General features: G+C 53.0%; 46 protein-coding genes and 1 tRNA gene (2 of these 47 only partly in view). 28 read left to right on the top strand and 19 right to left on the bottom strand.

The genetic code is table 11. From position 1 onward, the window contains the following. The 4 genes from B5F38_RS07455 to B5F38_RS07440 all read left to right on the top strand — a co-directional run. A protein-coding gene (locus B5F38_RS07455; protein WP_087408652.1) for a DUF4435 domain-containing protein crosses the window boundary here: on the top strand, positions 1-96 show its end. Its footprint begins 1,494 nt before the window's first position; 96 of the gene's 1,590 nt are visible here — the last part of the coding sequence; its start codon lies off the left edge, out of view; it ends in the stop codon at positions 94-96. Next, positions 89-976 (top strand): 1,4-dihydroxy-2-naphthoate polyprenyltransferase, encoded by an 888-nt coding sequence (locus B5F38_RS07450; protein ID WP_087408651.1) that lies wholly within the window; start codon positions 89-91, stop codon positions 974-976. Before B5F38_RS07455 ends, B5F38_RS07450 begins: the two co-directional genes overlap by 8 nt. Continuing rightward, on the top strand, positions 973-1,509 hold the full coding sequence (locus B5F38_RS07445) for a hypothetical protein (RefSeq protein ID WP_087408650.1): 537 nt from the start codon (positions 973-975) through the stop codon (positions 1,507-1,509). The genes B5F38_RS07450 and B5F38_RS07445 overlap by 4 nt, the downstream gene beginning before the upstream one ends. A 135-nt stretch (positions 1,510-1,644) precedes the next feature. After that, complete coding sequence (locus tag B5F38_RS07440; RefSeq protein WP_087408649.1) at positions 1,645-2,070, top strand: Hsp20/alpha crystallin family protein; 426 nt, start codon at positions 1,645-1,647, stop codon at positions 2,068-2,070. A gap of 123 nt (positions 2,071-2,193) precedes the next feature. Here the strand turns inward: B5F38_RS07440 and B5F38_RS07435 are convergent, their stop codons facing one another. Continuing rightward, on the bottom strand, positions 2,194-3,312 hold the full coding sequence (locus B5F38_RS07435) for a glycosyltransferase (RefSeq protein WP_241147827.1): 1,119 nt from the start codon (positions 3,310-3,312) through the stop codon (positions 2,194-2,196). Positions 3,313-3,650: 338 nt separating this feature from the next. Between B5F38_RS07435 and B5F38_RS07430 the strand changes: the two genes are divergently transcribed. From B5F38_RS07430 to B5F38_RS07370, 13 genes are all read left to right on the top strand, one after another. After that, entirely contained in the window at positions 3,651-4,448 is a 798-nt protein-coding gene (locus B5F38_RS07430) for a polysaccharide biosynthesis/export family protein (protein ID WP_087408648.1), read from the top strand. Between the two features lie 18 nt (positions 4,449-4,466). Continuing rightward, a complete protein-coding gene (locus B5F38_RS07425; protein ID WP_087408647.1) occupies positions 4,467-6,812 on the top strand; it encodes a tyrosine-protein kinase in 2,346 nt (781 codons plus the stop codon). Between the two features lie 3 nt (positions 6,813-6,815). After that, a complete protein-coding gene (locus tag B5F38_RS07420) occupies positions 6,816-8,054 on the top strand; it encodes a hypothetical protein (RefSeq protein ID WP_087408646.1) in 1,239 nt (412 codons plus the stop codon). Further along, the gene (locus tag B5F38_RS07415; protein WP_087408645.1) at positions 8,051-9,478 is read left to right on the top strand and encodes a lipopolysaccharide biosynthesis protein; all 1,428 of its coding nucleotides are present in this window, start codon (positions 8,051-8,053) and stop codon (positions 9,476-9,478) included. The genes B5F38_RS07420 and B5F38_RS07415 overlap by 4 nt, the downstream gene beginning before the upstream one ends. A 65-nt stretch (positions 9,479-9,543) precedes the next feature. Further along, positions 9,544-10,656 carry a glycosyltransferase family 4 protein gene (locus B5F38_RS07410; protein ID WP_143240933.1) on the top strand — a complete coding sequence of 371 codons (1,113 nt, stop codon included), beginning with the start codon at positions 9,544-9,546 and terminating at the stop codon, positions 10,654-10,656. A 1-nt stretch (position 10,657) separates the two neighbouring features. Continuing rightward, entirely contained in the window at positions 10,658-11,632 is a 975-nt protein-coding gene (locus tag B5F38_RS07405; protein ID WP_158096856.1) for an acyltransferase family protein, read from the top strand. 14 nt (positions 11,633-11,646) lie between these two features. Continuing rightward, positions 11,647-12,861, top strand: coding sequence for a glycosyltransferase (locus B5F38_RS07400; protein WP_087408642.1), 1,215 nt, complete (start codon positions 11,647-11,649; stop codon positions 12,859-12,861). A gap of 55 nt (positions 12,862-12,916) precedes the next feature. After that, positions 12,917-13,984 carry a radical SAM protein gene (locus B5F38_RS07395; protein ID WP_087408669.1) on the top strand — a complete coding sequence of 356 codons (1,068 nt, stop codon included), beginning with the start codon at positions 12,917-12,919 and terminating at the stop codon, positions 13,982-13,984. A gap of 22 nt (positions 13,985-14,006) precedes the next feature. Next, the gene (locus B5F38_RS07390) at positions 14,007-15,092 is read left to right on the top strand and encodes a glycosyltransferase family 4 protein (RefSeq protein WP_087408641.1); all 1,086 of its coding nucleotides are present in this window, start codon (positions 14,007-14,009) and stop codon (positions 15,090-15,092) included. A gap of 120 nt (positions 15,093-15,212) precedes the next feature. Further along, positions 15,213-15,848 (top strand): DUF4136 domain-containing protein, encoded by a 636-nt coding sequence (locus B5F38_RS07385; protein WP_087408640.1) that lies wholly within the window; start codon positions 15,213-15,215, stop codon positions 15,846-15,848. Positions 15,849-15,893: 45 nt separating this feature from the next. Next, complete coding sequence (locus B5F38_RS07380) at positions 15,894-16,523, top strand: outer membrane beta-barrel protein (RefSeq protein WP_087408639.1); 630 nt, start codon at positions 15,894-15,896, stop codon at positions 16,521-16,523. A 193-nt stretch (positions 16,524-16,716) separates the two neighbouring features. Further along, positions 16,717-18,276 (top strand): capsule assembly Wzi family protein, encoded by a 1,560-nt coding sequence (locus tag B5F38_RS07375; protein WP_087408638.1) that lies wholly within the window; start codon positions 16,717-16,719, stop codon positions 18,274-18,276. After that, positions 18,273-18,719 (top strand): lipocalin-like domain-containing protein, encoded by a 447-nt coding sequence (locus B5F38_RS07370; protein WP_087408637.1) that lies wholly within the window; start codon positions 18,273-18,275, stop codon positions 18,717-18,719. The genes B5F38_RS07375 and B5F38_RS07370 overlap by 4 nt, the downstream gene beginning before the upstream one ends. 14 nt (positions 18,720-18,733) lie before the next feature. On the opposite strand, the gene B5F38_RS07365 is transcribed toward B5F38_RS07370, so the two are convergent. Beyond that, positions 18,734-19,303: a hypothetical protein gene (locus B5F38_RS07365; RefSeq protein WP_087408636.1), complete on the bottom strand. Its 570-nt coding sequence runs from the start codon at positions 19,301-19,303 to the stop codon at positions 18,734-18,736. Next, a complete protein-coding gene (locus tag B5F38_RS07360) occupies positions 19,303-20,757 on the bottom strand; it encodes a DUF3078 domain-containing protein (protein WP_087408635.1) in 1,455 nt (484 codons plus the stop codon). The genes B5F38_RS07365 and B5F38_RS07360 overlap by 1 nt, the downstream gene beginning before the upstream one ends. Before the next feature lie 391 nt (positions 20,758-21,148). Here B5F38_RS07360 and B5F38_RS07355 point away from each other — a divergent pair, with 391 nt between their 5' ends. The 3 genes from B5F38_RS07355 to B5F38_RS07345 all read left to right on the top strand — a co-directional run bounded on the left by B5F38_RS07355 (position 21,149) and on the right by B5F38_RS07345 (position 25,326). After that, positions 21,149-22,753: a CTP synthase gene (locus tag B5F38_RS07355; protein ID WP_087408634.1), complete on the top strand. Its 1,605-nt coding sequence runs from the start codon at positions 21,149-21,151 to the stop codon at positions 22,751-22,753. Between the two features lie 26 nt (positions 22,754-22,779). Further along, positions 22,780-24,678 carry a membrane protein insertase YidC gene (yidC, locus tag B5F38_RS07350; RefSeq protein WP_087408633.1) on the top strand — a complete coding sequence of 633 codons (1,899 nt, stop codon included), beginning with the start codon at positions 22,780-22,782 and terminating at the stop codon, positions 24,676-24,678. A 102-nt stretch (positions 24,679-24,780) separates the two neighbouring features. After that, entirely contained in the window at positions 24,781-25,326 is a 546-nt protein-coding gene (locus tag B5F38_RS07345) for a hypothetical protein (protein ID WP_143240932.1), read from the top strand. Positions 25,327-25,334: 8 nt separating this feature from the next. Here B5F38_RS07345 and B5F38_RS07340 read toward each other — a convergent pair whose 3' ends face one another. The 6 genes from B5F38_RS07340 to ilvD form a co-directional block, all read right to left on the bottom strand. Next, positions 25,335-27,245 carry a glycerophosphodiester phosphodiesterase family protein gene (locus tag B5F38_RS07340; protein WP_087408631.1) on the bottom strand — a complete coding sequence of 637 codons (1,911 nt, stop codon included), beginning with the start codon at positions 27,243-27,245 and terminating at the stop codon, positions 25,335-25,337. Positions 27,246-27,506: 261 nt separating this feature from the next. Next, positions 27,507-28,553 (bottom strand): ketol-acid reductoisomerase, encoded by a 1,047-nt coding sequence (ilvC, locus tag B5F38_RS07335; protein ID WP_087408630.1) that lies wholly within the window; start codon positions 28,551-28,553, stop codon positions 27,507-27,509. A gap of 34 nt (positions 28,554-28,587) precedes the next feature. Continuing rightward, positions 28,588-29,352 carry an acyl-ACP thioesterase domain-containing protein gene (locus tag B5F38_RS07330; RefSeq protein ID WP_087408629.1) on the bottom strand — a complete coding sequence of 255 codons (765 nt, stop codon included), beginning with the start codon at positions 29,350-29,352 and terminating at the stop codon, positions 28,588-28,590. Continuing rightward, complete coding sequence (gene ilvN / locus B5F38_RS07325; RefSeq protein WP_087408668.1) at positions 29,349-29,894, bottom strand: acetolactate synthase small subunit; 546 nt, start codon at positions 29,892-29,894, stop codon at positions 29,349-29,351. The genes B5F38_RS07330 and ilvN overlap by 4 nt, the downstream gene beginning before the upstream one ends. A 4-nt stretch (positions 29,895-29,898) precedes the next feature. Then, positions 29,899-31,611 carry a biosynthetic-type acetolactate synthase large subunit gene (ilvB, locus tag B5F38_RS07320; RefSeq protein WP_087408628.1) on the bottom strand — a complete coding sequence of 571 codons (1,713 nt, stop codon included), beginning with the start codon at positions 31,609-31,611 and terminating at the stop codon, positions 29,899-29,901. A gap of 27 nt (positions 31,612-31,638) precedes the next feature. After that, entirely contained in the window at positions 31,639-33,465 is a 1,827-nt protein-coding gene (gene ilvD, locus B5F38_RS07315) for a dihydroxy-acid dehydratase (protein ID WP_087408627.1), read from the bottom strand. A gap of 478 nt (positions 33,466-33,943) precedes the next feature. On the opposite strand from ilvD, the gene B5F38_RS07310 reads away from it, so the two are divergent. Both B5F38_RS07310 and B5F38_RS07305 read left to right on the top strand, forming a co-directional pair. Continuing rightward, positions 33,944-36,247, top strand: a complete 2,304-nt coding sequence (locus B5F38_RS07310) for a BamA/TamA family outer membrane protein (protein ID WP_087408626.1) — start codon at positions 33,944-33,946, stop codon at positions 36,245-36,247. A 96-nt stretch (positions 36,248-36,343) separates the two neighbouring features. Then, positions 36,344-36,417 (top strand) — tRNA-Arg (locus tag B5F38_RS07305). 256 nt (positions 36,418-36,673) lie between these two features. On the opposite strand, the gene B5F38_RS07300 is transcribed toward B5F38_RS07305, so the two are convergent. Continuing rightward, positions 36,674-37,156, bottom strand: a complete 483-nt coding sequence (locus B5F38_RS07300) for a GtrA family protein (protein WP_241147826.1) — start codon at positions 37,154-37,156, stop codon at positions 36,674-36,676. Between the two features lie 19 nt (positions 37,157-37,175). After that, positions 37,176-37,865 (bottom strand): CDP-alcohol phosphatidyltransferase family protein, encoded by a 690-nt coding sequence (locus B5F38_RS07295; RefSeq protein ID WP_087408625.1) that lies wholly within the window; start codon positions 37,863-37,865, stop codon positions 37,176-37,178. 435 nt (positions 37,866-38,300) lie between these two features. On the opposite strand from B5F38_RS07295, the gene B5F38_RS07290 reads away from it, so the two are divergent. Beyond that, positions 38,301-39,302, top strand: coding sequence for a malate dehydrogenase (locus tag B5F38_RS07290; RefSeq protein ID WP_087408624.1), 1,002 nt, complete (start codon positions 38,301-38,303; stop codon positions 39,300-39,302). Positions 39,303-39,418: 116 nt separating this feature from the next. On the opposite strand, the gene B5F38_RS07285 is transcribed toward B5F38_RS07290, so the two are convergent. From B5F38_RS07285 to B5F38_RS07275, 3 genes are all read right to left on the bottom strand, one after another. After that, the gene (locus B5F38_RS07285; RefSeq protein WP_087408623.1) at positions 39,419-40,822 is read right to left on the bottom strand and encodes an arylsulfatase; all 1,404 of its coding nucleotides are present in this window, start codon (positions 40,820-40,822) and stop codon (positions 39,419-39,421) included. Positions 40,823-40,839: 17 nt separating this feature from the next. Beyond that, the gene (locus tag B5F38_RS07280) at positions 40,840-42,420 is read right to left on the bottom strand and encodes a GEVED domain-containing protein (protein WP_206422483.1); all 1,581 of its coding nucleotides are present in this window, start codon (positions 42,418-42,420) and stop codon (positions 40,840-40,842) included. Between the two features lie 99 nt (positions 42,421-42,519). Continuing rightward, positions 42,520-44,211, bottom strand: coding sequence for a T9SS type A sorting domain-containing protein (locus B5F38_RS07275; RefSeq protein WP_143240931.1), 1,692 nt, complete (start codon positions 44,209-44,211; stop codon positions 42,520-42,522). 349 nt (positions 44,212-44,560) lie between these two features. Between B5F38_RS07275 and B5F38_RS07270 the strand changes: the two genes are divergently transcribed. The 5 genes from B5F38_RS07270 to B5F38_RS07250 are packed head-to-tail and all read left to right on the top strand — an operon-like array spanning position 44,561 to position 48,607. Continuing rightward, on the top strand, positions 44,561-45,763 hold the full coding sequence (locus B5F38_RS07270) for a dTDP-glucose 4,6-dehydratase (protein ID WP_087408621.1): 1,203 nt from the start codon (positions 44,561-44,563) through the stop codon (positions 45,761-45,763). Between the two features lie 23 nt (positions 45,764-45,786). Beyond that, positions 45,787-46,665, top strand: coding sequence for a glucose-1-phosphate thymidylyltransferase RfbA (gene rfbA / locus B5F38_RS07265; RefSeq protein ID WP_087408620.1), 879 nt, complete (start codon positions 45,787-45,789; stop codon positions 46,663-46,665). After that, positions 46,655-47,074 (top strand): FdtA/QdtA family cupin domain-containing protein, encoded by a 420-nt coding sequence (locus B5F38_RS07260; RefSeq protein WP_087408619.1) that lies wholly within the window; start codon positions 46,655-46,657, stop codon positions 47,072-47,074. Before rfbA ends, B5F38_RS07260 begins: the two co-directional genes overlap by 11 nt. Next, positions 47,067-47,489: an FdtA/QdtA family cupin domain-containing protein gene (locus B5F38_RS07255; protein ID WP_087408618.1), complete on the top strand. Its 423-nt coding sequence runs from the start codon at positions 47,067-47,069 to the stop codon at positions 47,487-47,489. The genes B5F38_RS07260 and B5F38_RS07255 overlap by 8 nt, the downstream gene beginning before the upstream one ends. Beyond that, positions 47,486-48,607, top strand: a complete 1,122-nt coding sequence (locus B5F38_RS07250) for a DegT/DnrJ/EryC1/StrS family aminotransferase (protein WP_087408617.1) — start codon at positions 47,486-47,488, stop codon at positions 48,605-48,607. The genes B5F38_RS07255 and B5F38_RS07250 overlap by 4 nt, the downstream gene beginning before the upstream one ends. A gap of 175 nt (positions 48,608-48,782) precedes the next feature. Here B5F38_RS07250 and B5F38_RS07245 read toward each other — a convergent pair whose 3' ends face one another. From B5F38_RS07245 to metH, 5 genes are all read right to left on the bottom strand, one after another. Further along, complete coding sequence (locus tag B5F38_RS07245) at positions 48,783-50,876, bottom strand: choice-of-anchor J domain-containing protein (protein ID WP_087408616.1); 2,094 nt, start codon at positions 50,874-50,876, stop codon at positions 48,783-48,785. Next, positions 50,873-53,158: a choice-of-anchor J domain-containing protein gene (locus B5F38_RS07240; RefSeq protein WP_143240930.1), complete on the bottom strand. Its 2,286-nt coding sequence runs from the start codon at positions 53,156-53,158 to the stop codon at positions 50,873-50,875. The genes B5F38_RS07245 and B5F38_RS07240 overlap by 4 nt, the downstream gene beginning before the upstream one ends. Before the next feature lie 298 nt (positions 53,159-53,456). Continuing rightward, a complete protein-coding gene (gene tpx, locus B5F38_RS07235) occupies positions 53,457-53,966 on the bottom strand; it encodes a thiol peroxidase (RefSeq protein WP_087408614.1) in 510 nt (169 codons plus the stop codon). 23 nt (positions 53,967-53,989) lie between these two features. Further along, the gene (locus B5F38_RS07230) at positions 53,990-55,108 is read right to left on the bottom strand and encodes a hypothetical protein (protein WP_087408613.1); all 1,119 of its coding nucleotides are present in this window, start codon (positions 55,106-55,108) and stop codon (positions 53,990-53,992) included. A gap of 174 nt (positions 55,109-55,282) precedes the next feature. Continuing rightward, positions 55,283-57,671, bottom strand: the 3' portion of a protein-coding gene (metH, locus tag B5F38_RS07225) for a methionine synthase (RefSeq protein ID WP_087408612.1). The gene runs 1,298 nt beyond the window's last position; the window shows 2,389 of its 3,687 coding nt (coding positions 1,299-3,687); its start codon lies off the right edge, out of view — the gene reads right to left on this strand; its stop codon occupies positions 55,283-55,285.

Genomic DNA, 57,671 nt, shown 5'->3' with positions numbered 1-57,671 from the left:
GACAATCACCCCGAAGCAGAGACGATACGCAGCTCGATACGGGCCTGTTTCAAAATAGACGATCAAGAAGAGAAAGAAGAAAAGAATAATGAATAAGAGTTGGATTTCGGCGGCTCGTCCCCGCACCCTGCCGGCCTCGGCGAGTCCGGTGATAGCTGCCTCGGCCTATGCCTTTTACGACGGATCCTTCCGTTGGGCCCCGGCACTCCTTTGCCTGTTGTTTGCCCTGTTGGCGCAGATTGCCTCCAACATGGCCAACGACTATTTCGATTACGTGAAGGGCAGCGATACGGCCCAGCGGGTAGGCCCTCGCCGGGCTGTAGCCTCGGGCGACATTTCGCCGCGAGCCATGCTCGTGGGCACGTTCCTGGTGCTGGGGTTGGCTTGTCTGGTGGGGCTGGGGCTTGTCTTCTTTGCCGGGTGGTGGCTGATACCCGTGGGTATTGTCATCGCACTCTTTGCACTGGCCTATACGGCAGGGCCCTATCCGTTGGCCTATCACGGGCTGGGCGACCTCACGGTCTTCCTCTTCTTTGGGCTGATAGCCGTCAACTTCACCTACTACGTGCAGGCGTTGCATTTCGATATGGCGGTCTTTCTCCTCTCCATTGCCATGGGGTTGCTATCGATCAATATCCTGTTGGTGAACAACTACCGCGACATGGAGGAGGATGCAGCTGCCAACAAGCGCACGACTGTGGTACTCTTCGGACGTCCCTTTGCCCGCGGGTGGTACCTGGTCAACGGCTTTGTGGCCGTGGGGCTGGTGTTGCCGTCGCTGCTCCCCTTGGCTCCCTATTACGAAGGGTTGGTTCCCGTGGTGCTGTACCTGATTTTACATGTGACGACTTGGGTAGAGATGGGGCGTCGCCGTGGTGTTGCCTTGAATCCACTATTGGGTGGAACGGCTCGTAATCTGTTGATATTTACGCTATTGATTTCGCTAGTATGGATTTGTAAAAGCGTGTGGTTATGAAGAAGATGCTCCTTCTCGCCTTCGTGGTGGGACTGTCGGTACTGCCCATGTGGGGGCAGTCGTCGGGCATCATGCCTCGCAAGAGAGCTGTGCCCAAAATCTCGACGAGACAGATGGACAAGCCGGTGGTCGACACCGACCCGAGTCCCATTGTACGGGAGGGGAAGGACGATAACGACTCGACGCTTTATGGCGCGTTGCGCTTTTCGCCGCTGGCGGTCGACATGCTGGCCTTCGACAAGCGCATGAGCGATACGCGCGAGAGCTTTCTGCTGCGCAACAATACGCCGTTCAGGCTCTCGCGGGTCGTGCTCCAACTCTTCTACCGCGACCCCGGTGGTCAGATGATCGACTATCGCACCCAGACGGTCGATTGCGACCTTTTGCCCGGGACCACGCGCAAGTGCGAAATCGACAGTTTCGACCGTTCGCGTAACTATTACCATGTCGACTCTCCTCCGACTCGCGTCTCGGGACGTCCCTTTGTCGTTACCTATAAGGTACTGCGTTACGATATAGTGGTGGAGCCGTAACGCTTTTTGAGCTTTTCTCGTCAACTTTAACGCCCTCTATCCAAGCCAAAGGGCGGGCCTCTTTGTTGTAAGGGAGAACGACGCGACAAACTGTCCGTCGACTTAACGTATAAACTTATTTAGGAGGTAAAGATTATGACACCTGCAAAGCATCAACAAAACTGGCTCCCCGGTATTTTCAACGATTTTTTCGGCAACGAGTGGATTGCCAAGACCAACAGTGCCGCCCCGGCTATCAACATTGTAGAGACCGAGAAGGCCTATGAGGTAGAGATTGCGGCTCCCGGTATTACCAAAGACGATTTTGAAATTACGGTCGATAAAGACAATCATCTGGTAATCACGGTCGAGCGTAAACAAGAGGAAGACGAGAAGAGTAAGAAGGGGCGCTATCTGCGCAGGGAGTTCTCTTATTCTCAATTTCAACAGACCCTCATCTTGCCCGATAATGTCGATACCGATGCCATCGAGGCTTGCCAGAACAACGGCGTGTTGACGGTGAAGATTCCCAAAAAGAGCGCCCCTGCCGTATCGGAGAAGAAGAAAATCGCGGTTAAATAGCCGCCGCTTGGTACGAAGGTACAAAGTTCAGATAATCGAGGAGGTCGTGCCCCGCTTGAGCGGCATGGCCTCTTCGTTTTTTTATACCCTGATTTTTGCCGGGCCCCGATGAGGTATGACTGGTTATCGCCAAGTGAAATTCTTTTTCCGGGAGGCTGAACCTATGATGTTGAAATAGAGGTTTACCCACGGTTGCAAAAACGAGAAGAGGGGCAGGGCGAATGTGTAGCGGGGAGTGTGGAATATTTTGGCCGCACGCCGGTATACCACCGCTTTAATGACAAAAATCGACACAGCCGGCAACAGGGCTATGATGGCCAAGAGCCAGTTGTTCAAAATGCCCCAGGCCAACAGCAGGATAAACAGAATGTTGAAGGCATAGTCGAATACCTTGCCCATGCCGAATACCGCCTTGGCTGCCGTATGCAGGTATTTTGCGGTAAAGTCGTATTGCAGTTTCAGCTCTTTCCAGGCTCCGTGATTGTCGTGGTAGACGGCGGTCATTTGGGAAGAGGGTGAGAGTTCTACCCGGGTGTTTTCTCGGGTAGCTATCTCATTGATAAATAGGTCGTCGTCGCCATAGTGCAGATGCAAGTGCTTTGAGAAACCCTTGTTCTTGAAGAAGAGCTCTTTGCGATAGGCCAAATTGGAACTCTCGCCCATGTAGGGACGCCCGATGAGGGCAAATGAGAGGTAACGCAGTGTAAAGAGCAATTTGTCGTAGATGTAGTAGCCGAAATCGTGGGGGGCTTTCTCTTTCGATTGCATGGAGGTGTAGCCCAGCACAATGTCGGTGCCCGGTACAAAATTGCGGGCGATGGCGGCCAACCATTGGCTGTCGGGCGGGCAGCAGTTGGCATTGGTGAATACGACGATGTCGTATTGGGCTGCTTTCACTCCGAGCGTGAGAGCCAGTTTTTTGTGGCTCAGGTTGCGCGACCCTTCGGGTACATAGGTGTGGTATAAGTTGTCGTATTGAGTCTGCAGAGCGGTGAGGATGTCTTTCGAGTCGTCGGTCGAGTCGTCGTTGACCACGATAACTTCGAATTGCGGATAATCCTGGTTCAGGATACGGGGCATGAACTGGATAAGGTTCTCGGCATCGTTCTGGGCATAGACGATGACCGATAGGGGCGGGCGTTCGGAAGAATATGAGATTTTACCCTTTTCGCTCTTTTTGTAAAAACGGAACGGGCGATCGAACAGGTAGAATTGATACACTATTTCGATAATCCAAATCAAAGCAAATATCCCGACTCCATATATTTCGGGGAGGGAGAGATTCCAAGAAAAGTTCAAGTCCATAACGTATATCAAAAAGTGTTACAAACGTACATAAACTTTTTCAAACAAGGAGCCTTATGGCCCGTTTAAATCATTTGTAGGAAAAGCGATTGAATTTTTGAAAAGACGGTTAAGATTTTGATAGTAAGAATCTTTTCGAAGATTAAAGAAAATAGGGTAAAAAACTGTTATGAAAACTGTCAAAAGATAAGAGGGGCGATATAATAAACGAGGGGGGTACATCGTTATAAATTAGAATTATTTTCTGGAAATTCCGGGAAGAAAAAAATAGTGTAATGAAAATAAACCGGTTAAGTATTTTTGCCCTTTTGTTGGTGCTCACGTCGTGTGCTACCAATAAGACGACTTATTTTGAAAATTTGGATGCAGAGCAGGTAAGCGGCCAGGTCGATGTAGGTAATTACGAGTTGCGTATTGCCCCCGACGATATGCTTTCGATTACCGTTTCGTCGGTTGTGCCCGATGCTGCTGCTCCCTATAACCTGCCCGCAGTCTCTTATTCGGAGCCTGGAAAAGAGGAACTTACGATTGTTCCCAACCTGCAGGTGTATACCGTAAGCCGTGATGGTGATATTTATTTCCCGATTGTAGGGCGTATTCACGCTGCCGGAATGACTCGTAACGAGTTGGCCAAATATATCGAAGACAAGATTCGTCCCGAGTTGGAAGATCCCTTTGTGCTGGTACAGTTTATGAACTTCAAAGTCGTTGTATTGGGCGAAGTGAAGAATCCGGGGCAAATACCGGTACAAACCGAACGGGTGTCTGTTCTCGATGCCATTGGTGCAGCCGGCGACCTGACTATCTATGGAGAGCGCAAGAATGTACTCTTGATACGCGAAGAGAATGGCAAACGCATATTCCATCGCTTCGACTTGACCGACAAGTCGTTGTTCGAGTCGCCCTATTTCTATTTGAAGCAAAACGATGTAGTCTATGTCATGCCCAACCGGGCCCAGCGCAACAACTCGGATTATAACCAGTTGGCTTCGTATCGAATCTCGGTAGCCGGTACGGTAGTGAGTGCAATTTCGGTATTGGCTTCGTTGGCCATAGCGCTGTTCATTAAATAAAAAGAAAATATCCCGTTTATGGAAGAAAATTATACCTCCGAAAGAAGAAACGATAGTGTCGATGTCGTAGCCTTGTGGCGTGCGATTTGCAGGAAATGGTACCTCTTTGTCGGTTCTGTAGTGGTGTGCGTGGCCTTGGTCGCATGCTATCTAAAGATAGCCAAGCCACAATACGAAGTGTTGGCCGATATTCTGGTCAATGAAGATGAGAAAAAAGGGAGTAGTGGTAGTTTGTCGTCTTTGATGTCTGGGGTATCGGGCGGTGGTTTCTCTCTGGATGGTATGATAGGCGGAGGTTCGGTAAACGATGAGATTCTGGTGATTTCGTCTCATACCATCATTCGCGAAATGGTGCAGCGGCTCGAGTTGAACAAGGTTTATACGAGCAAGAAGAATTTTTTCAGCAAGAAAGAGTATTATGGCAATTCGCCTATTACGGTCGATGTGCCCGAGTCGATGTTGGATACTCTGGTCTCCGGATTTGTTGTGAAAGTGCAGACCGACAAGTCGAGTGATAAGATCAAGGTGGTGCTGAAGCGGGGGTTCTTTGAAACTCTGGCTGAAACCGAAGCTACTTCGTTCCCGATAAAAGTTGATTATGGCGAAGGGATAGTTATTGATAAGACCTCCTATTATAAGCCTGGTGAGAAATTGCGTTTTGTGGCTCATATCAATGGATATGATGTGCAGACCGAACTTTTGTCGAAACGTCTTGAAATCGATTTATCAGATAAAAAAGCCAATGGCATCTCTTTGAAAATCGAAGATTCGAATCGACGTAGAGGGCAAGACATACTCGACACTCTTATTGAGTGTTATAACGAGGATGCCGTGCTGAATAAAAACCTGAAAGCAGAAAACATGCTGGCCTTTATCGATGATCGTTTGATAACGGTCGAGAACGAGTTGCATGAGGCCGAGCGGGTTATCGAACAGTATAAACGGGAAAACGACCTCTCGGATATTAACTCTGAGGCCAAAATTATTCTTGAGGCCAACAGCCAGTATCGCAAACTGTTGCTCGAGGCCGAGACGCAATACTCGATTATCTCGATGGTAGACAGTTTCTTGAATAGGCCCGAAAACAAATATTCGTTGGTGCCGGTTACAACCGGTCTTCCCGATAAGGGTGCTGCCGAGGCTATCAACGAGTATAACAAGTTGTTGCTGGAGCGGATGCGTCTGTTGCGTACGGCCAAGGACTCGAACTTGTCGTTGCTTACGCTTACGGCTCAGATTGATGCCATGCGTGAGAATATCTTGAACACGGTATCTAAGGCCAAGGAGAGCTCGGATATAGCTCGTGCCGATTTGAAGAAGCAGGAAGCCGAGTTTAAGAATAGACTTCGTGGATTCCCTGAGCAGGAGAGAGCCTACCTGGATATCAAGCGGAATCAGATGATTAAAAACGAACTGTATACCTTCTTGATGAAACGACGTGAGGAGAATGCCATGACCTTGGCTTCGACCTCGCCCAAATGTCGTATTGTCAATGCGGCGTACAGTAAAAGCAAACCGGTATCACCCCAGTCGTTGCTGTTGCTGGCGATTGCCTTTGGCGTGGGTCTGGTACTACCAGTCATTTATCTTTATGGAAAGAGTATTTTCAACGTCAAGTTTGCTACCCGCAACGACCTGCGCCGTTTGACCAATCTGCCTGTGGCTGGCGAGATAGGGCACAATTTGTCGACCGATTATGTAGTGATGAAAGGTCACAGCAATTCGCCGGTAGCCGAGATGTTCCGTTTGTTGCGCTCCAACTTGCAGTTCATCTTGCCCGGAAATGAAAAGCGGGTACTGTTGGTAACTTCGTCCGAGCCGGGTGAGGGTAAATCGTTTGTCAGCCTCAACCTGGCCTATGCGATTGCCATGACCGGCAAGCGTACGGTCTTGGTCGACCTGGATTTGCGTAGCCCGCAAATAGCCAATTATCTGGGCCTGTCGTCGACATCGGGTTTGACCAGTTATCTGATAGCCAAGAATGGAATGGATGAGAGCTCGTTGATTCAGTCGCCGGTCGAGTCGCTCGACGTCATTACGGCCGGACCTGTTCCGCCCAATCCTTCGGAGTTGCTGCTGTCGTCCAAGTTGGACCGTCTGATGAACGATCTGCGGGAACGCTACGACTATGTCATTATCGATACGGCTCCGGTTGAGCGCGTTTCCGATACCTTCTCGTTGACTCGCTTTGCCGATGCTACACTCTACGTTTGCCGGGCAAACCATACACCCAAGAACAGCGTATTCAATGCGATGGATTTTGCGGCAGAGGGCTCGTTGAAGAATGTCATATTTGTACTGAACGATACGGAAGTAACACACACATACGGATATTCGGAGGAGAAACATACGAGAAGAGTATAAGCCATGGTTTCCTTGAATAAAATATTCTTTGGGCTGTTCTTCTTGATGCTCATTGTAGGAGTTTATACCTATCAGATGTTATGGTTTCAAAGCTCCGATGAGTTGATCACGTTGCTGATGGCGCTGTTGTGCATGTTGGATATGCTGGCCAATAAGAATCACCAGCGGTACAAGGGCCTGTTTGCGGTTGTCGGGGTGATGACATTCTATTTGTTGTACTCCATGTTTGCCCTTCATTACAACACGCCCAAGGCGATTCTGTACGATTTCTTTATCCAGATCAAACCCTTTATCGCCTTTTATGCCGCCTATTCCATGGGTGTGCGGTTCGATGCTTCCCAGAAGCAATTCCTTAAACGATTGTGTGTCTTTCTGAGTGTCTTGATGCTGACGATTATTCTTGCAGGGGCTGGAAAGAAGATCTTTTTCCATGTGGCTTATTATGGTATTATCAGTACGGTTTTATTTTTGATATACTATTACTGTTCCTATCAAAGGCTTACCAAGAGAGACAAGATTGTGATGATGCTTATGCTGGCTGTGGGATTCTTCAGCACCCGTTCCAAATTTTATGGATTCTTTGTGGTGGCCATGTATGTCTTCTTTTGGTACAAACCGGGAATGTTGGTTCGGGTAAAGTTGAAACAATGGATAACAATTGTGCTGGTATTTTGTGCCGTATTGTACGTGGCTTGGGGTAAGATAAACTACTATTTTATCTCATCGGGTTTTTTTTCAGGTGCAGAAAACATGGACGATTCTTTTGCGCGGGCTGTTTTGTATGTGCGAGCACCACAGGTTTTGGCCGATCATTTTTTCTTGGGATCGGGTTTGGCCTCCTATGCGACCTTTTCGTCGGGTGACGTAGGGTATTCTTTGTTGTATAAAGAGTATAATATAGATGAAGTTTGGGGGTTGCTCGAAGGGGATTGTCCTTTTGTCTCTGATACTTTTTTCCCCGAATTGGCCCAATTTGGAATCGTAGGTATTTTTATATTCTTTTATTTTTGGGTATGGGTGTATAAAAAAATAAAAATTTCAGTTGTAGACTCAGATGCCATAGCGCTCTATAAAGGAGGACTGCTGATTATGACGTTCTTATTTATAGAATCGATTGCCGGTAGTGCTTTTTTGCAGGGATCGGGCATTGTCGTAATGATTCTGCTTGGTTTCATGGCGAGAGATGCGGTGGTTATTAAAGAGCACTACGAGTGTTCTGCCAAGCGAATAGGAGAAGTATGAATAGGGCTACGAAGTTTATACATGATATTTTTATTTATGCTATAGGGAATTTAGGCTCTAAGCTTATCACTTTCCTATTGGTCCCGCTGTATACTTATTTTATCTCGCCAGATGATTTTGGATATTACGACATAGTGCTTACGCTCACATTTTTGGCGATGGGGATTATTACCTTCCAATTGCGGGATGGTACATTTAGATTCTTGTTGGACAATGAAGATGAATATACCCGTAGAGGGGTTGTTTCATTTTCGTATAAATTGTTAAGCCAATCATCTTTGGCGGTTTTGTTGGTTGGCATTATCTTTTCTTTTTTTTATGAGATACGCGATTGGGGATGGATTATCGCTTTTGTTATTACACTTTCGCTATATGAAGTTCAGATCCAAATCGTACGAGGCCTTGGACGGAACAAGCAGTTTGTTTTTGCGGGGATTCTTACCGCTTTTCAGATAGGTTTATACAGCCTGATTTTTGTAGCTTGGTTGAAGATGGGTATTGGCGGAATATTCTGTTCCAATATATTGGCACGCTTGGTTTCGATGGTGGTTATCGAATTTCAGACTCGGGTATTTAAACGCTATTTTGTAGTCAGTTTCAAAGATAAGGCTTTGAATCGGGCTCTTTTGAAGTATTCATTACCATTGCTCCCTAATGCCATTTGCTGGTGGCTGTTGGGTAGTTCCAGTCGATTGTTTATAGAGCATTATTTAGGGTTGGAAGCCAATGGTATTTTTGCAGTAGGGATGAAGTTTTCTACGATACTCGAGACGTTTTCGGTAATTGTATATCAAGCTTGGCAGGAGACGGCAATCAAACAATACGAAGCTCCCGATCGAGAGGTTTTTTTCTCTCGAATATTTAATGCGTATAGTGTAATTCTTACGGTGTTGGTTTTGATATTGGTCTTTGTATTGAAGCTTAACTATTCGTGGTTAGTTGATGTCCGTTATCAGGAGAGTCTGCAATATCTTTATCCGATGTTTATTTCGGTTTTCTGTTTTGCTTTGGCTGCATTTTACGATTTGGGCTATCAGTGTTCTAAACGAACGGTCAGAAATCTTCCCGGGGTTGTTGTAACTACCGTTTTGAATTTGATAATGAATTATTTGTTTATACGTATCATGAGTATCTGGGGAATAATTCTCTCTTCGATATTGTCATATCTGTTTATGTTGGGATTCAGAATGGTCGATACGTGGAAGTTTTTCCCGGTAAGAATCTCTTTGGAAATTATTTATCCTGTCTTGTTTTTGGTCGGAGGAGCTGCGTTTTTTTATTGGGTCGATTCGGCTGTATGGCAAATATTTTATGTGATAACAGTAATTATACTCAGTTATTATATCCAGCCTAAAAGTATCAGGCAAGAAGTAAATGAGAAGTTGAAGAGTGTCGTAAAGAAAAAAATGGGAAGTTCGGAATGAATTGACTCAACAAGTTTGTGCCGGGCTTTATATCCATTATCTTTGTATTCAGAAATACGAACTATATGAATATTATCGTCATCAATTCTATACTTTTCACTCCGGAAAAAGAGGTTGTTCCTTTTGTCCAAACAATTAAAGAGACGATGATATATGACCTTTGCATGGCCTATCTTCGTTTGGGGCATTCGGTTACATTGCTTGCTGCTGCTGATTTCAAGCCTGCAAAAGAAGAAGCCTATGATTTTGAAGTGGTCTTTTTGAAGTCGATCTGGAAACGGGTTTTCAAACCCGGATTATTGCCTTTTATGCCAGGGGTGTGGAGCTATTTGCGCAAGCGGCGCCACGAGGTCGATATGGTACTGACGAGCGAGACGTTCTCAATCCCGTCGTTTCTGTCAGCTCTTATCGTACCCTCTAAGACTGTTGTATGGCAAGAGCTTGGGGCTCATAATCGCAAGATGAAAATGTTGCCGTCACGTATTTGGTACAACGTGATAGCCCGTTGCTTTATGCGTAAGGTTTGGGTGATACCTCGGTCGTATGTGTCTCAGCGATTTATAAGTAAGTATATGCCTCGAGTGGGTAGTCCCATAGGCCATGGTATTGTGGTAAAACAGAACTCTATTTCAACGCTTAAGAAAAATCAGTTGCTTACGGTTGGCCGTCTTTTTTGGGAGAAAAATATAATATCTGTAATTCGTAAGGCTGCCGCTTTTTTTTCGAAATATCCACAATACAACGACTATGTGTTGTATGTGGCCGGAGATGGAGGGCTGAGAGACGAGTATCAAGAACAGATAAGGAAGTTAGGCCGTGAACAGCAGATTATTTTGTTGGGGAAATTGCCTCATGAGGAACTTTTCCGTTATTATCGGGAGTCGAAAGCTTCGCTGTTTGACTCATTGCGAGAGCTCAATATGTTGGCTCTTATGGAGTCGGTCGCTATGTCTACACCGGTCGTAACCAATCGAATACCTTTCGATAGTGAGGTGGTCGAGAGAGAGCAGTTGGGAATTGCTCGTGATGGTTGGGATGAGGACGATATAGCCCGAGTGATAGAGGAGAATGATCGATTTGTCGCAAACTGTAAGAGGTATGCACAATCGATTACGGTCGATGCTGTGGCACAGCGTATTATCGATTCTTTTGAACAAGCATCAAAAAAGAATATCTGATATGGAAAAGGCTCGGGATATTGTATTCGATATAGCTAAAGGGTTAGGTATTATTCTGGTGGTTATCGGTCACTATATTCCGGCCGGAGCTCCGAAATGGTATGTCGATTTTATAGATTTTATCTACTATTTCCACATGCCGCTTTTCTTTATCATAGCCGGTTATTTTTACGATCGCTCTACCCGTCGGACAGACTATCTGCCGTTTGTGTGGAGCAAGTTCCAGCGCCTGATGATTCCCTATTTTATTCTCTCGTGGGCTATTGTGGGAACCAAGGTGGGCATAGGCCGTGTGATGCCGGTAGACCATCCGGTGACACTCGATGCGCTGTATCGTGTGTTCTATTTGCCCGAGGCCGGTTATTTCCTGTGGTTCGTGTATGTGCTGTTTCTCACGTTTTGCCTTGCACCTCTCTTCAAGAAAGGCGTAAGGCTCATTATCCTCTCGATAATGGCATTGGGACTGTTCTTTTGGGACACGGCGCCACAATATTTCTGCATCCGGCAGTTGTGCTCTCATCTGGTCTTCTTTGTATGGGGTATGTGGGTGGCTCGGTCGGGAGGCCTGCGGCAGGCCATGAGCCGGTATCCATTGTTGTGGGCTGTGGTTACGATAGGACTCTCGTTTGTACATACCAACATGCAACCGGGGGTATTGTCAACTCTCTTTTTATTGGTGTTGGGCATTACCGGTAGCTTTATGGTACTCTCGGTTTCGGCCTGGCTTTCGCGCTTGGCGGGGCCGGTATCACTGGGTTTGAGTCGGATAGGGGTAATGTCGATGACTATCTATCTTTTCCATACTTGGATTATGGGTGGCGGAAAAGCGATTTTAACACATATATTGTCGGGTGGCAATACAATAGAGTTTGTGCTCTCTGCGTTATTTATAATAGGAGCGGGAATTGTCGGCCCCATTTGTCTCTACAAGTGGGTGTGGACAAAAAACAAGTTTACCGCTCGGATATTTAAATAACCTGCACGCCGCCCATGAATCAAAAGCTACGCATCCTGTTGGTGAATAAGTTTTACTATCCGAGAGGGGGAGATTGCATCAGCATGATCAACCTCGAGGCTTTGTTGCGTCGGATGGGTTATGAAGTCGCCGTCTATGCGATGGCTTATCCGAAAAATTTACCCTGCGAAACGGCCCGCTATTTTGCCTCTGAAGTCTCCTTCTCGGGCGGGTTGATGGAGAAACTGAAAGCCGCCAACCGGCTTTTTGGTACGGGTGATATTATACGTTCGTTCCAGCGAATCCTCGACGATTTCCGTCCCAACATAGTTCACTTCCATAACATCCACTCCTATCTTTCTCCCATTGTGGTCAAGTTGGCTCATGAGATGGGCTGCCGTGTAGTGTGGACCATGCACGACTATAAACTGTTGTGCCCCTCGTACAACTGTTTGTGTCGTGGCAAAATCTGTGAAGCCTGCTTTACCGACCTGACGCAGGTGCTGCGGCGCAAGTGCATGAAGGATAGTGCCGTGGCCAGTGCGCTGGCCTATGGCGAAGCGTTGTGGTGGAATAGGCGGAAGTTGCAGCACTGGGTCGATGCTTTTGTCTGCCCCAGCGCGTTTATGGCCCAGAAGATGAGGGTTTGCGGATATGACTATATCAAACTGGCCGTTATCTGCAACTTTATCGAAAAGGAGAAGCTCGACTTCCTGTCTCAGCCCGAGGAACAGGAGTCTGCCTCCGAGCCATACTACTGCTATGTGGGGCGTCTTTCCGAAGAGAAGGGCATACGCCTGTTGCTTGACGTGGCGCAAAATTTGCCTTATCCGCTTTATGTAGCGGGTGACGGACCGCTGGCCGAGGAGTTGCGTAAGAAGTATGCTTCTGAGAAAATTCGGTTCCTGGGGCATCTCTCTTCGAAAGAGGTGGTCCGGTTGGTCAAGCGGGCTCGTACGATGGTGGTTCCCTCGGTTTGGTACGAGAACAATCCGTTGAGTATTATCGAGTCGCTGTGCATGGGTACCCCTGTTATTGGTTCGGAAGTGGGCGGTATCCCCGAGTTGATACGCGAGGGCGATGGCACCCTGTTTCGCATGGGCGACAAGGAGGAACTTGAGGAGGCAATCGAGGCTCGCATGTCGGTTGCCGATACCGATCGGCAGGCAATTTCGAAGCGGGCCAGGGCTCGATTTTCGGAAGAGCGTTACTGGCAAGAACTGAAAAAAGTGTATGGAATAGAAGGGTAAATATAAATTTGAAAGACTGGGAAAAAGATTTATCTTTGCACGATATTTGAAAAAAATGAAGATTTCTGCACCTACCGATATAAGCATTATTACCACCTATCGCTGCCCCATGCAGTGCAAGATGTGTAATATCTGGAAGAATCCCACCGATCCCCGGCAAGAAATTCGTCCCGAGGAGTTGGAGGTTTTGCCTCGAGTCAAGTTTATTAACATTACGGGTGGCGAGCCTTTTGTTCGGGAAGATTTGGATAAGATTGTAGAGGTAGCGTTTCGCAAAGCTCCCCGGGTAGTGATTTCTACGTCGGGGTGGTTCGAGAACCGCGTAATCGAGTTGGCCAAGAAGTTCCCCAAAATTGGCATTCGTATCAGCATCGAGGGACTGTCGCAAAAAAACGACGAGTTGCGCGGGCGTCCCGGCGGTTTCGATAAGGGACTTCGTACCCTCTTGAAGTTGAGAGAGATGGGCGTGAAGGATATAGGTTTCGGCATTACGGTATCGAACAACAACTCCGAAGACATGCTTTCGCTCTATCACCTCTCCAAAGCGCTCGATATGGAGTTTGCCACAGCAGCTTTCCATAACTCGTATTATTTCCATAAAGACGACAACGTCATCACCAATCGCGATACGGTGTGTGCCAACTTTGCCCAACTCATCGAGATGCAGATGCGGGAGAAACACCCCAAATCGTGGGCCCGAGCCTTCTTCAACATGGGGCTCATCAACTACATCGAGGGCAACCGTCGTTTGCTGCCCTGTGAGGCCGGTCTGATGAATTGCTTTATCGACCCGTATGGCGAGGTCTATCCCTGCAACGGACTGGAGTCGAAATATTGGAAAGAGGGCATGGGCAACATCCGGAAGGCCGGCTCGTTCGACGAAATCTGGAACAGCGAGCAGGCACAGCATGTGCGCGAACTGGTACGGCGGTGCCCCAAGAATTGCTGGATGGTCGGTACCGTTTCGCCGGTGATGAAAAAGCTCTCTTACGTGCGTCACCCCATGGGGTGGATACTCAAGAATAAAATGCGTTCGCTGCTGGGCAAACCGGTCTGCATCGACAAGAAGTGGTACGATGTGGGTCAGGATCCCCGACAGGGAAACCTCAATAGGCCCGAATAGGGCAGAAAGGATAGTCGTGGCGATGAAGATAGTCGTGGCCGGTACGCGTGGAATCCCCGATATTCAGGGCGGGGTGGAGACCCATTGCGAGGAGCTGTATCCCCGCTTGGCTGCCATGGGCCACGACGTGACGGTAGTACGTCGTTCGTGCTACGTAACTCCGCAAAACAAAATCACTACGTATAAAGGCGTTCGCCTGAAAGACACCTATGCACCCCGCAAGAAGAGTATCGAGGCCATTGTCCATACATTCCTGGCTATTCTCTATGCCCGCCGGGTGCATGCCGACGTGCTGCATATCCACGCCATCGGGCCGTCGTTGCTGGTACCCTTTGCCCGCCTGCTGGGGCTGAAGGTGGTGATGACTCACCATGGTCCCGACTATGACCGGCAGAAGTGGAACCGGGTGGCCAAGGCTGTGCTGCGGTTGGGCGAACGTATGGGTGTCAAGTATGCCAACGAGGTGATTGTCATCTCGACCGTCATCGACAATATTCTGCGCGAGAAGTACCATCGCTGCAATGCTCACCTGATTTACAACGGGGTGAATACTCCTGCCATAGCCACGACGACCGACTATATAGCCTCGTTGGGGCTGGAGTCCCATAAATATGTATTGGCCGTAGGGCGGTTTGTCGAGGAGAAGGGGTTCGACCTGCTCATCCGGGCATTCGACCAGATACCTCACGAGGGGTACAAACTGGTGATTGCGGGTGATGCCGACCACGAAGACCACTATTCGACCACGCTGAAACAGCTGGCTCGGGAGCGGGGGGTGGTGCTTACCGGCTTCATTCGGGGGGCCAGGTTGAACGAACTCTTTTCGCACGCCCGCCTCTTTGTGTTACCTTCGTTTCACGAAGGGTTGCCCATCGTGTTGCTCGAGGCTTTGAGCTATCACTTGCCGGTGCTGGTCAGCGATATTCCCGCCAACCGCCTCTCCTGTCTCTCGGCTGACGATTTCTTTGCGACGGGCGACATCCGCTCGCTTGCCGAGGCACTCGCCCGCAAGTTGGCACAGACCGATACCCGTTGCCAATACGACCTCACTCCGTATAACTGGGACTACATAGCTACCCAGGTCGATGCCGTGTATCATCGGCTGTGAATCTTCAACCGAAAAAGACAATGCTATCCTACTAAAAAGTCGGCCCGATTTCGAACCATATCGGGCCTGTTTTGTTTTTGAGGTATAACATATCACAAAACAATCAAAAACAAAACCATTATGAAAAAACTAATCCCGATTCTTTTTGTCGTGGCAGCCGTTACTGCGTGTCAGAAAGAGCCCAGCCTCTCCAAGCTGGATGACGATTATGTGGTGTTTACCGATTATGACAAATCGGCCAGCTTCGGCGACTATCTTACCTACTACATGCCCGATAGTGTGCTGCTGATTACCGATAGCGAAAAAGCCACCTACTGGACCAACGACGAGGCCAACTATATTCTCGAGACCTTTGCCGAGAATATGGCAGCCCGAGGCTTTATGCTGGTCGACTCCAAGGAGGAGGCCGACCTGGGTCTGCAGGTCAGCTACATCGAAGATGTGCACTATTTTGTCAACTATCCCAGTCCCAACTGGTGGTGGGGATACCCCGGCTATTGGGGTCCCGGCTACTGGGGGCCCTACTGGAGCAGTTGGTATTATCCCTATCCGGTAGTATACAGTTATAGCGTGAACTCCTTCCTGGCCGAGCTGGTCGACCTGACCGACCAGACCACGACAAGCAAGCGGTTGCCGGTGCTGTGGGATACCTATATGGCCGGTTTGCAGAGCAGCTCTCCCCGGGTGAACCAGACTTTGGTTATCCGAGCCATCGATCAGGCTTTCAACCAGTCGCCCTATTTGACCAATCAATAACGTGACTACCCATTTTGTATATCCAATAAAAACAGAAATCGAATTATGAAAACTATTAAACACATATCGTTATGGGTGGTAGCTGCTGCTTTTATGGTGGTTGTGCCGACCCGTGGAAACGCGCAAGCCGTTTCGAAAACCTATTTCAATGTCGATTGGCAATTCAATGCTCCGATGGGAAACAGCTATGCCGATAAGGCGAGCGGATGGGGTATGAACTTCGAGGGTGGATATTACGTGATGCCCCACATGGCCATCGGTGCTTATATCGCCTACCATACCAACAACAAGTATATCGACCGGCAGACACTGGCCTTGAGCTCCAGTTCGGCACTGACAACCGACCAACAGCACTCGCTGTTTCAACTGCCTTTCGGTCTTTTGGCCAAATATCGCTTCACGACCAGCGGCATGTTCGAGCCCTACATGACGGTAAAGATGGGTGCCAATTACAGCCGCATGTCGTCCTACATGCAGGCTTGGGAACTCTATCGCGACACTTGGGGATTTGCCGTCTCGCCCGAGATTGGTATCAGTATCTTTCCCAGTCCCAACTATCGGTATGGACTGCACCTGGCCATGTATTACAACTATGCCACCAACAAGAGCAAGGTGCTGACCTACGAAATCGACGGACGCAGCAATCTGGGTTTCCGCGTAGGTATCTCGTTCTAATCGGTTAACATTATATCCTCTGTGAATCGATCGGGGGAGGGAGTGCATCGGCATGCACTTTCTCTCCCGATTTTGTTAAATAAAGCGTAGCCGATTGCCCCATAACGATATATATATTACTTTTGTGCCGGTCGGAGGAGGGGCTGTCTCCTCTCCGTCGTTACCGTAACAACAGTATTTAGAAAATTTATTCATGATGTATCGTCGTTTTTGGGGCGTACTGCTCACTGCGCTTATGTGGATGGTGGGAGGTTCGTTTCACACTTTTGCTCAATATTCGATGGACTACGCGGTGTCGATGGTCGGTAATGCCGGTAGTGGCACCTTTGCTCCCTATTTTTTGTCGGCTAACAAGCATGGTTTGGTAACTCACAGTAAGAGCGGTTATTTGCGAGCCGCCTTGTCGCGCGACATCGATATGAGCAAGCGCTTCTCCTATGAGTTCGGTGTCGATTTGGTAGGGATGCTTTCGTCTACTTCGCCGGTGGCCTATTACGATGTAAATCAGGGTCTCTTGGAACGTTGCCCCCGGGTCTCCTCGTTCCGCATTCAACAACTGTATGCCGGCATCAAATATCGCAAGATTTTCATCTCGGCCGGGAATCGCGAGTTGACCGACCCGGTTGTCAACTTCGAGTTGAGTTCCGGCGGTTTGGTCTGGTCGGGCAATGCCCGTCCTATTCCTCAGGTGCGGGCCGGCTTTATCGACTTTGTCGACATCCCCTATACGAAAGGGTGGGTACAGATCAAAGGTGACATCGCCTATGGTAAATTCATGGACAGCGATTATGCCCGGGAGCATTACAACTATTACAATTTGTATATCACTACCGGAGCCTTGTATCACCACAAGTCGATTTCGTTCCGTACCAATCCCGACAAACCTTTTGTGGTGACTATCGGTGCCGAGTTGGCTGCCCAGTTCGGAGGGACTCGTCGCTATTATGACAAGGGGGTACTGATTGACTCGCTTACGATGAAAAGCCCCACGCGACTGAAAGATTTCCTGCAGGTTCTGGTTCCGACCTCGGGTGACGGCAGTACCAATCAGGGCGATCAGGCCTATTACTATGGCAACCACGTGGGGCAGTGGAACCTGTCGGCACAGTATACCTTTAAGGACAAATCGTCTATCCGGGGGTATTTCGAATGGTATTACGACGATGCTTCGGGCATGGGCAAGCTCAACGGCTGGGACGGCTTGTGGGGTATCGAATACAAGAGCGGTCGCGAGAACTGGCTCTCCGACGTGGTGGTCGAGTATGTCGACTTTACCAATCAGGGCGGCCCCTTGAACTGGTGCCCGACCGATTATGCAAGTCCGGTATTGACGACCGAAGCAACGGGTTATGACGACTATTACAACAATTACTTCTATAATGGTTGGACTCATTACGGGCAGTCCAACGGTACCCCGATGGCCAAATCGACCTTGTATAATACCGATGGTTATCTGAAGTATAAGTTTAATCGTATGCGTGGGGTACACGTAGGGGCCATGGGATATATTACCCCCGAGTGGCGATACAAAGTGTTGGCTTCGTACCGGACTTCGTGGGGGTCGTTGCAGCTCCCGCTGGCCGATACCCAGCACGATTTGTCGGGATTGCTCGAGTGTCATTACACGCCTGCGAAACTCGCGGGGTGGAGTTTCTCGTTGTCGCTGGCCGGCGACAAGGGCAAGCTGTATGGCGACAACTGGGGTGTTGCTATTGGAATCAAGAAGAGTGGAATTTTAACGATTGGGAAATGAAAGGAATAATAGATATAGTACGCCGCGTTTTATTGGGCGTTTTATTGGTTGTAGCCGTCACTTCGTGTACGCAGAACGATGGATATATAGGTCCTATTTTTGGCAAGTGGCAGCTCACCGAGATGTGGGAGGGGCAAACGATGACTCCTCACGACAGCATTTACTATAATTTTCAGACAGATATTATAATGTTACAACTCGTCCATCGAAATGGAATAGAGAATACAACCGAAAATTTTTATGGAAATTATGTACAAGAGAATGGCGAGTTACGCTTTAGTATTGTAGAGCCTTCGTGGTTCCCTGCCGTATTCCCGCCTGTATTCAATTTGAAGCCGATGGGCATCGACAATGTGAATGTGTTTCACATCGAGACGTTGAACTCGTCGAAGATGGTGCTCACGCGAGGCGAAGACGAGCGCTTTGTCTTCCGCAAATTCTGATTGTAATTGTTTTTTTACAGATAGCGGATTTCCCGGTTTTCGGTATCGTCGGGGAGTTGTTGGGGATAGATTTTGACAAAACCCGAACGTGGGTCGAAAAGGTCGCCCAGGTTTTTGGTCTTGTTGCCCCAAAAGACGATACCGTTCAGATCGGTTGTCAGACGGGCCGAATAACGCTTGGGCTTGATGAGAATCGAGCCTGTCAGCCGGTGCTTGTAGAGCCATACGAAGCAGGTGTTAGCTTCCACGCCGCGAGTCAAATATCCCACGACTGTACCCATGGGTGTCTCGGTTCGGACCGACGACTCCAATTTGACAATGCGATGGGTGAAGATTTCGGAAAATCTCACATCCTTGAAACGCTCGATCGATACTCGCTCTCCGGTCTCGGTCATCAGCCATATACCTTCCCAATTATCGATAGGGGCCGTATCGAAGTAGTGTCGGGCACTGGCCTCGCTGTACCCTTCGAGAATGAAGCTGCGATAGGGCGGTTTGTCGTCGTAGCGGCACTCTTCGTCGGCTATCGACGAAGAGCTCAGGATGAATCCCGCACACACCAGAAGCCAGGCCGCCGCTTTCATCAGAACTTGTAGTTAAATCCGAAACTGAGCAACTCTTTCAACTGGAAGTGCCCCAAGTCTTTGTTCAAGGCCAACGCATCGTCGTAGCGCAGGTGCACAAACAGTCGCGTCGAGAAGAAGCGGTTGAGTATGAAGTCGAACGTATTTTCCCAGTCGCCCTGCACATGGTCGTAGCTGGTAAAGTAGAAGAGGCGGCAGGTCCACACCATGTTGTGGTAGAACTCCCACTTGATGCGACCCTCGAACGACGAACCGTATTGGTTCATGCTCTTGCCCGATTTGATGCCGAAGCTACTGGGGTCCATATCGTTGTCGATGATGAACTGCAGGTTGTAGGAGAGGGGCGAGAGCGATATCGACGTCTCGAACTGTTTCTTGTCGTTCTTGTACTGGTACGACATACCTAAACCGATATTCAACTCGGCCGGCGACAGGAAGGCAGCCACCTTGTCGTTGGTGTTGGCCGTATAGCTCGAGAGGAACTGGGTCTTGAAGTTGAGGGTGGCCGTGTAGTACCATTTGTTGTAAGCCTTGAGACCGAATTTCGAGTTAATCTGGAACAGGTCCTCGCTCACACGCACCGAGCGCAGCGTGTCTTCGGGGGCGCTGTTGATATTCAAACGCCATTGCACCAGGTTCTCGAACAGGATGCGCTGCTCTTTGGGGTCGTTGTATTTGATGGAGAACTGTTGGTCGCTCAGCAGGTTCACGTTGCTGGTTCCGCCCTGATACCAGTTCTCCGATACATAGACCTGCGAGAACTGTATGGCCGACTGGAAGTTGACGACCCAGCGTTTCAGCTTTATCTTCTCCTTGCCCACATCGTTTTTGATGATAAGCGGTTTCTCCTTAATCGAGAGTACATGTTTCACCGGGTCGTTTTCGATGATGTATTGCTTGGGAACCTCGGGCAGATTGTCGAGGTTGTAGTGAATCATCTTCGGATAGTTGACAATCACATAGTTCTGTGCCATTTCGCGAGTCTTCTCCCGCTCAATCTCCCGTTGCAGCCACTGGTCGTTTACGGTGAGCGAACGGGGCTTGAAGGGGTTGTTGTCAGCCTCCGGCAGATGTTGCAGCGGGGTCGACATCTGTTCCTTGAATACGATGGGAAGGAACAGCGGGTTCACCGGAATTTCGTTCGAACCCTGTGCCGCCTTTATGCTGTCGGCATATTCGAGCATTCGCAGCATCTTGATGACCGGCAACATCTGTTCGGTCGTGTCGGTCTCCATCAACGAGAGCAGCCTCTTGTCGGCCTCTTGCTGGTATTGTATCGAGTCAAAGGGAGTAACCTGTGCAGGCCGTGCTGCCAGGCTGTCGGCTACAAGGGTGGTATCGGCCGGCAAGGGCTGAGCGGCACTGGCCGTACTGTCGGCGGGAGCTACGGTTGTGGCCGATAAACCGGTTACAGAAAGAATACCGATAAGAAGTGTGGTCATTCGTGAACCCATAGAGTCGTATATATTTTGTCGTTTGTAAATCCATGTCTCGGAGCATGAAACCCCGGCAGGACATTTTCCTCTTGTTAAATTATTTTACAAAGATAGCAAAAGGTGAGCGACAAGCAAAAATGCTAGCATTATTTGCTTGGCCGAACCGCCATCTTTCTTCGTGTAACAAAGATAGCAAAAGGAGAGCGCAGAGACAAAAGAAAACGTAGTTTTCAATTTTGATTTTGCCGAACCGCGCCTGTCTATCCAAAGATAGCGAAAAGCGTGCGGAGTGGCAAAAAGGAAACCGGGTTTTCTCATCTGCAAATAATTCTCCGGTACATTATGCAGGTATGTAGATTATTTTTCTTAATTTTGTGCCCCGTAGTGTAAATACATAAAACCATATTTTATCGTGGAAACTAAATATATATTCGTTACGGGAGGTGTAACCTCGTCGTTGGGAAAAGGTATTATTTCGGCCTCTTTGGCCCGGTTGCTTTTGGCTCGTGGATATAAGGTGACGATTCAGAAATTCGACCCCTATATCAACATCGACCCGGGTACGCTGAACCCTTATGAACATGGAGAATGTTATGTGACGGTTGACGGCCATGAAGCCGACTTGGACTTGGGCCACTACGAGCGGTTCACCAATACGCCCACGACCCGGGCCAACAACATCACGACCGGCCGCATCTATCAGAATGTGATCGACAAGGAACGCCGTGGCGATTATTTAGGAAAAACGGTACAAATCATTCCGCACATCACCGACGAAATCAAACGCAACATCAAGTTGCTGGGCTCGAAAAACCAGTTCGACTTTGTGATTACCGAAATCGGTGGCACCGTGGGCGACATCGAGTCGTTGCCCTATCTCGAGAGCGTGCGTCAGTTGCGTTGGGAGTTGGGCAAGAACTGTGTGTGCATACACCTCACCTATGTGCCCTATATCGCTGCTGCCAAAGAGTTGAAGACCAAACCTACCCAGCACTCGGTAAAACAGTTGCAGGAGGTAGGTATCCAGCCCGATATTCTGGTGCTGCGTACCGAGCACGACCTTTCGCTGAACCTGCGCAAGAAGGTGGCCCTCTTCTGTAATGTAGACCCGGCTGCCGTCATCCAGTCGATCGATGTACCCACGATTTACGAAGTGCCTTTGAAGATGCACCAGCAGCATCTCGACGAGCTCGTGCTCACCAAGACCGGCCTGCCCATCAATGGCGAGCCCCATTTGGAGCCGTGGATGAACTTCCTCCACCGCATGAAAAATGCCACCGAAACGGTTCGTATCGGTCTGGTGGGTAAGTATGTCGAGTTGCCCGATGCCTACAAGTCCATCAACGAGTCGCTCTTCCAGGCCGCTACCTACAACGACCGCAAGCTCGATTTGCAATACATCCACTCCGAGAAGCTGAACAGCGGCAATGTCGACGCCATGCTCTCGTCGCTCGACGGTGTGATTATCGCTCCGGGGTTCGGACAACGCGGTATCGAAGGCAAGTTCGTAGCCCTCAAGTATGCCCGTGAGCACGATATACCTACCTTTGGTATCTGCCTGGGTATGCAGTGCATGGTCATCGAGTATGCCCGCGACGTGATGGGGCTGACCGATGCCAACTCGACCGAGATGGATGTAACCACCAAACACAACGTCATCGACCTGATGGAGGAGCAGAAGAGCATCACCAACATGGGCGGAACCATGCGTCTGGGTGCCTACGACTGCGTGCTGGCCGAGGATTCGATTGCCGCCAAGGCCTATGGTACCACTCACATCCGTGAGCGTCACCGCCACCGTTTCGAGTTCAACAACGAGTATCGCCAGGCCTTCGAGGATGCCGGCATGCGTTGTGTGGGCGAAAACCCCGAAACTCACCTGGTCGAGGTGGTCGAGGTTCCCTCGTTACGCTGGTATGTAGGTGTGCAATATCACCCCGAGTACAACAGCACCGTGCTCAATCCCAATCCCATTTTCGTCGATTTCATCAAAGCCGCAATCTCGAAAAAATAAATTTTTAGTAATCTCAAAACTGAAGAATGGACAAGAACACGATTTTAGGTCTTGTACTGATGGTAGTGGTCGTGCTGCTCTTCTCGTGGTGGATGCAGCCATCGCCCGAGCAGTTGGAAGCTCAACGTCGGTACAACGACTCTATTGCTGCCGTCGAGGCAGAACGTATGGCCGAGGCCGCTGAGGCAGCCGCTCCGGCTCAAACCGATACCCTCTCGCCCGAGATGGCCGACTCGCTCAAGCAGGCCGGTCTGGTGGCTCAGTTTGGCGAATTTGCTCCCTGTGCCGAGGGTACCGAAGAGTTTACAACTCTCTCGAACAACAAGGTGACCCTGAAGTTTTCGAACAAGGGCGGCCGCCTCTACGAGGCCGTGCTCAACGATTATATGGCCTACGACTCGACGCAGGTGACTCTCTTCACCGGCAACGAAAACGACTATGGCTTCATCGTGCGCACCAATGCCCGGGTAATCGATACCCGCGACCTCTACTTCGAGCCGGTAGTCAACGACAGTACCGTAGACATGACGCTGACACTGGCCAACGGCAGCCGGCTGGGTATCCGCTACACCTTGCCCGAAGACAGCTATATGCTCAAGATGGACATCTGGCAGAAGGATATGGACCGGGTCATCCCCTCGAGCGTGGTCTACTGGGATTTCATCTGGGACCAGACGATGCGTCGTCAGGAGCAGGGACGTATGTTCGAGGAGCGTAACAGTGCCCTCTATTACAAGTTTGCCGGCGACGACGTAGAGCACCTGAGCGAATCGGGCAGCGACGACGAGAAGGCGACCACCAGTCTCAAATGGATCGGTTTCAAAAACCAGTTCTTCTCGACCGCCTTCATTGCCGACGGCAAGTTCAACGACGGAGCCTTCACTTCGGAGTCTTTCAAAGAGGGTAAGTACCTGAAGCGTTTCCACGCCGAGAGCACCATCGACTACGACTCGAAAGAGCCGCAGGTGGCCGGTTTCAACATCTTCCTGGGACCCAACTCGTACCCCCTGTTGTCGTCGTATGACGACGGCCGTTCGGGCGACCAGACCCTCGACCTCGACAAACTCGTGCCGCTGGGCTACAAGTTCTTCCGCTGGATCAACACCCTTATCGTCATCCCGGTCTTCACCTTCCTCGGCAAGTTCTTCAGCAACTACGGTGTCATCATTCTGTTGTTGACGATTTTCATCAAACTCGTCCTCTTCCCCTTCACCTACAAGTCGTACAAGTCGCAGGCCCGCATGCGGGTACTGGCTCCGCAAATCAAGGAGATTAACGACAAGTACCCGGGGCAGGAGAATGCCATGGAGCGTCAGCGACTCACGATGGACCTGTACAGCAAGGCGGGTGTCAACCCCATGGGTGGCTGTCTGCCGCTGCTGTTGCAGATGCCTATCCTCATTGCCATGTTCACCTTCTTCCCCTCGTCTATCGAGCTGCGAGGTGAATCGTTCCTGTGGGCCAAAGACCTTTCGACCTACGATGCCATCGTAAGTTGGGATACCTACATACCGCTCATCACGCCTTACTTCGGCAACCACATCAGCCTTTTCTGTCTGTTGATGACCATCACCAACTTGATTTATACCAAAATCAACATGCAGAACACGGCCGGCCAACAACAGATGCCCGGTATGAAATTCATGATGTACCTCATGCCCATCATGTTCCTGGTATTCTTCAACAACTATTCGGCCGGTTTGAGCTACTACTACTTCCTCTCGTTGTTGATTACCATTATTCAAACCTACGCTTTCCGTAAGTGTATCAACGAAGAGAAGGTATTGGCCGAGCTGAAAGAGAACCAGAAGAAACCCCGTAAGAAGAGCGGCTTCATGGCTCGCCTCGAAGAGGCTCAACGCCAGCAGCAGGCTGCCCTGCGCGAGCAACAGAAACAACGTGCCAAACAGCAACGTCGCCGTTAAGCCGTTTTAGATATTTTATATGGGAGAGGCGCTCTCCCGAGTAGGGGGCGCCTCTTTTTTTTCGTTATGACTATTGAAGTATAGTATAGAATAGCCATGCGATTGAAAAAGTTCATTTGTCTCTTTACCGCTGTTTTGAGCCTTTCGCCGCTTGCGGCGCAAGAGGTTGTCTCCAACCATTCGGTTTCGGTCGAACTGGCCGGATTGATGTATGCCTATGAGTGCCCGCTGGGCGACCGGTTTTCGCTCGTGACCCGGGTCGGAACTCAGGCCGGCATCCAATATGCGTCGTATAGCAGCTTTTGGGGCGAGTGGGAACACCGCTGGAGCGTGGGCCTCTATCCGGTCTTCTCGGTGGAACCGCGCTACTATTACAACCTCTCGAAACGCTACGAGGCCGGGAAGAATGCGTTCAAGAACAGCGGCGGATTCCTCTCCTGCAATCTGCAATACTATCTGCCGCCCTATTATCGCCGGCATGTCGATAACTCGGGAGGTTTCGTGATGACTCCCTTTTGGGGATTCCGTCGGGTGTGGTACCGTCACCTGCTGTTTGAACTGGGCGGGGGGCTGAACCTCGCCTCGACCGATTTCAAGAGCGTGTCGGTAGGCCCGGCCTTCAACGTGCGGCTGGGGTATCTTTTTTAGTCAGTCATTTACAGACATACTTTGACAGCCTGGCCCGAGGTGACTACGATATAGGTTTGCCCGGGTTGGGAGTTTGTTATTGTTGTGCAGCCGCTCTCTGCCACCGTGCTTTGGATAAGCCGTCCCTTGAGGTCATATACGGCAATGGATTGGCCCGGAGCGACACCCTCGACCTGAATAAGACTGTCGCTGGCAAAGATGCGGATTCCGTCGTCTGTTGCCGGCTCTACGGTCGAGGCGCCCCGCCGGTAAATCTTGTAGGCCGCCATGCCGTTGTTGGGTGCCAGCAAGTAGACGATGGCATAGTCGTCGACATACTCCACGCACAGCGGGGTGGTGAGGTTGGCATTGGCTCCACGTCCCATGGCCGGGGTGGTGTTGCCGATAACAGTAGCTTGTGCCAGTCCGCCGGTAATGTTGAATACTTTGAGAATGCCTACCTTATTCTCGGCCGAGACGAAAATCTCTTTCCCGCCTAATGTGAAGCATACGGCACTCGAAGCATCGGTGGCCGGTCTCTCTTCGCCGAACTCACCGATTACTTCGCCGTTGAGGTTGTAGAGTTTGCGGGGGCAGTATTGTCCGGTGATGAAGAACGAACTCGCATCGCGGATGACCGCTTGCGAAGCGGGGGCCGTCATGCCGTGACCCGGTATGACGCGAGGCTCGCCAAACGTACCGTTGGCAAAGGGTATGATAGCTGCCATTCCCGAGTTCCCGGCTGTGGCCAGATAGCCCCCTTCGGCCGAATAGAAGGCTCCGGTGGCAGCCAGATAGTCGGCCTCGCCCAATCCCGGTACGGGCAGGGCAAACTGTTGTACGATGTCTCCCTGTTCCCGGTCGCACTGTGCGATATAAAGTGTATCGGAATCGCCACCGGTACCACCCAGCAGCATGGCTCCGTCGTCGGTAATGGCCAGTCCGCTCATCTTGCGGCCCGAAAGTCCGGTGTCGTGTTCTGCGATGAGGGAGCCGTCGGTTCCGTCGACTACCACGAAGCGGCCCGTCTCGCGGTTGGGTATGTAGAGTTTCCCCTCATAAACACCCATTGCGTTTTGTCCTTCGGCCGTGAGGTAGGAGAGTTCGCTTTTCCGTTTCGACCAAAGCGACGAAATACCCACCGAGATGTCGGCCGTGATGTCCGATAGCTTGAAGTAGTCGGTCGTCATCATGTCGCACCCGTAGTCGTAGTAGGTGAGGAAGTTGCTCTCCGAGTTGACGGTCCACACGTTTACCTTCAGTCCCGCATCGTGAAACTGCTTGACGGCCTTCTCGTCGAAATAGCCTATTTGTATGTCTACGTCGAATCCCTGTTCGACACACCAGTCGAAGTGGTTGGCCCAGTATTGGCCGGTGAGGAATTGTATCTGTATCTCGGGGTAGTTGCTGCGAATGTATTCGAGGCATCCTCTCATCGACGAGAGTATCACCGCCTTCTCGGCAAGACCCTTTTCCCGGATGAGGCCGATGAGACCGGGTATCTTTGAAAAGTCGTTGTTGCCCGATTCGTTGGAGTGTATGCCGGTGCACCATTTCAGTTCGATTACGGGGAAGCAGTCGTACTGGTTGCAGATGTCGAGATACTCGGCCAGCGTGCAGAGTCGGCCGGTATAGGTTTCATCGCCGCGGGTCTGGCTCAACTCCAACTCCTGAAGCGAGGCGAGGGTAGAGCCCTCGATCGAGACCGAATGGCCCAGGCGAGACAAATCGTCGTCGTGCGAGATTACATATTCGCCGTCGGCCGTAATCTTGATGTCACACTCCAGGCCGTCGTATCCGGCCCGGGCTCCGTTGACAAAGGCTTCGGCCGTGTTTTCCACGCCCCAATAGCTGCCCCGGTGGCCCACCAGTTGCGGCTGGGCCTGCAACAGGCTCGGGGTCAGAGCCAGGCAGGAGAGGGCGATGAGAATCTTTTTCATGGAATGCAGGTTTTTTGGTTTGTTCAAAAATAATGAAATTTTTATATACAATATCAAAAAGCCGGGTAAATCTTCTTACACACCCCGGGGATGGTCGAGTTACGTTTGTATGTGGCTATGGAGGATGTTACGGAATAAATGGTCGGCCGGGTGCACATCGTTCTAGGAAAGATGCCGAATGGTGGAAAAAACGAGAGAGGCCTCCGTTCCCAGCCGGGAATACGGAGGCCTCTCGCTATATAAACTAAACCTATGGCTCGATCAGTTGTTTTCGGGGCGCAGTTTGCGCACGGTAACACCGGCTTGCCACATTTCGCTGTCGCGCAACTCCTTCAGCTCCTTGTTCAACCCTTCGCGGTATCCCTCCTTGCTGTTGGCGTCGATCGAGCGTTGAGCCTCGTTACCCTTGGCTACCTCGTCATACAGCTCTTCGAATACCGGTTTGGTGGCGTCGCGGAAACGCTTCCACCAGTCGAGGGCACCCCGTTGAGCCGTGGTCGAGCAGTTGGCATACATCCAGTCCATACCGTTCTCGGCGATAAGGGGCATGAGCGACTGGGTGAGCTCCTCGACGGTTTCGTTGAAGGCCTCCGAGGGGCTGTGGCCGTGAGCCCGCAGGGTGTCGTACTGGGCGGCAAAAATACCCTGGATGGCTCCCATGAGGGTACCGCGCTCGCCGGTGAGGTCGGAGTAAACCTCGCGTTTGAAGGTGGTCTCGAACAGATAGCCCGAGCCGACCCCGATACCCAGAGCCAATACTTTCTCCTTGGCGTGCCCGGTCGCATCCTGGAATACGGCGTAGCTCGAGTTGAGGCCGCGGCCTTGCAGGAACATGCGGCGCAGACTCGTACCCGACCCCTTGGGGGCTACCAGTACCACGTCGACATCGGCGGGAGGCACGATGCCTGTACGCTCTTTATAGGTGATGGCAAAGCCGTGCGAGAAGTAGAGCGTCTTGCCCGGCGTGAGGTGCTTCTTCACCTGCGGCCACACCTCGATTTGTGCGGCATCGGAGAGCAGGTATTCGATGATTGTGCCCCGTTTGCAGGCCTCTTCGATTTCGAAGAGCGTTTCGCCGGGTACCCAGCCGTCGGCTACCGCCTTGTCCCAGGTCTTGGAATTTTTACGCTGGCCTACAATCACCTTGAAGCCGTTGTCGCGCAGGTTCATGCTCTGTCCCGGGCCCTGCACGCCATACCCGATAACGGCGATTGTCTCGTTCTTGAGGACTTCTCTTGCTTTCTCCAAAGGAAACTCTTCGCGGGTAACTACGTTCTCGTCAACACCGCCAAAATTCATGATTGCCATGTTCTTTTACGTTTTGAGGTTATGGAATTTGTATTTATCTGTTTTCAAAAATGATTCGTCCTTTGCAATAGATGGTCTGGTCGTCGCGTATCTCGAGGGCGAAGTTGTCGGGCGCCTCCTCGGCTTTGAGCAGTTGCAGCGGGGTGCCGTAACGGGCCTCGTTGGCATAGCTGATTTCGAAGCGGTGCACCTGCTGGCGGTCGTAGCGCTCGAGGTCGAAGAGGTCGAGCAGATGCTCGATATACTTCACGCTGTTGACGTGCCGGTTGAGGTCGATGTCGATGTATCCCACGCGATGCGTGGCGGGATGGTCGTCGTGCACGTCGCGCACTCGCGACTGCTTGTCGATGGGGCAGGGACGGTCGGTGATGTTGCGGGCGATGTAGTCGAGCTGGCTGAGGTCGACCGATGCCCGGGTCTCCAGGTCGATTACCACCCATATCGTGCGGGCATAGCCGCAGGGGGTTCCGTCGGCCCCGTAGATGGCAAAGTTGCGCGACGAGAAGTGCTTGTTGTACCCCTCGATCCAAGTCTCGAGCGTGTAGTTCTCGTGGATGCGTGGGTAGCGGGTCATCTCGATACTCAGTCGCGAGAGTACCCACACTTGCCGCTGTTTGATGAGGTCGCTGTACCCGATGCCCCACGATTCGGCATGCAGCGTGGCTACCTCGAGTATCCGCTTCACCAGCAGGGGCAAGGGCAGCTCCTGTTGGGCATTGGCCTCGGCCGGTTCTACCGTATAGCTGTGGGTGTAGACCGGCTGGACGGGCGATTCCGAAAGTGCTTGATTCTCTTTCATAGTTGGTTCTGGCGATATTGTTGTTCTTGTAAAAACAGGCTTACGTGCTCGACCGTCGATTTGGTGATGGCCACGCGGCCCGACCGCACGAACTGCATCACCTCGTAGCGGCTCAGCTCCTCGAAGAGGGCTTGGGTTTCGTCGGTATGCCCCGATTTCTCGATGACCGTGTAGGTACGGTTCACCTCCAGGATGCGGGCGTTGTGTTTCCGTATCAGCTCCTCGATACGGCTGTCGTCGAGCAGCTTGTCGGTAGGCACCTTGTAGAGGGCCACCTCTTGGAATACGATTTCGTCGTCGGTGTAGAAGAAGGCTCGCAGTACGTCGATGCGTTTCTCGATCTGCTTGACCAGCTTCTCCATTGTTTCGCGGTCGCTGTATGTGGTGATGGTGAACTTGTGTATCCCCTCGGCGGCCGAGGCCGATACCGACAGGCTCTCGATGTTGAGCTGTCGACGGGTGAAGATAATCGAGATTTGGTTGAGCAAGCCCACCTGATTCTCGGAGTAGACGGTTACGGTATATAATGTTTTGTCTGTCATATCGTTATTCATATTTTTCGGTAGCGTTGAGCATGATGTGGGTTACACAGGCTCCGGCGGGAGTCATGGGGAATACCATACCGTCGGGGTCTATTTGTACGTCGAGCAGGTAGGAGCCGCGGTGAGAGAGCATCCGTTCGATGGCATCGTCGAGCTCCTCGCGGGTGGCTACCCGTTCGCCGTCTATGCCGTAGGCTGCGGCTATCATTGTAAAGTCGGGGTTGAGCATGGGGGTCTCGGAGTAGCGGTGGTCGAAGAAGAGGGCCTGCCACTGCCGCACCATGCCCAGAAAGTTGTTGTTGAGGATGATGATTTTCACATCGATGCCGTATTGCATGATGGTGCCCAGTTCCTGGATGGTCATCTGTATGCCCCCGTCGCCGGTAAAGAAGCAGACGGTGCGGTCGGGGTTGCCTATCTTGGCGCCGATGGCTGCCGGCAGACCGAATCCCATCGTGCCCAGACCGCCCGAGGTGACGAGGCTGCGCGGGTGCTTGAACCGGTAGTAGCGGGCCGACAGCATCTGATTCTGGCCCACGTCGGTTACCAGAATGCTCTCGTTGCCGGTTGCCTCCGATACCTTGCGGGCCACCTCGCCCATGTTCATGAGCGGCTTTTGCGGGTGTATCTCGGGCTCGATGACCTTGACGCGCTCCGCCTCCTCGCAGGGGACAAACGACTCGAGCCACTCGGTGTGGCGGGCCGGTTCCACCTTCGGGAGCAGGGCCTGCAGCACGGCCCGGGCGTCGCCCAATACCGACACGTCGCACTTCACGTTTTTGTTGAACTCCGAGGGGTCGATGTCGATGTGGATGATGCGGGCCTGTCGGGCATACTGGTTCACGTCGCCCGTTACCCGGTCGTCGAAGCGCATGCCTATGGCGATGAGCAGGTCGCATTCGTTGGTCTTGATATTGGCCGCCACGCTGCCGTGCATGCCCAGCATGCCCTTGTAGAGCGGGTGGTCGGTAGGGATGGCCGAGAGACCCAGCAGGGTGCAGCCCACGGGGATGTCGGCCTTTTCGGCCAGAGCGGCCAGTTCGGCTTCGGCCTGGGCGATAATCACGCCCTGTCCGGCCAGGATAAGGGGTTTGCGGGCCTGGTTGATGAGGCGGGCGGCCTCATCGATTTCGGCCGGCTTGATGGCCGGGTAGGGGTTGTAGCTGCGGATGAACTGGCAGGGCTGGTAGTCGAAGTCGGTCAATCCCGTCTGGGCATCTTTGGCAAAGTCGAGCACTACCGGGCCGGGACGTCCGTTGCCGGCAATGTAGAAGGCGCGGGCCACGGCCCAGGCAATCTCGTCGCTGCGGCGTATCTGGTAGCTCCATTTGGTGACCGGCTGGGTGATGCCCACCACGTCGGTCTCCTGGAAGGCGTCGGAGCCCAGCAGCGACGAACCTACCTGCCCCGTGATGACGATGAGCGGCGTGCTGTCCATCATGGCATCCGACAGGCCGGTGATGATGTTGGTCGCCGCCGGTCCCGAGGTGACCAGCACGACACCCGTCTTGCCCGATACCCGGGCGTAGCCCTGGGCGGCGTGGGTGGCGCCCTGCTCGTGGCGCACGAGTATGTGGTTTATCTGGTCGCGATAGTCGTAAAGTACGTCGAATACCGGCATGATGGCTCCGCCCGGATACCCGAAGATGTATTCTGTCTGTTCTGCAATCAAGGCTCTGATGAGCGCTTCTGCTCCGCGTATTTTTTCTGTTGCCATAATCGTTTCGTAGATTTTAGAGGGGGATTAGATGAGTCGAACGGCACCTTTGTCGGCCGAGCTGACCAGGGCCGCATAGGCCTGCAGGGCTTTCGATACGGTGCGTTGCCGTTGCCGGGGGGTGAAGGCCGCCTGGCCTCGCGCCAGCTCTTCGGCGCGCCGCCGTTCCAGTTCGGCATCGTCGACCAGCAGCTCGATGCTTCGGTTGGGGATGTCTATCTCGATGAGGTCGCCGTCGCGTACGAGACCAATATTGCCTCCCGCCGCAGCCTCGGGCGAAATGTGGCCGATCGACAGTCCCGAGGTGCCGCCCGAGAAGCGTCCGTCGGTAATGAGGGCGCAGGCCTTACCCAGGTGTTTCGACTTGATGTAGGAGGTGGGGTAGAGCATCTCCTGCATGCCGGGGCCACCCTTGGGGCCTTCGTAGGTAATCACCACTACGTCGCCGCTTTCGACCCGACCGCCGAGTATCCCTTCGCAAGCCTCTTCCTGCGACTCGAATACTTTGGCCCGGCCCTTGAAGTGGAATATCTTTTCGTCGACACCGGCCGTCTTGACGATGCAGCCATCCTGGGCGATGTTGCCGAAGAGCACGGCCAGGCCGCCGTCTTTGACATAGGCGTGTTCGAAGTCGCGAATACAGCCTGTGCTGCGGTCGGTATCGAGGTCGTTGTAGTAGTTCTCTTGCGAGCCCAGTACCAGGTTGAAGCGGTTGCCCGGTGCACTGTGCCACAACTGTTTGGCCTTGGTCGGGCATACGCCGTCGCGTATGGCATAGGCTTCGATGGCCTCGGCCAGTGTGTGGCGGTCGACCCGGTGCACCGAGGTGTCGATGAGTCCCTCGTCGGCCAGAATAGCCAGAATCGAGAGGATACCGCCGGCCCGGTTCACATCCTGTATGTGGTAGTGCGAGTTGGGGGCCACCTTGCAGAGTACCGGCGACTTGCGCGAGAGCCGGTCGATGTCGCTTATCGTGAAGTCGACATCCGCCTCGCGGGCGATGGCCAGCAGGTGCAGCACGGTGTTGGTCGAGCCGCCCATGGCGATGTCGAGCGTCATGGCGTTGAGGAAGGCCGCGCGGGTAGCTATCGAGCGGGGCAGCACGCTCTCGTCGCCGTCGCGGTAGTAGGCCTGGCAGTTTTCGACAATCTGTCGGGCCGCTTCGACGAAGAGCCGTTCGCGGTTGCGGTGCGTGGCCACGATGGTGCCGTTGCCCGGAAGGGCTAGCCCGATGGCTTCGTTGAGGCAGTTCATGGAGTTGGCGGTAAACATGCCCGAGCAGGAGCCGCAGGTGGGGCAAGCCGCATGTTCCACGCGGCGCACCTGCTCGTCGTCGATGCTCTCGTCGGCCGATTCGACCATGGCGTCGATCAGGTCGAGGCCCCGTCCGTCGAGGTGTCCGGCCTCCATGGGACCGCCCGATACGAAGAGGGTGGGGATATTCAGCCGCATGGCTGCCATGAGCATGCCCGGCGTTATCTTGTCGCAGTTGCTGATGCACACCATGGCGTCGGCCTTGTGTGCGTTGACCATGTACTCCACGCTGTCGGCGATGAGGTCGCGCGAGGGGAGCGAATAGAGCATGCCGTCGTGTCCCATGGCTATACCGTCGTCGATGGCGATGGTGTTGAATTCGGCGGCAAAGCACCCCAGTTTCTCAATCTCCTTTTTGACCGTCTGTCCGATTTCGTGCAGGTGTACATGCCCCGGGACAAACTGGGTGAACGAGTTGACTATGGCAATGATGGGGCGTCCCATCTGCTCGGCCTTCATACCGTTGGCCCGCCACAGGGCCCGGGCTCCGGCCATTCGCCTGCCGGCCGTACTGGTTGTGCTTCGTAACTGATGTTTCATCGTATCTACTGTTTACAAAAAAAAGAAAAACCTTTCCGCGCAGGTGGAAAGGTTTTACAATTACTCTTGATTGTTTATAACTATGAATTGAAGTAACTACATACGCCTTTCCACCTTACCGACTCACGACAATAAGTTCGCTAATAATAATCGATAGAGAAATGACATGTAGTATCATAATCATCATGCTGTGTGATTAAATGGTATTGCAAATGTAAAACTCTTTCGTGAAATAAGCAAGAGTTTTGAAAGAAAATTTGTGGTTGAAATTTAATTTTGCTTTTGTTTTGCTTGTTTTTGCAACAAGAAGATATATAATAATGTGTCTTTGCCAAAACTCCTCAACCGGAGTGTAGCCCTCGGGTGTGCATCTCGCCGGCAAATAGAGGGGATTTGAAAAAATAAAGTGTATATTTGCAGTGCCTTATTACGATAACGAGATAGGTATAAAATCCATATAATTCGGGGAACCTTGAGAATGCGACGTTTCATAACAGCCTGTGGAGTAGCCATCGCCTGTGGGGTGTTGGTGGCGTGCAGTCCTACCCGTCATGTCCCCGACGGCAGCTATCTGCTCGACCATGTGAAGATAGAGACCGATGCGAAGGCGGTGAAACCCTCGGATCTGAAGTCGTATCTGCGACAGGAGCCCAACCACCGGATGTTCGGCCTGTTTCGTTTCACGCTGGGGCTCTACAACCTCTCGGGCAACGACTCGACCAAGTGGTTCAACCGCTGGGTGAGAAATGCCGGAACCCCGCCCGTCATCTACGACCCGATGCTGATGGAGAACTCGCGCCTGCAGATGGAGAAGGCGATGTTCAACAAGGGCTATATGTCTGCCCGGGTCGAGGCCGATACCACTTCGCGGGGCAAGCGCATGGATGTGGTCTATCGCGTGTCGGCCAATACGCCGCACTATATAGCCAATGTCGATTATCACATTGCCAACGATACTCTGTCGCGGCTGATCGAGCGGCGGTTCTCGAACCATTCGCTCTTGAAGAAGGGCGACAACTTCGACCGGAACGTGCTCGACGAGGAGCGGCAGCGCATCTCCGACATCTTGCGGAGCGACGGTTTCTATGCCTTCAACAAGGAGCTCATCACCTATACGGCCGATACCGCCGACCACTCCAAGGCGGTGAACCTGACGCTGAACATACGGCCCGATTCGATGGTCAACACGTCGGGTTATCGACCTTACGAGCGCTACTACATGCGCAAAATCTATTTCGTGCTCTCCTACGACCCTACGGCTACCGATGCTATCGACGTCTCCAACGCCGGGGAGTACAAAAACTACTATTTCATCGAGGGCGATCACCCCTATATACGTCGCGAGACACTGGTCGAAAACTGCTTTATCCGGCCGGGGCTCCTCTTCAGCAGCCGCGATGTCGACAACACCTATACCGCTTTCGGCCGGTTGCACATTGTCAAGTATGTCAATATCCGTTTCGAATCGGCCGGTCGAAGTGTCGAGGGGCGTAACGAGCTCGACTGCTATATTCTGCTCAGCGAGGACAAGCCTCAGTCGGTTTCGCTCGAGGTCGAGGGTACCAATTCGGAGGGAGACCTGGGGTTTGCCGTGGGGGCCACCTACGAGCACCGCAACATCTTCAAGGGTTCCGAGACCTTTTCGACCAAGGTGCGCGGGGCCTACGAGAGTCTCTCGGGCGACTTGAGCGGACTCATCAACGACCGCTACACCGAGCTGGGGGGCGAGGTGGGCATCACCTACCCGAAGTTTCTCTTTCCCTTTCTGCGTACCGATTTCCGTCGGCGCATGAAGGCCAGCACCGAGTACAGCGTGAACTTCAACTTCCAGCAGCGGCCCGAGTATACCCGTGTCATCTGGGGCACGGCCTGGAAATACAAGTGGACGACCAATCGCGGATTCTTCCGCCACAACTACGACCTGCTGGATATAAACTACGTCTATCTGCCCCACAAGACCGACGACTTCCTCGAGACCATCGCCCCCGACAACCCGCTGTTGCGGTATAGTTACGAGGATCACTTCATCATGCGCATGGGGTATACCTTCTATTGTTCGAACCTGAACCCCTCCAATCCCGTGCAGCGTCGCACCAACGTCTATACGCTGCGGGCTGCCGGCGAGGTGGCCGGCAACGTGCTCAACGCCTTTTCGCGGCTCACCTCGAAGTCGCAGCCGACCGACGGTTACAAGATATTCGGCATCCGCTATTCGCAGTATGCCAAGTTCGATTTCGATTACAGCTTTACCCACCTGATCGACGACCGCAACTCGGTGGCTTTTCACGTGGGGGGCGGTATCGGTATTCCGTACGGCAACTCCGATATTCTGCCTTTTGAGAAACGCTACTACTCGGGTGGTGCCAACAGTGTGCGGGGGTGGTCGGTGCGTACGTTGGGCCCCGGTAGCTACAATGGCAACAACCTGGTGTCGGAGTTTATCAACCAGTGCGGCGACATCCGGCTCGACATGAATCTCGAGTATCGGGCCAAACTTTTCTGGAAAGTCGAGTTAGGCGCCTTTATCGATGCCGGCAACATCTGGACCATTCGCAACTACGAGGCGCAGCCCGGCGGGCAGTTCCGACTCGACTCGTTCTATAAGGAGATTGCGTTGGCCTATGGTCTGGGCATTCGTCTCGACTTCAGCTACTTCCTCTTGCGGTTCGACTTGGGTATGAAAGCCTATAACCCGGCTGCTGGACAGGAGCATTGGGCCATTGCTTCGCAGAATTTCAAGCGCGACTCGGCCTTTCACTTCACGGTGGGGTATCCCTTCTGATGCACGGGCTTGGGGGTGTAGCTAAAAAAAGTAGATTCTTATATTTGGAATATCGCGAAATATCCCTAACTTTGCAGCACTTTTCTATGAAAGGTCGGTTGAGTAGCTCAGCTGGATAGAGCAACAGCCTTCTAAGCTGTGGGTCTTGGGTTCGAATCCCAACTCAATCACCTCGAGGGAGCAAGCATTTCGTTTGCTCCCTTTTTTTATGGCCCAATCTTCAAAGCCCCCGGGTGGCAGGCTGGTATTGCCTGTACAAGGGGCTTGGCATCGCATTCGGGCGATATGTTCAATCGGGAATAGAAGTAGTGGGGTAATGTGCTTTTTCGTGAGGCGTATGTATAGCGCATGCAGCGGCCATTGATAGGTGTGCCGGTTGCCGTTACGTGTGGGGTGTTGTGTTTGATAAGAGGCGTAGAGTGGCGGTTATGCGCCCAGCGAGTCACACTCGTCGCTGCCACCGCCCACGCTGCCCACTTTTACCTGTTTGCTCGACTTGAATACCAACATGTCGGCCACCAGGTAGTTGAATACACCCGAGATGAGCAGGGCGGCGAGATTACAGTAGACTACATTCCACTCGAATATCTTCTGGAAGATGAGAAGGAATACCATCTTGATCAGGAATCCTGCACCCGACGAAAGATTGAATACCAGGAATCTGAGGCAGAAATCGCGTGTGGAGCGATGTCCCAGACGACTTTTCCAAATCCAGAAGTAGGAGCACATGAAGTTGCTCAGTACGGCAAATTCGAAGCTGATGGTGGGTGAGAGTATGTATTTGCCGAAATAGCTGGTGAATATGAAGTGGTCGCATATCCATAGCACGAAGGTGTCGACCCCTGTACCAAACAGGCGGCTGACCACGAATTGCAGATAGATGCGTAGTTTCAATATTCCGGCTTTCACGACCTTTTCGCTTCGTTACTTATTTCTGGAAGGGTTTCAACGGGTCTTGTTGCGACAGGGCGCGGCGGTCGGTTACGAATTGCACGAGCCAGGCGATGAAGAGGAAGCAGGCGATGAAGAGGCCGGCTACATCGAACAAGCCCAGTGTCTGGCCGCCGATAGTCCATTTGATATCTTCGAGCGAAGTATATATGAATATGGTGTTAATCAAGATGATAACCAGTCGCAATTCGGTGGGGCCCAGTTTACCGTAGGTAAGCAGGAATTTGCCTTTGACGATGGTCGAGATATAGGTATAAATCGAGAGCACCAGATAACCGGCCAGTACCAGCATGGCTACATCGAGGCGGAACATCGGCGACAAACCGGCACCGATACACATGATGCAGATGGTGATGGCATCGAGCGAGTGGTCGATAAAGAATCCGTAGACCGGGCGTTGCGTATTGCGCACACGTGCCAGCGTGCCGTCGAGGCTGTCGCCGTACCAGTTGATGAACAGACCCAGTGACGAAAGCCACAAGTAATTCTTATCGATATGTGCCAGTATAAAACCGACTGCGCAGATGACTGCACCCAGCAGACCCGTATAGGTGAGGAAGTCCGACGTAACCCACGAGGGCTGACGTTGAGCCAACCAAACTAATGCTTTTTTCTCTGCTGCATTGAGCAGAGAGGTCTGAATCCTTTCTGATGTTTCTTTCCCCATATCCTAAATTTTGTACAAAAGTACAGATTATTTGGAAAACCGAGTAAAAAAAATCCATGAATTTACAGGGGTGTGTAAAAGATTTGAAATTTCTGTTTCGGTTCGGTGAAGCTCTCTGGCAAGGCTTTTGTCAATTTAGGACCAAAGTCCCTTGTCATCGGCATTCTGTGAGATTCTGGCTAATCGTTTTTATATGAGAAGATTATCGTTTCGGCGATTTGGGCATGCGGCAAGCAATAACCTTTTGTTATGGAAAGTAAAAAAGAATGATAATCAAAATCGGGTTTTACTTGTTATCTTTGTTACACGAATAAAGGATGCACTTGGCATAGTCAAACTGGAAAACTTCGGTTTTCTTTTGCTTCTGCACGGCTCTTTACCTATATTCGTCATGTAGTTCAAATACGAAATACAGAACTTAAAATAAAAACGATTATGGAATTTTTGACAAACGAGAAATTGACGATCGTCGGCGCAGCCGGCATGATCGGTTCGAACATGGCTCAAACGGCCTTGATGATGCACTTGACTCCCAATGTATGTTTGTACGACCCGTATGCTCCGGCTCTCGAAGGGGTAGCCGAGGAGTTGCGTCACTGTGCTTTCAAAGGGGTGAACCTGACCTATACGAGCGATGTGAAAGAGGCTCTTACGGGTGCTGCTTACGTGGTATCGTCGGGTGGTGCTGCCCGTAAAGCCGGTATGACTCGTGAAGACTTGCTCAAGGGTAATGCCGAGATTGCTGCCGAATTTGGTAAAAACCTGCGTGCCTATTGCCCCGATGTGAAACATGTTGTCGTTATCTTCAACCCGGCCGATATTACGGGCCTCATCGTTCTGCTCTATTCGGGTCTGAAACCTTCGCAGGTATCGACGCTTGCCGCTCTCGACAGCACCCGTCTGCAAAGCGAACTGGCCAAATATTTCCATGCCGTTGCCGACGAAATCGAGAATTGCCGTACCTATGGCGGTCATGGCGAGCAGATGGCTGTCTTTGCCTCGACGACCAAGGTGAAGGGTACGCCGCTCACCGACCTGATCGGTACCGACAAGTTGCCTGCCGAAGATTGGGAGAAGATTCGCCATCAGGTAGTACAAGGCGGTAAACACATTATCGACCTGCGTGGTCGCTCGTCGTTCCAGAGCCCGGCTTACCTCTCGATCGAGATGATTGCCGCCGCCATGGGTGGAAATCCCTTTACCTGGCCGGCCGGTGTGTACCTCTCGGAAGGGAAGTTCAACCACATCCTCATGGCCATGGAGACGATTATCGACCGAAACGGCGTTCACTACAACCCCGTTTACGGTACGCCCGAGGAGGAGAAGGAACTTGAGAACAGTTACAAACACTTGTGCGAACTGCGCGACGAAGTGATTGAAATGGGTATTATCCCGCCCATCGCCGAGTGGCACAAGCTCAATGCCAACATCGACTGATTGCCGGTTTGAGAGAGATAGCCCCGTGTGAGGGGTAGAAACAGAATAGCGGTCTCGAGAATGAACTCGAGGCCGCTATCTGTTTTTATCAAATTGAAGAGGTGTGTTGTGTACCTTTAGCGTCCGAAGTTGAATATCGTGGACGGCGTGTGTTCACGGTCCATGATGACCTTCAGTTCCTCTACCTTGTCGGGGTAGGTGTTGGCCAGGTTATTGTCTTCGTGGGGATCTTCGTCGATGTTGTAGAGCTCGTGGGTAGGATTGCCGTTCTTGATATTCTGGCGTATCAGTTTCCATTCACCGGCTCTCACGGCCTGGCGTCCGTTCTCTTCGTGAAATTCCCAATAGAGGAACTCATGCTGTTGTTGCTCGCCTTTACCGGTGAGGGTAGGGAGTATCGACAAGCCGTCCATGGCCTCGTCGCGCCAGTTGGGACTTTCGCCCAACAGTTCGACGAAGGTTGGCATCATATCCCAGCCGGCAGCCATCAGGTCGGTAATCGAACCGGGTTGAATGGTTCCGGGCCAGTAAGCGATGTAGGGTACACGCATACCGCCCTCGTACAAGGCGCGTTTCAATCCTCTTAGCCGCTCTTCGGTGTTGAAGAATGTGGGGTCGGCACCGCCTTCGTTGTGAGGGCCGTTGTCGCTGGTGAAGATGAAGAGGGTCTTCTCGGCGATACCCAGCTCTTCGAGTTTGTCGATGATTTGGCCTACATAGGTATCGAGGCGGGTAATCATGGCAGCGAACTGGGTGCGCGGGTCGGTCGCCGTTCCGTAGTCGCCGTCGTTATACCAGGGTTTGGGCTCCTGGAATTTGCCTTTATACATGTCCACAATGCTGTCTTGCGGCTGGCGCAGCTCGGCATGCGGGATGGTATAGGTGAAGTAGCCGAAGAAGGCTTTATCCTTGTTGTCTTCGATGAACTTCATGGCATGCTCGTGGATGGCATCCTGCGAGTAGCGCCCGTTTTGATTCTCCTTGGTCTTGTTGTTCCACAGATATTCGGGGTAGTAGGAGTGGGCCTTGCGCTGGCAGTTGTAGCCGTAGAACACGTCGAAGCCCATGTCGTTGGCTTCGCCACCAGAGCCGGGATAGCCCATGCCCCATTTGCCGAAGCAGCCGGTTACATACCCGTTTTTTTGGAACAAGTTGCCCAAGGTCTCTACGTTCGGGTCGAGCGGTTCCTGCCCTTCGGGCTGAATCTCTTTATTGCCACGGATTTTGGTGTGGCCGGTGTGTTGGCCGGTCATCAACGAGGCTCGCGAGGGGGCACTCACGGCGGTGCTGGCGTAGAATTGGGTGAAGGTCATACCCTGGTTGACGAGCCGGTTGAGGTTGGGAGTCGAAATCATTTGCTGGCCATAGGCCTCGATGTCGCTGTATCCCATGTCGTCGCAGAGCAGGTAGATGACGTTCGGACGTTCGGTCGTGGCTACGGCATCTCTTTCTTGGGCAAAGCACATGCCTGAGGTGAGGAGCAGGCCGCTGGCCGGATATATAAATTTACTGGTATTCATGTTGGTATGTTTGATATTTAGAGTTTGCTGTCGAGAAGTTTGAGTGAGGTGGTCTTTCCTGTTTCCGATTCGATGACTACGATGATGAATCGCTCGGAGTATCGCAGGTCGCCTTCGAAGGTGGTATCGGTTGCCAGATAGTCGCCCAGCAACTGTCCCGAGAGGCTGATGACTCTCACCCGGTTGCGGCCGTCGAGACCGGTTACCGTGAGGTGTCCGTCGTAGAGCCGGGCCCGAGGAGCTACGCTTTGGGTTTCATCGTCGATAGCGGTGGGTGTTTTGATTGACACCTTGTAGAAATACCAGCCCGACCCGGTACCGATACCGGCATTGTACAGCACTACGCTCCACACGCCGTCCTTGGCATTGAGCAGGTAGGAGTTGTCGCCTTCGTATTTGATCGAATAGCTGCCGTTGGCGTTTCCGCTGGGGGCGATTTCAAACCGGTTGCCGGTAGCCGAAGCCGTGAAGTTTACAGTCTCGAGCACTTTCGATCCCGATATGCGCAGGTCGGTGCCACGGTTTACAATATACACCTGATTGTTGCCGGCGTCTTCGAGCCGCCACAGGAACTTGTCGGTTTGGTTGGCTGGCTTCTCTACGCGCAATTCGGTGGTATAGTCGCCGCCGATGTTTGTGTCGTAGGCAATATAACGCTCTTTGCGGGTTTCGGAGGTGTGGGCATTCATAATCTGATACCAAATGGGATTCTCGGCCGTGCTCACCTCGGGGGTAGCCAGTTGGGGAACAGCCGCTTCGAATACGGCGATGAGGCTCGTACTCTTGCTCACGGTAAAGGTGTAGACTGCCTCTTCGCTCACGATTTCGCCGCCTTCTTGCCAGCCTTTGAAGTCGATTACGGTTTCAGACTCTTCGTTGATAACGGCCTTGACGGTAACCTGGCTGCCGATTTCGTAGCGGCCGGCTTCGTTTGGTGCTGTTTCGATAAGAGCCGTTCCCAATTCGTTGTTGTTCGAGGTTACGCTGATGAAGCAGTCGGTACGGTCCGAAGCCTCCATCACATAGACTACGAAGTCGTATATGCGTCCCGAAATCGAGGCATCGGCCGACGAGGGGGTGGACGATTCGACTCTTATCCGCACGCGGGTCTTACCCAATGCAGCCGTCTCGGGGATGGTGATGGGTTGCACGAAACTGCGGGTCGAGGCGTTTACTTGTGCCGTTTGCGACTCTTTTTCATATATACCGTTGCGGTCCCAGTCGGTATAAGCCGTGATTACGTAGCTCGACGGGTCGACCGACATCGTGGCATTGAGTTCGAAACTTTCGCCGGCAATCAGCAGCGAAGTCTCTTTCGATACGATTGTAAAGTAGCTGCTTGGGGCACTCGATTTGACATATCCCAGCGGATAGATAATGGCATTACCCGAGGTGGTAGCCGAGGTGATGTATCCGCCATTGGCCGAGCCTGCCGGCATTTGGTAGATGGGGCTGTTTTCGCTGATGCGTCCCAGACGGACCATTGTTTCGAAAGGATCCGACGTGATGTAGCTGTCGGCTGTCGTATCGGCTGCCGCTATCGGTAAGGCCGAGGCTACAAGAGGAATGATGAATAGGGATTTGAAAAATTTGTTCATGAGGAGTTTCTTTAATTTTTTTTTGGGGGGGAGGGTGAGTAGAAACAAAGCGTAGGGGAGGCTTTCCGTTTGTTTTCCTCCCCTACGAGTGTTACTGGATTATTTGATGAATTTAATCACCTTTCCGTCTATGTAAGCTACATATACACCTTTAGCCAGAGCTGCAACCGAGATAGCATCGGCATTTTCGGCTTGCAGTACGACTTGGCCGGCGAGATTGTAAATGGCGGCTTTCTCCATGTGGGGTGCTACGATAGTCTGAGCCTGCGAGTCGTAGTAGATGGTCTCGGCAGCTACGCTTTCGATACCCGATGCCGGTGAGATATGGATATTGAAATCATAAGCGATACCATTTCTCAGTTCGTTGAAGAAATCGGTAAATACTTTCGTGTTCCAGTCCTCGGTATAGGGATTGGGGGCCATGTATACGACACGCATGCGATAGGTGCCGTCGGGTGTTCCCTCGGGAATGGCGATGGTTCTTTGCCAACCTTCGGCAACGCTGCCGTTGGGATCGCCAAAGTTGTTGTTCTTGCTGCTGTCGCCCAGCGGCTCGTAAAGCTCGTTTTCACCGGCGAATGTCTTGTCGTTGTTCCAGTCGATGTAGAGAGCCTGACGAGTCCAAACCAGTTCGGGTTCGCACACGTTTTCATTTACAGTGATGTCGCTGTTATATTGTTTCAGTTTCAAGGTGAAAGATTCGAGGCCTTCGGTCAGTTCGATAGGCGTAGAGGTCTTGTCGATAACAGCACCTTCGATTTGGGGGGTATGTACTTCCTTGTATTCGGTGAAGGGCAGTTCTTCCTGACTGTTGCAAGTGAAGAGTTCGTGGCTCTCATCACCTGCTGTATAAGAAGCGGCACCCAGGTAGCGGTTTTGTTGATTCAAGCCTACCTCATAGAAACGAGTCATGATGGGATAGTCTTTTTCTACAAATTCGGCTACGAGATTGATGCTCTCCTCTCCGGCATAGGAGTAGGTGGGGCGGTAGCTGACTGCATTTTCGGTACCCTCTTCAACCCAACGGTAAAACATATAGTTCTCGGCGGCCTCTGCTTTTACGGTTACGGCGTCGGTCGAGCCAACCTCTACGCTGTTTTCGTTGCTGCCCTCGATTGAAACAGAGCCTTTGCTGTCATCGCTTGATGCAATGGTGACAGTTTTTTGCACTGCCGGAGAGTAGTCGGTCTCGTAGAAGAACCAGCCCGAGGCTTGGTGTACACCGGCGGCGTAGATGGTAACGCCGAACTGGGTACCGCCGTCCATGGCATTCATGAAGGCACGAGCCCCGCTATATCCGATATATTGCAATGCGTATTGGTTGGCAGCACAATCGTTGCTGATACCGGTCGATTGGCTGGTGATTACGTCCCACACCGTACCGGTCTCGTTCATTTCGAGCGGGGTATTTACGTGTGTCGATCCGTCTTCTGCTGTAGCCGAAGAGGGAACAAATACCCGCTGACCGTTGCTGTTGACCAGATAGGCGTGCGTGCTTGTACCATCGTTGGCCGACTCCAAGCGCCAGATGAAGGCCTCGGTTACTTGACCTTCGGGAATGCCCGACATGAATTGTTCGGTGCACAATGTGGTGCCGTCCAATTTCAGAAAGCGGTTCTTACGGGTGTTGTCCGAGAGGTGCGACGACATCAGCAGATACCATTTGGGCGAATCGGCGGTGCTGATTTCGGGAACTACGGCTCCATCCAGGGGAGTAACGGCTGCTTCGATGTGATTGGTGGTAAATAAACCTGTTACAAAAAGTAACGATAAAAGTAAATTCTTTTTCATAAAGAGTGTTTTTAATGGATATTTGGTTTTTAAATTTGTTGTTTCATGGTAAGCGAAAGCTTGAAAAAACGAAACCTTCGCATAATATTAAACCGGGGGAATCGAGTTATCCCTAATGTGATAAATATATTTTAACAATATTGTCTCGTGTTTTTGTATTTGGTCGCGCATCTATCGATTTATTGGAACTCGTTTGGAGGTAAGAGATGTTTTTCTTCTCTTTTTATTGTGAAAGGTAAATGGATGTGTAGGGCAGAATCTTTGATGTAACTTTGAAACATAATGAAACTTGTATTGTATTTTTTCTTAAAAAAGTCGTAAATTGCGACGGATTTTAAAATTTCAGGTTATGAAAAAATATTTGGTTACCGGCGCGGCCGGTTTTATTGGGGCTAATTTCTTGAAATACATACTAAAAAAGTATGGGAATGATATTTACGTAATTGTTTTGGATAAGCTCACCTATGCCGGCAACTTGGGTACAATCAAGGAGGAGATTGCCGACCCTCGGGTACGATTCATCAGAGGGGATATACGCAATGCCGAATTGGTAGCCAATATTTTTGCCGAGACCGATATAGACTATGTGGTCAACTTTGCGGCCGAGTCGCATGTCGATCGCAGTATCACCAATCCGCAACTCTTCCTGGAAACCAATATTCTGGGGGCCCAGAACATGCTTGACTGCGCCCGCAAGGCGTGGTATCGCGGGAAGGACGCCGAGGGTAAGCCGGTCTATGCCGAAGGGAAGAAGTTCTTGCAGGTGTCGACCGACGAGGTGTATGGTTCGCTGACCAAAGACTACGACGAACCGCATCCGCTCGAAATTACCGACCCCGACGTGCGCAGGGTAGTAAGCGGCCGTACCGACCTGCACACCTATGGCAAGCACTTCTTTACCGAGACGACGCCGCTCGATCCGCGTTCGCCCTATTCGGCTTCGAAAACCAGTGCCGACCTCTTTGTGCGGGCCTATCACGAGACCTATGGCATGCCGGTAAACATTACCCGCTGCTCGAATAACTACGGGCCGTACCACTTCCCCGAGAAATTGATTCCGCTGATTATAAAGAATATCCTGGCCGGCCAGAAACTTCCCGTTTATGGCAAGGGCGACAATGTGCGCGACTGGCTCTATGTCGAGGATCATGCCAAGGCTATCGATGCCGTGCTGGAGCGCGGCCGCATAGGCGAGGTCTACAACGTGGGCGGATTCAATGAGGAGAAGAACATCAACATCGTGAAACTGGTGATTTCCATCATTGCCCGCATCATGCGCGAGGAGCCCGAATATCGTCGGGTATTGAAGACCGATGTCGAGAATATCAACGAAGATTTGATTACCTTTGTGGGTGACCGCCCGGGACACGACATGCGCTACGCCATCGACCCGTCGAAGATTGCCCGCGAGTTGGGCTGGTATCCCGAGACTCCCTTCAAGGTGGGTATCGAGAAGACCGTACGCTGGTACCTCGACCATCAGGACTGGGTCGACGAGGTAGTAAGCGGTGATTATCAAAAATATTACGAACAAATGTATGGCAATCGTTGATTGCCTGTTAGAACAGATATACAATGAAAGGCATAGTATTGGCCGGAGGTTCCGGTACGAGATTGTATCCCATTACGCGGGGTGTGTCGAAACAGATGCTACCCGTGTATGACAAACCCATGATTTATTATCCCATATCGGTGTTGATGCTGGCGGGCATTCGCGAGATACTCATCATCAGCACGCCTACCGACCTGCCCGGGTTCAAGCGGTTGCTGGGCGACGGCAGTCAGTTCGGCGTGAAGTTCGAGTATGCCGAGCAGCCTTCGCCCGACGGGTTGGCCCAGGCCTTTATCATCGGCGAACGGTTCATCGGCAACGACACCGTTTGTCTGGTGTTGGGCGACAATATCTTTTATGGACAGAGTTTTACCCGCATGTTGCGGCAGGCCGTGGCCGAGGCCGACAAGGGCATGGCTACGGTGTTTGGCTATCGGGTGGGAGACCCCGAGCGCTATGGCGTAGTCGAGTTCGATGAGAGTGGGCGAGCCATCAGTATCGAGGAGAAACCGGCCAAACCGCGGTCCAACTATGCCGTGGTGGGGCTCTATTTCTATCCCAACCGGGTAGTCGAGGTGGCCAAGCAGGTGAAACCCTCGGCTCGGGGCGAGTTGGAGATTACCTCGGTAAACCAGGCTTTTCTCGAGTCGCAGGCACTGGGTGTTCAGTTGATGGGGCGTGGTTTTGCCTGGCTGGATACCGGTACGCACGAGTCGCTCTACGAAGCTTCCAACTTCATCGAAACCATCGAGCACCGTCAAGGCCTCAAGGTAGCTTCGCTCGAAGAGGTGGCCTATCGCATGGGATGGATCGACCGGACTCAACTGCTCGAGCTGGCCGAACCGATGAAGAAAAACCAGTATGGACAATATTTGATAAGATTGGCGAACAATGAGCTTTAACCAGGTGCGATTAATCGATTTGCCCAAAGTGGCCGACAAGCGGGGCAACCTGTCGTTTATCGAGAGCGACCGGCACATCCCGTTTGAGATTGCGCGCACCTATTGGCTCTACGACGTGCCGGGCGACGAGCGGCGCAACGGTCACGCCTTTCGGCAGCAAGAGGAGTTCATCGTAGCCCTTTCGGGTAGCTTCGACGTGGTGCTGAACGACGGCACCGAGACGCGGCGCTACCACATGGCCCGCTCGTACTACGGGCTTTATGTGCCTCGTATGATGTGGCGCGAGCTCGATAACTTCTCCACCAACTCGTTGGCGCTGGTGCTTTCGTCGACCCCCTACGATGCCGCCGATTATATCGAAGATTTCGAGGAGTATCGCACGTTGTTGAAAGGAGGTCGAGATGAGTAAACGGGTTTCGGTAGACGATTGCCGCATCATTCAGTTGCCCAAGCACATGCAGGAGAGCGGCAGCATTACGGTGGTGGAGAACAACCGCGAGTTGCCCTTTGCCGTGAAGCGGGTTTATTACCTCTACGACGTGCCGGGCGGCGAGGAGCGTGGCGGCCATTCGCACAAGCAGCTGTACGAGTTTCTGGTGGCAGCCGGCGGCTCGTTCGACGTGTTGCTCGACGATGGCGAGCACACCCGCACGGTGACGTTGAATCGTCCCTATTACGGCTTGCTCATCGTGCCGGGTATCTGGCGGGTCCTCAACAACTTTTCGTCGGGCTCGGTGTGTCTGGTGCTGACCTCCGACTATTACGACGAGTCCGATTATGTGCGCGAGTATAACGATTTTAAGCAGATAGACAGTCAAGAATGAAATATCCCCACCTCTCTTTGAAACGGGCCAATGAACCCTATATGGCCGAGATGAAGGCCGTCGCTGCCGAGGTAATCGAGGGCGGCTGGTATATCCGGGGCAAATATGTGTCGCAGCTCGAGGAGCTGTTGTGCCAATACCTGGGTTGCCGCTATGCGGTGGCTACGGGCAACGGGCTCGATGCGCTGCGGTTGATGTTGCGAGCCTATATCGAGAGGGGGGTAATGCAGCCGGGCGACGAGGTTATCGTACCGTCGAACACCTATGTGGCTTCGGTTCTGGCCATAACCGACAACCGACTGGTGCCGGTTTTTGTAGAGCCTTCGGTCGATACCTACAACCTCGACACCTCGCTGATCGAGCAGGCCATTACCCCGCGCACGCGGGCCATCATGGTGGTGCACCTCTATGGCCGGGCCTGTTGGGACGAGACACTGAAGTCGGTAGCTGCCCGTCACGGACTCAAGATTGTCGAGGACAATGCCCAGGCCTTCGGGGCCGTCTCGTCGGTCGCCGGACTGCAAGGTTCGCACCATACCGGGGCGCTGGGCGATGCCGCAGGCGAAAGTTTCTATCCCACCAAAAACCTGGGAGCCCTGGGCGATGCCGGGGCCGTGACTACCGACGACCGCGAGGTGGCCGATGTGGTGCGGGCCTTGGGCAATTACGGCTCGGCCGTGCGCTATGTCAACGAATACAAAGGGGTGAACAGCCGCATGGACGATTTGCAGGCCGCCTTCCTTTTGGTAAAGTTGAAACACCTCGACGAGGAGAACCGCCGTCGGGTCGAGATAGCGCGCCTCTATACCGAGTCGATTGACAACGAGCGGCTCATCCTGCCACAGGCCGGAGAGCCCGGCGAACACATCTGGCACCAGTATGTGGTGCGGTGCACCGAGCGCGACCGGCTGATGCGTTATCTCGAGTCGCAGGGGGTAGGCAGTCTCATTCACTACCCCATACCGCCGCACAAGCAACAGTGCTATCGCGAATACAACCACCTGCATCTGCCGCTGGCCGAAACGCTAGCCCACGAGGTATTGAGCCTGCCCATGTCGTCTTATCTGACCGACGACGATGTGCACGAGATTGCCTCTATCATCAATCGGTTTGCGTAATACCATATCTTTGTTTTTGAATGGGAGGAATACCGTTTGGTGATTCCCTTTCAAGAGTAATATTGACGAATGTAACTCGTCGATTCAAGCCGAAGAAAAAGAAGAATAGAAAGAGGGCAACCCTGTTGAGTCGTAGACTCTGGGGTTGCCCTCTTTTATGGTCTGTGGGGGGAGATTAGCGCACGCAGACTCTGGTCACCTGGCCGTCGGCCTTTACTACGTAGATGCCGGGCTCTACGGCGATGGATGCCGTGTCGTGCCCAATCCCGTAAATCTTGCCGTCTATGCCATATACCGCTATGTCGTCGGCTCCATCGACCCGAATCACTCTGTGCTCTACCCGGATGGAGATGCTGTCTGCAGAGAGCCCTTCCATGCCGGAGGATACGCTTGCTTCGTATTCGTTCGAAAGTCCCGATTCACCTTCGGCGTATACGGCAGTTACCTGGTAGCGGTGCGAGCCCGTCTCCGACGGGATGCCGGAGAGGTCGTCGACATACTGGGTTTCGGTCAATACCTTATCGTTGAGTCGGATGCCGTCGCGATAGATATTGTAACCTGCAATCGTGTAGCTGGGGGTACCGTATGTGTAGCTGATGTCGTCTACCAGCCAGGCCAGGGTCATGTAGGAGATGTACCGGATGGCAAAGTATTTGGTACCCTCCGGCAGTTCTACTTCTACTTGAGACCACCCCAGATTCGAGGCGTAGGTATCGCCCAGTTTCGTGAAGTCGGCAGGCGTGTTGCCCGTGGTGGAATAGAGTACTTCGAACTGGTCGAAGCCATAGTTGACATTCACCGAGCGGTTCCAGAAACTGATTACCTGTTGAATGCCGGGGAGCTCGGGCGAAATCAGCCAGTCGTCGTTGGCCTTGGTTGTCGAGGCGAAGGCTGCCAGGCATTTGGAACCCGAGTGGGCAAAGTCTGATACCATCGATTGGCTTGCTTCGTCGATACCGTCAATGTCGAATACAATATACGACATGGGTTGTCCCTGATTCTGGAACATGACACCGCCTTCAAGTCCGAATGTGTCGTCGCCGTCCATATCGTAGAAGGTATAGTTGCCGGCCTTCCCGATCGAGAACGACTCGTACCCTTCCAGGTCGTCGGTTACCTGCACGGTCTTGCTCTCCGTGTCGGGTGCCTCCCAGGAGAGGGTGACCCGATTGCCCTCTACCTCTCCATTCAGGGTTACAGTCGGGAGATTAGAGGCGGTAAATTCTACCGTCTTGGCCTCGCTGTCGTTGTTGGAGAGGTCTTCGTCAGCATCGAACGCCGCATGTATTTTGTAGCTGATTGCTTCGGTTTGGGTAACGGGCGGGCATACCGTCATTTCGACCGTCTGCTGGGCCGATACTGCAAGGTGATCGATGGTTTCGGTCTCGACTACCTCGTCGTTGGCAAGCAGTTGTACGACGATGTGGTCGGCTTCGTAAGTACCGGCGTTGGAGATGGTGGCTGTCACTTGGTTGTCGACGCCCAGAGTCATGGTTGCGGGAGTGGTGAAGTCTGTAACGACCACATCATATCCGGCAAACTCGCGTACCTCGATGTTGTCGAGCAGGAAGTAGTCTTGCTGTGAGCGGGCATTTACATTCACACCCACTTGAACCGTTTGACCTTTGAACTGGGCCAGCGAAACAAATACGCGTTGCCAACCCGTGCCTGCCGAATTGGTATGTATCGGTTCGGTCAGATAATAGGTTTCGCCACTGGGAATGCGCACGGTGGGGGCGAGGTCAAACAGGTCGTCGGTCGTTCCGCAATAGTAGAACGACAGCCCTATCTTGTCACTCTCGGGAATTGCAATCTTGCCCGAGAGCAGCAGGTTGTTCTCCTTGGCCAGGAAGGGCTCGAGGTAGAACATGCCCTGGTCATCGTCTTGCGGCATGCACACCGGCTGGTAGCACGACTGGGCCGTGCTCCAGTATGCCCCTTCGTTCATCCACACATGTTGGAGCAGTGCCTCGGGACACGACTCCTTGAATGGAACCTGATAGGCCTCGCCTACGGGTATCATCGAGGTGTAGCCGTTGACGGGGTTGCGGCCGACACGGTTCTCGGCGAAAATATAGAATATGGCCAGAGCCTGTTCCTCATCGGCCGGTATTTCAATCGTGGTAGTCCAGCCCTTTCTGGCATCTTCGGCCGTGAGTCCGGTGGCCACAATCTGCTCGTTGATGTCGACCATCGTATAAGTAATCAGGTCGCTGTTGATGGAGTCGCCGTCTACATCTTGTGCCAGGGGATTCCAGGTGACCGTCACCTCTCCGGGAGTAGTGGCACTCTCCGTGATTTTGCAGTCGGTAGGGGGGCAGGCAGTTTCAGACCGGCATAGGCATCCTGGTCATAGGGTATGCCCGCTCCAGATTCGTTCGAGGCTACGATGGTGTAGTGAACGGTTGTCTCTTTGCCCACTTCGTCTTTGAAGGAGAGGGGAGCGCCGGGTGATACGTTGGTGAATTGTTTCACCATTTCGCCGTCTCGGGTTACGGTTACGGATGTGATGGAGGCGAGTTGGTTGCCGGCGATGTTCTTGTCGGGGGCATTGAGGCTGACGTCGATAGCTGCCGATCCGTCGGGTTGGGCCGTGAATTTTACGTTTTCAACAATGGCCGGTGCCGTGTCGGGGATAGGAGCTTCGATGGTGAAGTTGTCGATGTAGATGGCTCCCATGTTTATCTTGGACAAGCAGTGGATACCGATGTAGTAGGTACCCGTTGTTTCGGGAGCGATGACAGCGTAGTAGGTGCGATAGGTGGCATCGGTCAGTTCTACGGTATCGATGAGTGCGGTTACCAGGGCATCCACGTTGGCCTGAGTTCCCATCTTGACCTCAAAGTGATCTTTGTAGTTAGCCTCTCCTCGTGCATCGATGGCCAGGCGATAGGCTTTGCCTGCTTCCAGTTTTACGGGGGCCGACACTAACCAGTCGTTCATGTCGTTCTGCCAGCTGTACCCGATGTATGCACAGCCCGACTCGTTCCAGCCCCACGTGTTGAAGTCGTCGTTCGAGTCGATAACGGTGAAGGGGAGGAAGTCGTCGCCGGTTGCAAATGCGTTGGTATATGGCGGCATGATGCTACCCATTACTACGGCATTGGATTTGGTCTCGTTCGAGGTTACCCCTTCGAACTCGGCCACTACCTTATAGGTATATATCGAGAGCTTCTCGGGTGCGGCTACGGCGTCGGTGCATTGTGTGGCGGCGATGTGGCTGGCAACGACCGATTCCTCCACGCCGTTGTTGTAGCGAACTACCGTATAGGTCACCCGGCTTGCGTCGAAATAGCCGTTGTTCTCAGAGGTGGTCACGGCATCCCAGCTGATGTCGAATGTACCCTCTTGGTAAGCGATAGTCACGGTTGCGGGAGCGTATGGTTTGTCGGGGCCCACCCACAGGTTCACTTTGTTGCTCGAGGGAGAGTCGCCCACGCTATTGCTCACAAGCACGGTGAATTTGTACATGCCTGCTTCGGCCACTTGAACCGGTACGTCGATTGCCGCACCGGGAGCAGCCTGGCCGTGAGCTATCTCTTCGTCGTTTGCCCGGATGCTGTAGGGCAGGTCGCCCGTGAGGCTGCCGCCGGCAAACGTCTGGACGGGCATGGTGAATGTGGCGTTTCCGCTCAGAGAGCCGTCGGTGAACGATACGGCCAGGTCGGTAACCGCAGCCGGTGCGCCATCTTCGGCAAGCGGAGCGATGAGGTGCATGCCGCATACCTCGCCCTGCAAGTCGCAGATTTTGGCCACGGCATAGGCGTTGTTGAAGTCGATCGAGTAGAGAGCGGTCTCGGTGTCGGTACAGGATGCGTAGTAGAGAATCCCCGTTTTGCTGTCATAGGCAGCTGAAGTAAGGTAGTTCGACACGATGCCCGTGTTGGCGAGTGGGGTCTCTTCGCCCGTACTTTTATTGATTTCTACCAGGCGTCCGTCGCCATAGATTCCGTATAGCGCCTTGGCATCGCATGCCAGTGCGATATAGGGCTCGTCGAGCGAGCAGATGGTGCCGGTCCGTTTCACGGGAGTCAGACTCATTTTGCCCAACTCGTATCCGCTCAGGTCCTGTTTGTAGAAGCAGCCGTATATGTCGCTGCCGTCGGAGGTCATACACTCGGCCATCAGGTTGAAGTCGGCCTGGTAGTTTTGTTCGAGCAGCGACCAGTCATCTATGTCGAACAGCCGGTAGTATGCGCCGTATACCTGCCCCATGTACTGGTCCATGAAGCAGCAGATGTATTTGCCGTCCAGGGCGGCACCGCCATTGCTCGCATTCAGGGTATAGTCGGTTTTGATGGCGGTCAGCCCGTTTGCTTGTATCGAGTAGATGCCCACGTCGAGACCTGCGTTGCTCTGGACTACCGACCCGATGAGGTTGGGCATCGTTACCGTCTGTGCGGCGGGTATCTTTTTGAGTGAAAAGGCGGTGGAGGCAATGTTGTTTGGCGCTGTTGCCCGGTTGCCTCGAATGGTGTTGACACTTCGATGCTTGAAGTGGGCCTTTACTTCGCGTGGTTTCTGGATAGTCGTTTGTGCATTTTGTTTCACAACGGCATGGTGCGATGTGACTGCCGGTGCCGGAAGTATCAGACACCACAATGCAGCTAGCACTGCTAAAAGTTTGAATTTTTTAGGCATAATGTTGTGTGTTAAAATTATAAAATGTCTATTCAATGTGATGATTTGATGTGTAAAAGTAATGTTTTTTGATAAAATGTGGAATAGTTTGTAATAAATATGATAGATTTTCTTGCTTTTTGATGGTGATGTGTTTAAAAGGGAATCGCCTCTCCACACCAGTCGGGAAAGGCGATTCTTGAGTTTGTCGGATGGTACGAGTGTCGTGTTACCACTCCTGTTTCAGCGCGTTGATGGCCGCCTCGTAGTTGGGTTCGTGGGTGATTTCGGGCACGAGTTCCTCGTAGATTACCCGGCCGGTTTCGTCGATAACCACTACGGCTCGGGCCAGCAGGCAGGCCAGGGGACCGTTGACCATCTCGACACCATATTCCCTGCCAAATTCGGGCGAGCGGAAGGCCGAGGCGGCGATGAGGTTCTCGATGCCCTCGGTCGTGCAGAATCGCGACTGGGCAAAGGGCAGGTCTTTCGACACGGCTACGACGGTGGTATTGTCGAGCGAGGCTGCCAGTTGGTTGAACTTGCGCACCGAGGTGGCGCAGACGGCGGTGTCGAGGCTGGGGAAGATGTTCAGGACGATGCGTCGTCCCTTTAGCTCTTCGCTGCGCAGTTCGGTCAGGTCGCCGCGGGTGAGGGTGAACTGGGGAGCGATGCTCCCGACTTGAGGCAGTTTGCCGTAGGTATGTACGGGGGTGCCTTTGAATGCTGTTGTTTCCATTGTAGTGAATGTATAAATGATTTTTAATGTGGAGGTTGTTTCGACGGGTGGCGCATCTGTCGGATGGCCAGTTCCAGCTCCTCGGCCAGCGAGGGGGTATAGCCTATCTTTACCCAGCGGATTCTCCCCTCGGGATCGAGCAGAAAGAGGGTGGGGCAGCCGGTCACACCGTAGGCGGTAGCGGTGTTTGCCGCGTGCTCCAGTACGATGGCTCCGGCCGGATTGGGGGTCGTCTCGGGTTGCCTCTCTTCGTAGAGAAATACGGGGGTAAGCCCCTCTTGTAACGACAGAGATTCGGCTGTTTGTCGCACCGGGGTGCAAAACTCTCCTTTAGAGTCGAGGAATAAAAGCAAGGCCTCCTGCCCTTTCAGGTGGTCGGAGGTGAAACGGCGCCCGCCCCAGGGCAGGTCGAACTGGGGAGCCTGTTGTCCCACGCGGTCGCTGGCGGCATAGCTCCCTTCGCGAAAGAGGTGGAACACCTCGTTGTAGGCGTGTAGCAGATGCTCTTCGCCGAAGTGGTCGGGAGAGAAACGGGTATCGGTACGGCTCGGGCCATACCTCACCACAACCGTTTGCGAACCCAGATGGCCGGGATTGTTCTCGGTCTCGCGGTAGAGAGGCAGTCCGGTAGTGGGGTCGAAGGTATAGAGTATGGTGCGGGCCACCTCGCCCCGCATCGAGTCGGCTACCAGAATGGCGTGGCACGGCTCTCCCTGCACCGTCGTGTCAGGGAAGAAGAGCACCCGGCAGTCGGGTTTCGCCCGAAATTCGTTCAGTTGCCGGGCCATCTCAGCCGGGAAGAGTTCGGCAAACAACCCCGAGTGGTGCACCCCGAGATTGCGGCCCCGTGGAACAAAGGGCTCGGGGTTTTCGTCGTGGTGATACTCCCGCAGCCGGTTGCGGTCGAATCGAAAGCAGTGACCCGAGGCATACGCCGCAAAGTTGCGATAGTGGCAGGTGTCGTTCTCGGCCTTGTAATCAATGAGGTAACTGTACCCGCACAAGGTATCGGCCGGCTCCCTGCGGTAGTCGAGTCGGGCGCGGTATTCGATTTCAGAGTCGGTGATGGGCAGCGTCACCCGGTAGGTAAACGAGCTCTGGTAGTTCGACGTCGTGTCGAGCCGGGCGATTAGGTTGTCCATATCCGCCTGAGCCTGAGCAAGCGCGATGCCCGCCGACAGTGCAAGGAGGAGGACCCGAAGGCGATGGTGTGTCATAGTCGTGATGATGATTGGTCTGTCCCGGCTATAACAATCGCAACGGGTGGTTGGTTCGATGAGATTTGTTAATTCTCTGTGTGGGTTAAAAATTACGAATCATACCGAGAGCCATTTGGTTGTGGCCTCGAGCGAGAGACCCCGCTGACGGGCATACCGCTCGCGCTGGTCGGGGGCGATGTGGCCGATGTGGAAATAGCGGGCATCGGGGTGAGCCAGGTAGAGCCCGGCGGTCGAGGCGTTGGGATACATGGCCCCGTTTTCGGTGAGGGTAATCTCTATCTCTCCGAGGTCGAGCGCCCGGTCCCAGTCGAAGAAGAGCGAGTGGTCGGGCAGCGAGGGGTAGCCTGCGGCCGGGCGTATGCCGCGGTAGTTTCCGGCCAGGAGAGCCGGCAGACCGAGAGCAGGTTCGTCGGGAGCATATCCCCACAGTTCGCGTCGCACCTTCAGGTGCAACCACTCCGAAGCGGCTTCGGCCAGGCGGTCGGCCAGCGATTGCAACAGCAGGGCGTTGTAGTCGTCGCCGGCGAGGCGCAGCCGTTCGATGCGTCGCTGTATGTCGCCGCCGGCCGTGACGGCAAAGAGTCCGGCATAGTCGGGGGCTCCGGTCTGCTCGGGGCGTACAAAGTCGCTCAGGGCATAGTAGCAGGCATCGGCTTCGGGCTTGCGTACCTGTTGGCGCAGGCAGGGAATTTCGAGCAGGTCGCCCTCGGGCAGATGCAGGCGTATGAGGTTGTCGCGACTCGATGCCTCGGTCAGCAGATAGACCCCTCGGGGCGAATCGTTGTTTTCGCGTTCGAGGGTGTCGAGCAGTCGGTTGGCCTCCTTGTAGAGTTGCATTGCTTCGGTGGCTTTGGCCCGCTCGGCCGTGGGGAATGCGGCGAGCCAGGCGGCCCGGCAGTGGTCGCAGCCCCGCATGTCAGCTATGGCGGCATATTGTGCTCCTATCTTCCACACGGCAAAGAAGGCCCGCCAGTTGATGTAGGGGCGAATCTCGGTGATGGTGGGGGCAATCGTGTGGCGGCCCAACTCCCGGGGACACGGCGCAACGTAGTGGGCCCAGTCGATGCGGGGAGCCCGCTGTTCGGCCTCGGCCAGGGGCAGGGTGTCGGCCGGTTTCTGCGAACGGCGCAGAGCCTCCTGCTCGGCTTGCAGCGAGACGATGAAGCTCTGGCGGGTCTGCGGGTTGAGCAGTTGTGCGGCGATGAGCGGATTTTGCGAGGCGTCGCCGGCGTGGACGACGGGTCCGCTATACCGGGGGGCTATCTTCACGGCGGTATGCAGTCGCGAGGTGGTGGCCCCACCGATGATGACCGGGGTGCGCAAGCCGGCCTTCTCCATCTCGGCCACCACGTGTCCCATCTCCTCGAGCGAGGGGGTGATGAGTCCGCTCAGCCCTACGAAGTCGGCCTTTTCGGCAATGGCTCGTTCGACAATGCGTTCGGCCGGGACCATTACGCCCAGGTCTATCACCTCGAAGTTGTTGCAGGCGAGGATGACGCCGACGATGTTTTTGCCGATGTCGTGCACGTCGCCCTTGACGGTGGCGATGATGAATTTGCCCCGTTTCGCCGTCTCGCCCGTGCGGGCATTCTCCTGTTCGATGAGGGGTTGCAGGATGGCCACGGCCTGCTTCATGGTGCGGGCACTCTTGACCACCTGGGGCAGGAACATCTTTCCCTCGCCAAAGAGCTGGCCCACGCGGTTCATCCCCTCCATGAGGGGCTGTTCGATGACGGCGATGGCCGACCCGTATTGGGCCACCGCTTCGGCCAGGTCGCTCTCGAGGTGGGTCGACAACCCTTTGACAAGCGCCTGCCGCAGCCGGTCGGCTACGGGTACACTTGTGCGTTCCTGCGGTTCGGTCCGATTCGGTTTTTCGGCCTCCTCCCGGTGCCGGGCGGCAAAGTCGATGAGCCGTTCGGTCGCATCGGGACGGCGGTTCAGCACCACATCCTCGATGAGTGTGAGGGTCTCGGCGGGCAGGTCGTCGTAGGTCACCGAGGTGGCCGGGTTGACGATGGCCATGTCGAGCCCTTGGGCAATGGCGTGGTAGAGGAAGACGGCGTGCATCGCCTCGCGTATGTAGTTGTTGCCCCGGAAGGAGAAGGAGAGGTTGCTCACCCCGCCGCTCACCTTGGCCTCGGGCAGGTGCTGGTGAATCCAGGCCGTAGCGCGGATGAAGTCGACGGCGTAGTTGTCGTGGCTCTCGATGCCGGTGGCTATGGCCAGCACGTTGGGGTCGAAGATGATGTCGCAGGGAGCCATGCCTGCTACCTCGGTGAGCAGCCGGTAGGCTCGGGCGCAGACCTCGATTTTGCGTTCATAGGTATCGGCCTGCCCCTGTTCGTCGAAGGCCATCACCACCACAGCCGCCCCCATCCGTTTGATTTCGCGGGCGTGTTGCAGAAAGAGCTCTTCACCCTCCTTGAGGCTGATGGAGTTGACAATCGCCTTGCCTTGCAGGCATTTGAGAGCCGCCGAGATG

Source organism: Barnesiella sp. An22 (assembly GCF_002159975.1).
Classification (GTDB): domain Bacteria; phylum Bacteroidota; class Bacteroidia; order Bacteroidales; family Barnesiellaceae; genus Barnesiella; species Barnesiella merdigallinarum.
The sequence above is the reverse complement of the archived record's forward strand: the minus strand, read 5'-3'. Positions and strand labels throughout refer to the sequence as shown.

Bases quoted from the DNA above. Each gene is read 5' to 3' on its own strand.
- B5F38_RS07450 (WP_087408651.1), top strand. From the start codon at position 89: ATGAATAAGAGTTGGATTTCGGCGGCTCGTCCCCGCACCCTGCCGGCC.
- B5F38_RS07445 (WP_087408650.1), top strand. From the start codon at position 973: ATGAAGAAGATGCTCCTTCTCGCCTTCGTGGTGGGACTGTCGGTACTG.
- B5F38_RS07440 (WP_087408649.1), top strand. From the start codon at position 1,645: ATGACACCTGCAAAGCATCAACAAAACTGGCTCCCCGGTATTTTCAAC.
- B5F38_RS07430 (WP_087408648.1), top strand. From the start codon at position 3,651: ATGAAAATAAACCGGTTAAGTATTTTTGCCCTTTTGTTGGTGCTCACG.
- B5F38_RS07425 (WP_087408647.1), top strand. From the start codon at position 4,467: ATGGAAGAAAATTATACCTCCGAAAGAAGAAACGATAGTGTCGATGTC.
- B5F38_RS07420 (WP_087408646.1), top strand. From the start codon at position 6,816: ATGGTTTCCTTGAATAAAATATTCTTTGGGCTGTTCTTCTTGATGCTC.
- B5F38_RS07415 (WP_087408645.1), top strand. From the start codon at position 8,051: ATGAATAGGGCTACGAAGTTTATACATGATATTTTTATTTATGCTATA.
- B5F38_RS07410 (WP_143240933.1), top strand. From the start codon at position 9,544: ATGAATATTATCGTCATCAATTCTATACTTTTCACTCCGGAAAAAGAG.
- B5F38_RS07405 (WP_158096856.1), top strand. From the start codon at position 10,658: ATGGAAAAGGCTCGGGATATTGTATTCGATATAGCTAAAGGGTTAGGT.
- B5F38_RS07400 (WP_087408642.1), top strand. From the start codon at position 11,647: ATGAATCAAAAGCTACGCATCCTGTTGGTGAATAAGTTTTACTATCCG.
- B5F38_RS07395 (WP_087408669.1), top strand. From the start codon at position 12,917: ATGAAGATTTCTGCACCTACCGATATAAGCATTATTACCACCTATCGC.
- B5F38_RS07390 (WP_087408641.1), top strand. From the start codon at position 14,007: ATGAAGATAGTCGTGGCCGGTACGCGTGGAATCCCCGATATTCAGGGC.
- B5F38_RS07385 (WP_087408640.1), top strand. From the start codon at position 15,213: ATGAAAAAACTAATCCCGATTCTTTTTGTCGTGGCAGCCGTTACTGCG.
- B5F38_RS07380 (WP_087408639.1), top strand. From the start codon at position 15,894: ATGAAAACTATTAAACACATATCGTTATGGGTGGTAGCTGCTGCTTTT.
- B5F38_RS07375 (WP_087408638.1), top strand. From the start codon at position 16,717: ATGATGTATCGTCGTTTTTGGGGCGTACTGCTCACTGCGCTTATGTGG.
- B5F38_RS07370 (WP_087408637.1), top strand. From the start codon at position 18,273: ATGAAAGGAATAATAGATATAGTACGCCGCGTTTTATTGGGCGTTTTA.
- B5F38_RS07365 (WP_087408636.1), bottom strand. From the start codon at position 19,303: ATGAAAGCGGCGGCCTGGCTTCTGGTGTGTGCGGGATTCATCCTGAGC.
- B5F38_RS07360 (WP_087408635.1), bottom strand. From the start codon at position 20,757: ATGGGTTCACGAATGACCACACTTCTTATCGGTATTCTTTCTGTAACC.
- yidC (WP_087408633.1), top strand. From the start codon at position 22,780: ATGGACAAGAACACGATTTTAGGTCTTGTACTGATGGTAGTGGTCGTG.
- B5F38_RS07340 (WP_087408631.1), bottom strand. From the start codon at position 27,245: ATGAAAAAGATTCTCATCGCCCTCTCCTGCCTGGCTCTGACCCCGAGC.
- ilvC (WP_087408630.1), bottom strand. From the start codon at position 28,553: ATGGCAATCATGAATTTTGGCGGTGTTGACGAGAACGTAGTTACCCGC.
- B5F38_RS07330 (WP_087408629.1), bottom strand. From the start codon at position 29,352: ATGAAAGAGAATCAAGCACTTTCGGAATCGCCCGTCCAGCCGGTCTAC.
- ilvN (WP_087408668.1), bottom strand. From the start codon at position 29,894: ATGACAGACAAAACATTATATACCGTAACCGTCTACTCCGAGAATCAG.
- ilvB (WP_087408628.1), bottom strand. From the start codon at position 31,611: ATGGCAACAGAAAAAATACGCGGAGCAGAAGCGCTCATCAGAGCCTTG.
- ilvD (WP_087408627.1), bottom strand. From the start codon at position 33,465: ATGAAACATCAGTTACGAAGCACAACCAGTACGGCCGGCAGGCGAATG.
- B5F38_RS07310 (WP_087408626.1), top strand. From the start codon at position 33,944: ATGCGACGTTTCATAACAGCCTGTGGAGTAGCCATCGCCTGTGGGGTG.
- B5F38_RS07295 (WP_087408625.1), bottom strand. From the start codon at position 37,865: ATGGGGAAAGAAACATCAGAAAGGATTCAGACCTCTCTGCTCAATGCA.
- B5F38_RS07290 (WP_087408624.1), top strand. From the start codon at position 38,301: ATGGAATTTTTGACAAACGAGAAATTGACGATCGTCGGCGCAGCCGGC.
- B5F38_RS07285 (WP_087408623.1), bottom strand. From the start codon at position 40,822: ATGAATACCAGTAAATTTATATATCCGGCCAGCGGCCTGCTCCTCACC.
- B5F38_RS07280 (WP_206422483.1), bottom strand. From the start codon at position 42,420: ATGAACAAATTTTTCAAATCCCTATTCATCATTCCTCTTGTAGCCTCG.
- B5F38_RS07275 (WP_143240931.1), bottom strand. From the start codon at position 44,211: ATGAAAAAGAATTTACTTTTATCGTTACTTTTTGTAACAGGTTTATTT.
- B5F38_RS07270 (WP_087408621.1), top strand. From the start codon at position 44,561: ATGAAAAAATATTTGGTTACCGGCGCGGCCGGTTTTATTGGGGCTAAT.
- rfbA (WP_087408620.1), top strand. From the start codon at position 45,787: ATGAAAGGCATAGTATTGGCCGGAGGTTCCGGTACGAGATTGTATCCC.
- B5F38_RS07260 (WP_087408619.1), top strand. From the start codon at position 46,655: ATGAGCTTTAACCAGGTGCGATTAATCGATTTGCCCAAAGTGGCCGAC.
- B5F38_RS07255 (WP_087408618.1), top strand. From the start codon at position 47,067: ATGAGTAAACGGGTTTCGGTAGACGATTGCCGCATCATTCAGTTGCCC.
- B5F38_RS07250 (WP_087408617.1), top strand. From the start codon at position 47,486: ATGAAATATCCCCACCTCTCTTTGAAACGGGCCAATGAACCCTATATG.
- tpx (WP_087408614.1), bottom strand. From the start codon at position 53,966: ATGGAAACAACAGCATTCAAAGGCACCCCCGTACATACCTACGGCAAA.
- B5F38_RS07230 (WP_087408613.1), bottom strand. From the start codon at position 55,108: ATGGACAACCTAATCGCCCGGCTCGACACGACGTCGAACTACCAGAGC.